Below are 57,671 nucleotides of genomic sequence, written 5' to 3' on the forward strand. Positions count from 1 at the left end.
GGACTTTCACGGAGTTCATGACATCTTCCGCTGCAAGCCCTCGTTCCGAAGTCGGTGTACCACCTGTTACGAACCCGGAACAAACCTTCGCCCCGCTGGTCCATCAGTCGCCACGCTCGCCAGAGCGTGGTGTTCCGCCGTCTGGCGACGGCAGCTACGGTCTTTCACGGAACTCATGACCTATTCCGCTGCAAGCCGTCGTTCCGAAGTCGATGCGCCACTTGTTACGAACCCGGAACAAACCTTCGCCCCACTGGTCCATCAGTAGACACGCTCGCCAGAGCGTGGTGTTCCGCCGTCTGGCGACGGCAGCTACGGTCTTTCACGGAACTCATGACCTATTCCGCTACAAGCCCTCGTTCCGAAGTCGATGCACCGCTTGTTACGAACCCGGAACAAACCTTCGCTCCGCTGGTCCATCAGTGGTGTTCATGGCTCAGTTTCATCACGTGCAGTCCGCGAGCGAACCACGGGTAGATGCAGGGAACCACCAAGGAAGTCAGCAGCGTGGAGGTGATCAATCCGCCGATCACCACGGTTGCCAACGGTCGTTGCATCTCTGCCCCGTCACCGGTGGAGAGCGCCATCGGCAGGAAGCCCAAACTGGCAACCAATGCGGTCATCAGAACCGGTCGCAGCCGAACCAAAGCCGTTTCATGGCTCACCTCGCGGAGCGGTAGCCCCGTATGACGCAGGTTCTCCGCCGCGCTGACCCACACCAATCCGTTCAGCACGGCGACGCCGAACAAAGCGATGAATCCGACGCCGGCCGAGATGCTGAACGGCATGTCGCGGAGATACAATGCGTACACGCCTCCCGACGCCGCCATCGGAACGGCCAGGAAAATCAGGAACGCCAGACGCAGCGACCCCAGACTGGTGTGCAGCAGCAGCATGATCACCACCAACACGATCGGCGTGATGATGGCCAGCCGGCGACTGGCCGATTGCAAGTTCTCAAAATCACCGCCCCACCGGATTTCATAGCCCGGCGGCAGGTCGACCTTGTCGTCGATCGAACGTTTCGCTTCAGCGACAAAGCTTGCAACGTCGCGTCCGCGGACATTTGCCGAAATGAACGTTCGACGCCGGTTGCCCTCATGTTCAATCGAGGGCGGCGTCTCTTCCAGTTCAATGTCCGCCAGCTCCTTGAGCGGAATCGCTTGCCCCTGCGAGTCGGCGACGGGAACCTGTTCCAGCAGTGCCAGGTTTTCTCGCCACACTTGGGGAATGCGGACCATGATCGGGTAGCGGGCCCGTCCCTCGAAAATCTGGCCGACCTCGTGCCCGCCCAGAGAAGCCACGACGTCCAGGACATTTTGAGCGTCGATTCCGTACTGCGCCAAAGCCTCTGCCTTGGTATTGATCGTCAGCGTCGAGAGGTTGGCCTGGTAGTCCGCTTTGACATCGACCGCGCCGGGGATTGTCCGCAGGACCGATTCGATTTGCTTCCCCTTCTCGCCCAGGATTTCGAGATCGTCTCCGTACAGGAGGACGGCGACGTCCGCTTTGACGCCGGCAACCAATTCGTCCACCCGCATTTCGATCGGCTGCGTGAAGCCGAAAGCGACGCCGGGGACGTTCGCATTGAGGTCGTCCGACATTTGTTCGATCAACTCATTGCGCGTCTTGTGTTCGGGCCACTGGTGGATCGGCTTGAGCAGCACCCAAACGTCGGTCTGGTGCACGCCCATCACGTCGTTGGCAATCTCCGGACGGCCTGTTTTGCAGAAAACCGTCTTCACCTCCGGATACTTCATCAGGATGTCCTCGATCTGCGTCGACATTTCGATCGAACCTTCCAACGTGGCACTTGGCAAACGCAGGGCTTCGACCAGCAGATCGCCCTCTTCCAAGCGGGGCATGAACTCGGCACCCAGATTGCGAGCGACGGGCAGGCTGACGGCAAACACCATTAAAGCGGTGGCAACGGTCACGATTGGATGCCGGATGGCTCGCGTGACGATCGGTTCGTAAAACCATTTGACCACTCGAACCAGGAAGACTTCCTTTTCGTCCATTTTCTTCGGCAGAAAGATGGACGCCATCGCGGGCATGAAACTGAGCGACAACAGCAGCGAACCGCCCAGTGCGAACAAGACGGTCAATGCCATCGGACGGAACAGTTTTCCTTCGGTGCCTTCCAGCATCAGGATCGGCAGGAACACGACGGCGATGATCAATTCGCCAAACATGGTGGGTTTGCGAACTTCGACCGCGGCGTCACAAATCACGTCTTCGTGTTTGGCGTCGCCGTTGTCGTGCGACAACTTGCGGATACAGTTCTCGACCATGATCACCGAACTATCGACGATCAGTCCGAAGTCGATCGCGCCCAGGCTCATCAAGCTGGCGGTCACTCCGGTCGCCCGCATCACGTTGGTCGCGAACAACATCGAGAGGGGAATGGCCAGGGCGACGATGATTCCCGCCCGCAGATTTCCGAGCATCAGCAGCAGCACCACGATCACCAGCAGGCCGCCTTCGGTCAGGTTGGTCAGCACGGTTTTCAGCGTTCGGCCGATCAACGCGGATCGATCGTAGGTCACTTCCAGTCGGACACCCTCAGGGAGCGTTTTTTCGATCTCGTCCAGCCGCTGCTTGGCGGCTTGAACCACCTCTCGGGAGTTTTCACCGATCAGCATCATGACCAATCCGGTCACGATCTCGCCGCGGCCGTCTCGCGTCACCGCGCCCTGCCGCGTCATCGGTTGAATGCTCACGGTGGCCACGTCCCGAACCAAAATCGGGTTTCCATCCGCATCGCGCCGGATCACCACCGATTCGATGTCGTCTTCGCAGTGCAACAAGGACACGCCACGGATGAATCTTTGTTCGCCATGATGGATCACGTAGCCGCCGCCGGCGGTGCTGTTGTTTTGTTCCAACCGCGAAAACAGCTGCTCCATGGAAACACCGTAGCTGGCCATCCGATCCGGGTCGGGTTGGACTTCGTAGGTTTTGTAGTACCCACCGTGAGTGTTCACCTCGGTCACGCCCTTGACTTCCCGCAGCCGCGGCGAGATGTCCCATTCCAACATGGTGCGGAGTTCCATCGGCGTGTGACGTTCGCTGCGAACCTCGAATTGCAGGATCTCGCCCAAGGCCGTCGTCAGAGGACCGACGGTGGGCGTGCCGTAACCGTTGGGAATCTTGCTGGCGGCATCGGAAAGGCGTTCGGACACCAACTGCCGGGCGCGGTAGATGTCGGTTCCTTCCTGGAAGACGATGGTTACCACGGAGATGCCGAATTTGGACACGCTGCGCAATTCTTCAACGTCCGGTAGGCCACCCATCGTCGTTTCGACCGGATACGTCACGTAACGTTCGACTTCCACCGGCGACAATGATCCCGCGTCCGTCACGACCTGGACCTGAACGTTGGTCATGTCGGGAACCGCGTCGATGGGCAGGTGCAGCGCGGAGTAGACGCCGGCGCCAGCCATCAGCAACGTCAAAATGATGACCAGGCCGCGATTGACCAGGGACAGTTCGATGATCTTGGTGAGCATGGTGGGGACGTAGGCGGGGGGTCAATCTCGGAGGGGGGCGGTGGGTGTGGCCCGCGTCTCCATGCGAGCCGGAGTCGGCGAGCGTTCACGCTGCTGCCTCGGAATTCAGCGACGGCGGATTGCCAGGATCTCAGACACCTTGGAACGCCGGGAAAGGTCCGTGGCAAGTCGGGTCGCCAACATATTCAAGGCGTCGCAAAACGGCGTTCACTATTCCGCCTCGCCCTGCAACAACAACTCGGACTTCAGCAGAAAGGCACCGTCGGTCACGACCAGCTGTCCGGGAGAAAGTCCGTCAACGACCTCCACCCAGTCCTCTGACGATTGTCCCGTCGTGACATCAACGCGTTTGTAGGTGCCATTGCTGGTGTCCACGAAAACGAACTTCTGATTCTCATGCTGGATCACCGACTCCGGCTTGATCGCCAACGCGGTACGGGCCTGGCCGATGGGGACGGTCACACGAACGAACATTCCCGGACGCAGCAGCCCGTCACGGTTATCGATCGTCGCGATCAGCGGGACAGAATTGGTGCCCGATTCCACTTCCCGCCCCACGTATTTGATGGTGGCGTCGAATTCCTGGTCGTCCAACGCAGGCACCCGCACCGTCACCTTCGCCCCGGGTTGCAAAACAACCGCGGACCAGTCGTTTTCGCGAATGCTCGCGGCGACATACAGGGACCGCGTGTCCGCCAAAACAAACAACGAGTCTCCGCTGGAAACCCGTTCGTTGTTGGCGTACTGCCGTGATTCAACCGTTGCGGCAAACGGTGCCCGAACTTCCAAACGCGACAGGGCCTCCTGGTCGCTCAGGCTGACCGTCGAACGGTCTTCCTGATATCCCAGCAGAGTCTCGACCGCCTGCCAGGCGAGGTTGAGTTGGCGATCGGCCTCCGCCAGGTCCGCTTCAGCCTGCATCCGCGATTTGCTGGCGGCAAAGGTTGCCTGATCACAGGCCGTCCTGAATTCCGTTTCCGCGATCTGTCGTTCCGCTTCACGCTCGCGGACGGCCCTTCCCGAGACGGCGCCCGAATCGGCAAGGGGCGATATCTTTTCCAACACTTGGTTGGACAACCGCAGTTTTGAGTAGGCCGACAAGATGTCCTGCCGATAGCTGCCCAATGAACGGTCCGAGAACGTCGCCTCGATTTCGTCCGGAGAACTTCGCTGCTTGACCATCGAGAGCAAGGTCTGAAGATTTTGTTCGACGCGTGTTTCGCGTTCCAGGATTTGCTGAGCGATTTCCCGTTGTTGTTTGCACTTGAGAATCGCGGCGCGTGCGCGTCCGATTTCCGGGCTGCGGAGCACCGCCAGCAACTGCCCTTCTTTGACCTGCTCTCCAGGCGTCACGAGCACTTCCGCCAGAATTCCATCCATCGGTGCCCTGACGTCAATGTGCTTCGATTCGTCGTATCGGATTCGCCCCGGAACGGTGTGCACGTGCTGCAGCGATTGGTTTTCAGCCGCCACGCTCTGCAATTTTGCCGCATCCAGTTTTCCCTGAGGCAACGCCAGCGCATCCGTCAGGGCGGCGTCCGCACCATCGCCTTCGCTGCTGACCTCCGACTCACCGGTTGACTGAATCAAGTGATGAATGGCCAGCCATCCCACACCGAGTACGGCGAGGACCAGAATCGTGGGCGCCATCTTGGCAAGGGACTGCAGCGGCCGCGTCGGGGCCGCCGGATGCGAGTCGTCGGACATCGGATCGGGCTTGGTGAGGTCGGTGGAGGGAATTCAGTCGATCGCCCACCGAAGCATCGCCCGTGCCACACGCGATTGGACCCGTAATTTACGGCATTTCACCCCACTTTCACGGTTGCGACCCGGCAGCAAGCAAAGAGATTCACCAACCCGCTGGAAAGAAACTGTCCACCCCCAGAACAGACCGGTGAGCTCGCCGAACCAGCCATCAGCGGACCGACCGCGGTTCTCCGCTCCGAGCTCTCGGCGGGACGACGAATCAGAGAAATCTGCTCCAATTCAGCACGATTGCTGAAGATCGGAACGATTGCCGCATCCAAAACTTCTGAGTGCCGCCAGACCGGGGCCGCACTCCGCCTCTAAGATCCATGGTGATCCAAGCACTTTGTAAACACGGGAATAATTGATGCGCACGAACTTAGCGACTTCAGTGACTCTTTTCGCGGCTTTCTTGTTGGTCGTGGCCGGATGCAACCAGTCGCCCGATAGCGACATTCCGCCGCAAAGCGAAACCCAGAACTCGACGGCGGCGAGCGGAGACGTCGAGACCTCCGTTGAATCCGAACCGACGGCGGCTGCCGATTCGATGCCGGCGGGGCTGAAAGAGTTGGATGCGGACGACCGTACCGCTGCCATGCAACAGAAGGTCTGTCCCGTCAGCGGCCAATCGCTGGGCTCCATGGGCGCGCCCAAGAAGATTGACGTCGACGGGCAAAGCGTTTGGATCTGTTGTGATTCCTGCGAAGAGAAGCTGTTGGCGGATCCGCAGAAATACCTGGCGAAGCTGGAACCTTAGTGCTTCTTCCGGTCTGGTTCTGTGACCAATGATGGAGCGATTGGCCGATCGGATCTTGCCATGCTTTGGGCAATGCAGGCGGACTCGTTCAGTCGAATTCGATGGAAACGACGCCGACCGTCACGCGGGCCTGGGTCTCCCCCGATCGGGCTCGGTCGCCGGTCGACGTTCGGGTATAATGGCACCGTGCGATCATCGCGAGTTGCGTCCGTGTCCCGCCCGAGTGTTCATTCATGCTTTCTAAAACGGCCGAGTACGCATTGCGTGCTGTTGCTTACATGGGTAGCCGTCCTGGAAGCCCCGCTTCGGCTGACATGATGGCCGAACGGACGAAGGTTCCCCGTCGGTACCTGACCCGGGTCCTTCAGGATCTGGCATCGGCGGGTTTGGTCCGTTCTCGGCCTGGCCCGGGCGGCGGCTACGAGTTGTGTGTCTCGATCGACAAACTGACCATTTTGGACGTGGTGGAGAAGGTCGGTCCGATCGAACGAATTCGGTCATGTCCGCTCGGGTTGAAATCCCACACGGCGCTGTGCCCGCTGCACGCCGCGTTGGACGATGCTTACGCGGCCACCGAGAATGCGTTTCGGGGCGTGACGATCAAGGAGTTGATCGAATCGACCAGTCCCATCATTCCCCTGTGCGAAAGCGGAGTCGTAGCTGACTAGCTCGACAGCGTTACTTTGGGTGAGCCGCGTGGCGCTAGCCGCGGTTTTTGTCGCCTCAACCGGCGGCTAGCGCCTTGCCGCTCTTTGCACCGCAAATCACGGCGTTTTTGATTGAAAGCGGCGTTGCCCACCTACCCGCCGATGGCGTACATGGGACGTGAGGGACGGCGGAAGGTCAAATCGTCCGTTCCGTGCCCGGCTTTTTTCGCCGCCACGGCGGTGCGAATCAAATCCGCGACCTGTTCATCAGTCGCCCCGGAGCGCAGCATTGCCCGCACGTCCGCCGAGTCTTCGCCGAACAGACAATTGCGGATTTGGCCGTCCGCCGTCAAACGAAAACGATTGCATGTGTCGCAGAACGGTCGCGTGACGGAGGGAATGACGCCAATCCGGCCGATCCCATCGGGAAAAACATAGTCGGTCGCAGGTGAACTGCCATCGTGTGGGACTGCCGTCAGCGGCCCGACCAGCGATCGGAACCGTTGCAGGATCTGGTCACCTGAGAGAACCGCATCCGGGTCCCAGGCACCATCGGAGTCCAATGGCATGAACTCGATGAATCGGATCGGAATGCCGGTGACACTTGTGTAATTGGCAAAACGCTCCAACTGGTGTTCCGTGAAGCCTCGCATTGCGATCGCATTGATCTTGACGCTCAACCCCACCTGGATCGCTCGCTGGATTCCATCCAGGACGCGATCCAACCCCGGCCGCCGAGTGACCTGACGAAAAGCGGATTCATCCATCGCATCCAGGCTGACGTTGACGCTACGCAATCCGGCGTCGGCCAACCCCGCTGCTTGATCGCCAAGCAGGATTCCGTTGCTGGTCAGAGAGACCTTCTTGATCCCATCAATTCTTACCAGGACCGCGACCAACTTTTCGATCTCGGAACGGACAAGCGGCTCGCCGCCGGTCAACCGGACGTCATCGACGCCCAATGACGCGGAAATCTGAACGAAACGCGTGATCTCCTCGAAGCTCAGTATGTCTCGCCGATGCTGGTAGATCGGCGTTTCGGCCGGCATGCAGTACGTGCAGCGCAGATTGCATCGATCTGTCACGCTGACGCGCAGACTCGTATGCAATCGACCAAACCGATCTTGAAGCATGGGCGGAAAACGGAGGAGACGGAAATCGGGGCGCGCGAACACTTCCGTGATATCGTGCACCAACGATTTTATCAAGTCGCGGTGAAGATCACGAGGTTGTCGGGGCGGGCTGGTCCTCGTGAGCCGCATCCAGCATCACGTTGCTGAGCGTCACGTAGGTGATCGTCCAGGCCTCTTTGACCTCGTCGGTGAATCCTTCGCCCAGCCCCTGCTGCAGCGTCCACAACAACGCCTCTCCGACGGTCTTGTAGCTCTCATCTGGGACACCGTACTTGACGTGACGTCGTCCCAATTCCTGCACGGCCGGAAGTATTTCGTCCAGCTTCGTCAGCGACATCACCGCCAGATTCAACGTGGCCATCAACTTCTTTCCCTGCTCTTTCATGTCGCCCTTGAATAGCGGACGCAGCGAGGGATCCAATTCGAACAGGCGGCCGTAAAAAAGTTCGGCAGCTTGTTCAGAGATGGGTTTGACTTGGTTCCAGGACGACTGAACGAGATTGATTTGCTCTGGTGTCATTGTTTCAACGGGGTTCGATAGGTTTCGGAATGACCGACCGATGGCCGGGAGAGTTACGGGCAACACAGGTTGGAAGACGGAGGATCGAGAACGGCGCTGCGGGTGGCCGTCCTGTTAAAGAGGCACGCGGACCAGGACGCCGCCCATCACGTCGTCCTGCCCGAATTCGGGATAGCCGTCTCCGCGGTTCGGGTGCTCGTTGTGGCACGACCAACAGGCTTCCGCGACCGCGCGGTCCGGGTAAACCGCGACGAAGTACTTCTTACCGCCAAGTTCTTCCTCGCCATAAAAGTTGTCGCCGGGATGCTCGCTGATGAACTCCAACGCCTTCTGCTCAAAATCGCTTTTCGGTTGGTGCTGTTCGTTCAGTGGCCATTGGCTTCGCAGCGAATAGGAAAAACCCGCCTCGGGGTTTTCCGCAACAAGTTCGGCCCCCATGCGAAACATCTGCGCCGGAAGCGGGATCGCATTTTCGGAGTCCTTCCAGTACTCGTCCGCGGTGACCGGCGAATCCTGTTTCTTCAGATTGGTCACCACGTGGGTCGCGTAGACGGTCCGGTCGGCCATCATCACCGCGTGAACTCCATCGGCGAACTGTTGGGGCGTGATGCCACCGGTCGGCGTCGAACTCGCTTCGGATTTGCTGCACCCGGACAGGCAGATGGCGGTCAGCCCGACCAGCAGGCAGCACGGTGCGACCACGCCCGTGAGACGGCGGAAAATAGACATGTCAATCATTCCTCAGATGGCGGACAAAAGGGGACAAACTTCAAGAATCAATCAAGGGATTTGCTGGGCAGCGACACTTTCATGTAGACGCTTGCCAAGGTGTAGAAACATCGGTTGAGCCGTCGCTTGGCGACGGCCGCCACATCGAATTGGTGAATTGCGAAATCTCCGCGTCAAGGTGCTGCGGACAAATCATTGATCTGCTTTGGTCCGCCGTTTGGACTGCCGCTGCGTAAACCAATCGTGTGCCATTTGCACGCTCTCAACGCGTCGCTCGGGTGTATTTCCGTAACACGTCGTCTTCCCGAGAGGATCGGCCAGCGCGTTCAATGCGAAATCCAGTCCGTGGCAATTCATGCAGACTTCGCGAGCCATGGTCTCACTCGGACGCAGCGATGCGTTTTGATCGTGGTTCACCCACACACCGCGGTTTCCTTCCAAGCGTGGCAGGTGGCAGGTCGCACAACTGACGCCGGTGCCACGCTCGCCCGATCCGGAAACTTCCTCTTCCCACAGCGATGCGTGCGTCGTGTCGCGGTAGGCCAGCGAATGCGAATCGGCGTGACATCGCAAGCAGGCATCGACTGCTGCGAACTCCGTGTCGAAGCGGTGACCCGGATGACAGGCGTTGCAATCCAACGATTCATGTGCCGTCCCGGCATGCATGGGAAGCAACGCCAGTGAAGGCGTCATCGGCGGCAGGCCCGCCGCGATCCGCATGCCATGCTTTCCGGTCTGAAAACTGTCCACCTGTTGTTCGTGGCAAGTTTCACAGTCGGCGACGGAAAGCTTGTCGGACCAGGCGGCCGCTTCGGCCTGCCCACCATGACAGCCCGTGCAGTTCACGCCGGCCGCGGCATGAGCCGTTTCCGCCCAGTCACCGACCAACTCTGGAGAGACAACGATGTCTTCGGGCGCGTCGGCGTCCCCGACCTGCAGCGGCTCAGCCTGCCATTTGGCGACGGACAGTGCAGCGACCGTGTCGCGAAGCGGCAGCTTTGCGTCGGGCAGCAAGTCCGGTTCGCCAAAGTGGTCGTCCAAGAACTTTTCGTACAAGGCGCGATTGTCGTGGTAGTTGTGGCAGCCCGCCGTGGCGCAACTGTCGTACGCCATTCCGGCATGGCTGGGACGGTTTTCGGCAACCTCCTGGTGACAGTGCCAACAGTAATCGGCTGGCAGGGTCAGCCCCATGTTCAGCGTCCGGTCCGGAACGTGTTCCTGGTGGCAAGTCAAACAGTTTTGCGCGTCCAACGCGGCCAGGCGATCCGCATTGGTTGGATCGTTGAACTTGCTGGCCGGATGGGTGTCGTTGGCGGCTTTCAATTGATCACCGTGACAACGGATGCAGGCATCCTGCATGACATCGGATGCGGAAGGCGGCGCGTTACCCTGCGATGGCGCGTGGCAGGCATCGCAATCCATTTCGATCTGGTGGTGACCATGTGTGGTTTTGCCAGGTAGCCAGGCAGTTTTGATGTTGGACGCCGGCGCAACCAAACCGTAGGTGAAATAGGCGGCGATGCAGGCGTTCAGCGAGGCCCACCACAGCCACTTGGAAGTCCAAGCAGCCTTCGTGAAACGTTTTGCAGCGGGTTCCGTCACGGACATCCTCAATCGCTGAACCAGTAAAAGCTAAGGATGTGCAGTGCGATCAAGACCGGCAGTGGCCATGTCAGCCACAAGTGCAAACGCGTCAGTCGAGGCCGGTACTTTCGGACCAGCATCCCCGTCGTGCCGATCAGACGGTTCTCCAGGCTGCTCGCCAGGCCGGTGATCCCGCCAAGCACGCCGGCCGACAGAAAGCACACCGCGAGAAGGAAATTCAGATTGCTTCCCAATCGCAGCCCGGTGTGGATCGCGACGCCCACGATGACGCTGGTGCCGAGTACCCCGTGCACGGCGCGCCAGAAGCCGTAGGATCCGAATCGGAACCAGTTCCATCGTTTGCGGAGCGAAATCACCAGGCCCAGCAGCGTGAGCGTCAGCAGGGTGTATCCGGTCACCTTGCGAGCCAGATCACTCCGCCACAGGACGTCCACGTTGCGCCACGCCGACTGCACGCTGTCAGCCATGTCCACTGGGGGAGCAACCATCCAAATTGCTCCCATCAGCAGTGCGACGAGCGACGCGACCAGCATCACGTTCGCCCCCGGCAAAACGGTGTGCCCCGGCGTTGCTCCGGCGAGCTCCGACACCAGCGATTTGCAGCTTCCGCAGGCCGTCGAGGCGCCGCAGGATTCCGCGATTTGCAACGGATCCGTGATCCCCTGCGCGACCAGTTCGCTGATCGTCCGCTTGGGAATGGAAAGGCACGAACAGACCGTGGCGTCGGGAGGCCATTGAGTCACCGGCAACGCGCCGCCGGGAGCCCAAGGCGAACCGGTTTTCAAGAATCGCTTCCGCTGCCAAGACCAGAGACGTTGCCCCTTCTGGATGGCTTGCCGGATTTGCGGGACTTCATCCCAATCTCCGACGCACGATGCGCCCGCGATCCGGCCACGTTCGACCAGTAGTTTTCGATAGCCACGATCATCGTGATGCGTGATCACGTTGCCGCCAGGCGATTCTCCGATGATGCGTCCGAGCGACGCGACCTGAACGCCCAACAATTTCAACTCGGCGGATTCGTCTGCACCGGTGAAGGTCGACGCCTGGCCGCATAGTCTTTGGGCCAGCACATCGGCCATTCGGTAACAGGGTGCGGCCAAACCGTAGACATGGTCACGAAACGAAGCGCATTCACCGATCGCATAAATGTTCGGATCGGTGGTCTGCAAACACTCATCGACCGCGATGCCTCGCCGCGGGCCGATTTCCAGGCCCGCACTTTCCGCCAATTCGTCATTGGGCCGAACGCCCGCGGCAATGATCAGGAGGTCGACGTCCAACGGCTCCGCATTGAAGAAGTCAATCGTCAACCCGCCGCCATCACGATGACGGATCGATTGGGTGCGTCGAACCAAATGGATCTTGATTCCGATCGACTCGATTCGCTCACGCAGAAAGCCTGCTGCTTCGGAGTCCAGCTGTTTGGGCATCAGCCCCGGCGCCATCTCAATGACGCTGACCGAAAGGCCAAGATCTTGCAAAACTTTGGCCGCTTCCAGGCCCAACAGTCCGCCACCAATCACCGCACCGACCTTCGCCTGTCGCTGCCGGCACGCACGAGCAATCGACTGCAAGTCCGAAAGCGTCCGATAGACGAACACGCCTTCCAAATCGGCTCCCGGGATGGGAGGGACAAACGCATGAGATCCGGTGGCGAGCACCAACTGATCGTAAGGGTCGATCTGGCCGTGATCGTCAACAATGACGGCATGGTCCCGATGAATTTGGACCACCCGACGCCCGGTGCGCAATTGCACGCCGTGCGCGGCGTACCACTCGCGCGGTGCCAACAGCAGGCGGTCTGGCGACGGATCGGCAAAGTAACGCGACAGGTTGACCCGATCGTAAGCCGGTTGCGGCTCCTCCCCAATGATCGTCGTCTCGTAACGATCCAACGCGTTTGCCCGCACCAAACGATCGCACAATCCGAATCCCGCCATGCCTCCGCCGACGATGATCAGCCGTGTCCGCACAGACGTCTCACCGGGCGCAGCGGCGCGAGACCCGGGGGTGGCGGCGGAGGTGGCTGGGGCGATGGACATGGCGGCGCGGCGAGCGGGTAGCAACATGCCGAGCGATTGCGCGAGTGCTCCTCTGCGCGAAGGCTCATCCTTCGGTCGGCAATTCCGTGCGATGACTGCGTCACCTCAATGGCAAACAATGCGCCAGCGATCCCCCTTTTTCCCGCCGGAGTGGCAACTGGATGGTGATTCAACCTTTTGTATACCTGAAGGTCCAGTTTTCCCCCGTAGCGTTGATCGGTACAGAATTTCGACAAAGATTGCCGAGGCGAAATGCCGCTTCGGTGGGCAAGCTCCGATGGGATTTGCCTGGATGATGCGCACGCATGGGCAGCCGGCTGGCAATGGAAGAAGGGTGAACGAGCGGCGATCGCCGCGGTTGGCGATGCCGCTCGTTCACGCGCAAGCCCTCGGGGCGCAGGGCATCAAATGGTGTCCGTCCGGAGACGCCTCGTCGCGACGTCCCCGAACCGCGTTGGACTTCAATAACGCGTCTGGAATTGAGCGTAGAAGAAGTCGCCGTCTGAATCGGTCCCCGCCGCCGGCGGCAGGATCCCTGGCGTGTCGTAGTAGTCCCCGCCGCTGAAGTGGGAGTACCCCAACAAGACGTTGTTGCGGGGGTTCAAATTGATGTTGAACAACAGGTCGATCTCATGCCCCAAATCCTTGGACTGGGCCTGGGTGACCGTGTTGTAGGGTGTCATCACCACACTGTAGGGCGTCGTTTGCTGGTCCAACCGGAAGTAATGGTACCAGAGCACGACCGAGATCTTTTCGGACAGCGGTGTGACGGAGAACACGTTGATGTCGTGAAGGTTCCTCCGTCCGAACAAATCCATGAACCCATTGTACTTGTGTGCCAGCGGGAACAGGTGATCGTAGCCGCCGTCACCGCGCCCGACCTCATCGAAATCTTCCTCTCCAGATGCGTAGTCATAATAGAACCAAACCGTGGGACTCCAAGCGGCACAGCCTAAGTTGCGTCCCAAGCCACCGGTAAAGAACCCGGCATTCTGGTCGTCCGGCGTCGTGTTGTCACCAAATTGGTAAGCACCTTCAAAGTCGTACAGCCACCCGCCGTCAGTCTTGCCGCTGGCCCGGCTGCCAATGGTTTGGTAGTTGAAGCCGACGATGTCGTTTTCATATCCCAAATAGTAGGCTTCCAACTGTCCCAGAGCGGTCCCTTTTCGCGTCGCATAGACACCATAGAACTGCTGATCACTGCTGGCTTCGTCAGCATCTTTGGGATCGATCGGGACGAACTCCGTCCAAAATCCGTCCACGGAAGTGTCGCCATTTTGGTACAGCATCCGGACGCCTTCGAACGTTCGTCGCACGTTTGCCCAGTCCAGCGGAGACACGGTGCGCTGGGCACCGTACAACAGTTCCTGCCGCCCGATCCGTGCCGTCAGCTTTTGCGCCCCCTGATTCAGCAAGTTCACGTCGACAAACAAGTTCTGGATGTCCAGATCGTTCTCTTCGATCGGCCGCGGCGCGAACGTTTCGCCGCTGGAATTCGCGTCCAGGACTTCGCCGTAGACTCGAAACAGGTCATTCATCTTCCAGTCGGCATACAACCGCTGGCGGAAAAGCCAGAAGTTGTCGTCGCGACCGGTGATCCCAAGGCCACGAAAATTCCGTTCATTGTGAAATCGGAAACGGGTTTCACCGCCGAAACTGAGATTGCCGCACGCGGTGTCGATATCCTTCAGGCAGTCACCGCAGAATTCCGGACCGTCGTAGCAGGGATCCTTCAGGTACGAGAAATTGTTGGCATAGAACACGCCGGCGAAGGCTTCCTTCATCTTTGCCATCGCGGCTTCTTTGTCCTTCTTCGTGCAGCAACCGCACGGCGCGAGAGCGTAAGAAGGCGCCGCCGCTGTCGCATCGCCGACGATGGGCGGAGCGAAGGTATCGGCATCACCACCCTGGGTGACATCCTGCATGGCATCGCTGACCGATCCTTCCAATTCCTGGCTGTCCGGAATCGCTGATTCGGCAGGTTGGTCGCTCTCTTGCAGGGCGGCAGTTTGAACAACGACGGGGTACAACTGGGTCGGGCGGCCGGGTTCAGCGGCATGTACGGCTGTTCCCGCGATCAAAGTTGCCAGTGAGGGCGCGATCAGGGTGGCAGCCAAACGCCAGCGGCGTGGCGAGAGACGGTGCATGGTAAAGCCAATCCTTGCTAGGTGTTTTCGAAAATCCGTTTCAAAGTCCGAGGAGTTCGCCGAATGCTTGTCCACCTGCCCGACCAAGCCATTCGCACGCGCGAGCTCCACGACACCCTTTCAATTCGGCGCGCGGAGGTGCACATCTCCGCGGCATCGCAATTTCGCCACCAATATTTGAAGTGAAAATGGGGACAACCCGTCCAACCGTTCCATTTGGTCGACCGGTCCTCCGTCAACAACTCCGCGTTCGGGGGGAGCCGGCTCAGTACACATCCCGATGATAGCGACCCTCGGCGGTAAGTTGCTTAACAAACGCTTCCGCCTGTTCGTCCGACAGCCCGCCGTGCTCGGCGACGACGTCGCGCAAGGCGCGGTCGACGTCGCGAGCCATTCGCGAAGCGTCACCGCAGACATAGAAGCAGGCACCGTCCTGAAGCCAGCGAAACAGTTCGGCGCCGTGTTCACGCATCCGATCCTGCACATAAACCTTTGTCTCACCGTCACGACTGAACGCCGTGTCCAGCCGATCAAGCACCCCAGATTTGACATGATCAAGTAGTTCCTGCTCGTACAGAAAGTCAAAGGCCTCGTGTTGGTCGCCAAAGAACAGCCAGTTCTTGCCGGGTGCTTTGCTTTCGTGGCGCTCTTGCAGGAACGCGATGAAAGGCGCGATTCCCGTTCCAGGTCCGACCATGATCATGGGGGTTTCCGGATTCGCGGGAACGGTGAATCCGGCGTGGTTCGGTTGGACGAAGACACGGACGGACTCGCCTTCAGCCACACGCTCGGCCAACATGGTGCTTGCAACGCCCTTGCGCAAACGACCTTCGCGCTCGTAAGCGACCTTTCCGACAGTCAGGTGCACCTGATCACCGACACGCTTCATGCTGCTGGCAATGGAATACAGCCGTGGATTCAACGGTTCAAAGGTCTCGATGATTTCCGTGACGGAAACGGTCGCGCCTTTAGCCAACTCCAACACATCCAACACATCAAATCCGTCTGGGACTCCGTCCTGGGTCATCAGCGCCAGCGTCGACTGCGCCGCCTGGTCATTGATTCGATCGATCAAGAGTTCCAACAGTTCATCACTGGGGTCCTTCAGGCAACAGTCTTCGCGCAATGCGTCGGCGAGAGATTTTTCGTGGCCCAATGGTGACGTCACCGTCGTGTTGGGATCCGCAGACAGCGACTTGATGATGCGGGAGACCAAATCGGGGCAATTGTTCGGGTAAACACCCAGGGCGTCACCGACCTCGTACCGAAGCCCCGATCCGGACAGATCAATCGCGACGTGTCGTGTGTCCTTCGCGGAGCCTTCCAGATTCAGGCACCGAGATTCCAGCAACTTTGCCTGGAACGGGTTCTGCCGTGAATAGCCGGATTGGCCATTTTTGGTCGATTCCGCGGAGCCGTTCTTGGACTCTCCTGCTGCCGGCCCGTCGTGTTCGGCCAGCACCTTTTTCAGCATCTGTTTGGTTTCCTTGCCACCCGGACTGCAGAGCGTCAGATTGCCTTCCTCCCCTGAGGCGATCGCTTCGCTGTAGGTCTGACAGAGATAGCCGCAGGATCCACAATCCAACTGGGCCATCGCAGCCATCAGTTTTCGTTCAACCGGTTTGTCCTTCGCCAAGTCCATGCGGTCGACGATCGGCAAGGCGGGGTCGTGCCACGGGAAATCCTCCTCTTCTTCCGGCTCGGCGACGGCCGTCTGGGAGAGTCTGATGGCCGCGGCAGCCTCCGAGCCAGACGCTCCGGGCTGCAGACCGGTCAAGCCGGCGAAGAAACCGTTCAACCAGGCGCGTTGTTCTTCGTTGAATGGAGCCGAATCCGGAATGAAACTGGACATAGGACGCGTTCTCAATCGAGAGACAGAAAGAAGGAAGGTTTGGTTTACCGATTCGCGATTTTGACGACAGTCGATCCCCGCGGAGGGCGAAAACCTCACGCCGTGGTGGTCGCCATTTCTCGAAGGCTTTCGTCGCTGGACCGCCGAACGAAATCGACAAAGGGTTCATCCGGGGAGCGCGTTTCCAGGTACCCGCCGATCAGCGCTGCCACCAGCGGCGGAACCGCGTCGAAGGCGACCGATTGAAAGATTTCCCGGCCAATTCCCTGGCGATCTCCCCAGCCGCCGCCCAACACGATGTGATACCCATCGACGGTATCTTCGCCCTGTTCCACTTTGCAGGCGATCAATCCGATATCGCCGATGTAGTGCTGGGCGCAACTGTGGTGGCAGCCCGTGAAATGGATGTTGATGGGAAGATCCAAATCGAACTGGTCTTCCAAGTGTTTCGCCAGCGTCATCGCATTGGCTTTCGTGTCGGCGCCCGCATACTTGCATCCGGCGCTGCCGGTGCAGGCAACCAATCCGGCCCGAAAATTGGTTGCCCTCCAGTGCAATCCGCAACCTTCGATCCTGGACTTGATCGCCTCCAAATCGTCGGTGCGGAGATGCGGCAGGATCAGGTTCTGCCACACGGTCAATCGGACTTCACCCTGGCCGTATTCATCCGCAAGAGCTGCAATTTCGCGGGCCTGGCTGGCGGTCATCCGGCCAACGGGCAAGACGATTCCGACATAGTGTCGATCCGCCTGGCGTTGCCGGTGAAAATCAACATGCGCCAGGCGGTTTTCGTGGTGCGGCAAAGTCACTCTTGAGGCGTCGATGCGTCGCAACGGACGGCCCCATTCTTCTTCCACGGCAGTCAGGAATTTGTCGAATCCCCAATCGTCCAACACGTACTTCAGACGCGCCTTGTTTCGATCGGTCCGATCACCATGCTGGATAAAAACACGAACGATGGCGCCGGCGACTTCAACACATTCGTCTCCGGTCAACAGCACCCCGGTATCTCGGGCAAAATCTTTGTGTCCGGTGATGCCTCCCAGCGTCAGCTGAAAATACACGCCCGCAGGCAGGGATTCGTCGGCATGTTCATCGCTGACCTCCACCGCTCGGAATCCGATGTCGTTGGTGTCTTCCAAAGCAGCGATCTGGCCGCCACCATCGAACGCGATGTTGAACTTTCGCGGCAGCCCGTACATTTCGCGGTGGTTCAAGATGTAGTGGTGCATGCGTTTGGCCAGCGGGATGGTTTCCACCAGTTCGTCCGGGTCGATCCCGGACAAACAGCTGGCGGTACAATTGCGAATGTTGTCGCCGCCGCTGCCCAGGCTGATCAGGTCCAAGTCGCGGATCCCGTACAACACCCGTCGTGCGCCGTCGTCCGGAATCTCCCGCAGTTGGAGGTTGGCCCGCGTGGTCACGTCGATGTAACCGCCCGCCCCGGTTTCCGACAGGTCCGCCAGGCCGCGTAATTGCCAGCTCCGCAGCATGCCTCCGGGGATCCGCAGCCGCATCATGTAGGCGTTTTGATTGGGCGCGACGTAGAACATCCCGTGGAACTTGTGCAGAAACACATCGGTCCCTTTCGGGAATTCGCCGGCGTCGCTGCGGGCGATGATCTCGTCCCACATGTCCAGCGGGTTCTTGTCCGCTTTGGCCTGCTCTTCCTTGGAGAGCTTTCCGCCGTTCTGCTTGACCTTCTGCTGCGCGATCCGAGCAAACCGGTCGGGACCCGCGGCGACCGCATTGCCATCCAGGCTGACGCCGTTGGCGTCCAGCGAGATCGTCGCGCCGTTGGAGACGCTATTGGACAGGACCGGCAGTTTGCTAACCGCCCGGGCGACGTCGGAGCCCATGGTGAAACCGGCCAGGTATTGCTTCTGTGCTTCGGTGAAAGGGTCGGAATTGGACATCAGGCTGAATCCGAAAAAGATCAAAGTTGGGAGTCGTCAATCGCCGGGCGGATTGACACGGCGCAGTCCTTGTAGCTGGGCTGCCTGCTGTGCGGATCGAAATGTGAAAGGGTCAGACGGTTGGTTTCTTCGTAGTGCATCGGAAGAAACGCGTGCCCGCGCGGAATCGACGGCACCAGGCAAGCAGACGCGGTCGCCGATCCGCGGCGCGAACGCAGAGCCAGCAGTTCGCCATTGCTGACGCCCATCTCCCGAGCATCGGCGGGATTGATTTCCACGTAGGGACGGTTGGGATACAGTTGGCGCAACACGGGGCTCTTCTCCGTTCGTGTTTGCGTGTGCCATTGGCTAACCGTGCCGCGTCCCGTCATCAACCAGAACGGGAATCGATCACACACCGGCTCCGGGATCGGTGTGATTTCGTCAAAGACCAATCGGGCACGGCGGTCGGAATGAAAAAAGTGGCCGTCGCCAAACAGTCGCCTTTGCTGTTCCGGCTGTCCTCGGTTTGCACCTGCGTTGGCGTCGGCCTCCGTCCAAGGCCACTGGATGCCGCCGCACGCGTCGATCTGGCGATAGCCGCCGATTCCGGAAATGTCGCAGGGGCGTCCCGCGCTCAAACGCTGCATGATCTGGAACACAGCCTCGGGATGTGTCCAGTCGGAAAACAGGTCGCCGACGCCCCAGTATTTGGCGATGCCACGAAAGATCTGAAAATCAGCCAGTGCTTCGCCCGGTGCGTGACTCACCTTTTTCAACAGCCCGTATCGACGTTCGCTGTTGATGAACGTGCCCTCTTTCTCACCCCACCCGGCCGCCGGCAAAACCAAATCCGCGTGCCGGGCCGTGTGTGCCGTGTGATACATGTCTTGAACGACAAGAAAGTCCAACCGATCCAGCAGCTCTCGCGCATCTTCCTGGTCGATCCAACTGTGCGCCGGGTTGGTGGCGATGACCCACAGCCCACGAATCTCCCCCCGCCGAATCCCCTCAAAAATCTGGTCATAGGACCAGCTGTCTAGCGTCGGAATACGATCGACGTCGATTCCCAGAATGTCGGCGACATCCTGACGATCGGATTCGCTCTGGAACTTGCGATGCCCCAGCAGATTGGTCGTGTTGCTCCACAACCGGGATCCCATCGCATTGCACTGGCCGGTGATGCTGTTGGCTCCCGTTCCCGGACGGCCGATGTTTCCGGTGATCAGCGCGATGTTGATGATCGCTTGAGCCGTCCGGACGCCTTCGTAGCTTTGGTTGACCCCCATGGTCCACCACAGCGAGACCGCTTTTCCGTCCGCGATCTTGCGCGCGACACGGCGAATCTGATCGGCGTCCAAACCCGCCCGTGCGGCGACCTGATCGACGGGATACCGCCGGACATGCTCGCGAAGCGGATCGAACCCGGTGGTGTGCTCGGCGATAAAGTTTTCGTCGATCCAGTCGTTTTCGATCAATTCGTTGGTGATCGCGTACAACAATTGCAAATCATGCTTGGGGCGGATCTGCAAGTGTTCGGTGGCGGACATCGCCGTTTCGGTCCGCCGCGGATCGACCACGATGATTTCCGGTTGGTTCCGGTTGCGGAGCACGCGCTCCCACATGATCGGATGTCCCACGCAAGGGTTGGCACCGATGAACACCAGGCAGTCACTTTGTTCAAAATCGTCGTAGGTGTACGGCGGCGCATCGAATCCGAAGGATTCCTTGTAGGCCGTGACGGCCGTCGCCATGCACTGACGTGTGTTGCCGTCACCGTGGACGATGCCCATTCCGAATTTCGCCAAAGCCCCCAAAAACGTCATTTCTTCGCAAGGGATCTGGCCGGTGGAAACGAAGGCAACCGAGTCCGCGCCGTGTTTCGCTTGGATATCCTGGAATTCGTGGCAGAACGTCCGAAAGGCTTCATCCCAGGAAACCGGTTGGAGGGCGCCGTCACGTTGCCGCAACAATGGCTGCGTTGCCCGCTGGTCGCTGTCCAGGATTCGCAACGCTTCCCAGCCCTTGGGGCAGGCCATTCCAAGATTGACCGGGTAAGCGGTTTCCGGCGTCAAACCGACCGCTTTGCCGTCACGGATGTGCAGACGCAGCCCGCAACCGGTCGCGCAAAATCCACAGGTTGCGGTGGTGGTCGCGTCCGCCTGCATCGAACCGTGGGTCATGCCCAGCCCGTGTTCTCCCGGGTGAAGCAGCAGTTCCCGCGTCATCTTTCCCTCGCGCCGCTGCAGGATCTGCGGCAGCTGGAACGATGTCGCAGCATCCTTGCGGCTGGTCAAGCCTTTGCTGGGATCGGAGTTTTCGGCGATGCTCATGGACTCGTTTCCGTGTGAAGATTCAATGCAGTGTCCCTGGCATCCGGTCGTACACGACCGACATGAAGTACAGCAGACGCTCGCCAACTTCGCCCAGGATTGCCAGCACGGCCGCGATCATGCTCAACCCAACCGTCAACATGGAATCCGGCCCGCTGGCGACGACACTGACCGCCACCGCAGCGAACCCCAGTGCGGACAAAAATCCCGACGTCAGTCGGATGCGGCGGAGTGATGACAGCTGATCGGTGGTCAAACGTTTGCAACGTCGATCGTGCTGATGCTCGGCGGTCTGACTCGGTCCCAGGTGAATCGCGTATTCCCAAAGCAGCTTCCCGACCACCGCAGCGAATGCCGCCAGCGCCATGAAAGTTGTCGTCACGGCCACAGGAATCGTGCTGATGTTCAACCAGAAAGCCGCGACCAAGGTCACTGCGAGCACGACGGACAGCCCGCCGATCAGCGTGGTTCCAAAGAACCGCGGTAAGGTTCTCGCGTGCCGCCACAGCGGACGTTTGGTGGCGATGTAAATCATCGCGCTGCAGTACAAGCCCGCCAGACCGACGGGGATGCTGGCGAAGAGCATCAATTTTGCCGCCCAGGAAGGGACAAATCGATCCGTCAGATTGGTGATCGCTTCGGGCAAATACGGTTCGGCGACCGGCAACCAAAACAGTCCCACGGCCAACGACAAGATTCCCACGTATTGACCTAAAACGACCGCTTCGCGGCTGAGCCAACTGGTCTTCAAACCCAGGAAGACTCGCCAACTTCGAAGCGGCTGCCCCAGGTGCAACGGGGCCAGGTTCAGACCGATCGCGCCGATCAGCAATGAAAGCGTCGCCACGGCCGCGGTGACCGACGTTGGCATTGGATCCCCCGCGAGCCTCAAGATGGCACTGACCGCCCTCTCGATGATCAACATGCCGACGCTGATCTGCGTCGCGATCAACAGGGCGCCGAGCGGCCAGTGGCTTTCGGCGACCTCGTCGAGCTCGTGATCCTGGGGCAACCCCAGGGATTCCATCCGGTCGCTGCGGTAAACCGTGGTCGGTCGGGTGATCGAGGACGGCGGAGCGCCCGGAGCAAGCGATGGCTCGGGAGCCACCGATGAATGATCAAGGCCGGATGGCCACTCCGCGGGATCGGAGTGATCCACAATGCGGATTCGGATCGCTTCGTTGGGACAGGACTGCACGCAGGCGGGTGCCTCTCCCACGGCCAATCGATTGTGACACATGTCGCATTTGCGGACGATGCCCAGCCGTTTACTGTACTTGGGTACTTCGTACGGACACATCATCGTGCAGTACTTGCAACCGATACACTGGTCGTCCAAGTGACGAACGATCCCGGTGACGGGGTCCTTGTCATAGGCTTTGACCGGGCAACCGTTCAGACAACCGGGATCCTCGCAGTGATGGCATGCCGTGGTGACGTGCTGGACGCCGAAGTCGTTGGTAACGGTCGGCGAGGATTTCTCTGTGGGCGGAGATTTCGGTAGGGGGACAACCGGAAGCGGCGCAGCTGAGGAAGACGGCGAGTGACCGAGTGAAACCGAGCCGACCTTTCGCCAGCTCTCGCTGTCCTCCAGCCCGTTCAGCGTGTGGCAGGCCACGACACAGGCTTTGCATCCGCTACAGGCGTCCAGGTCGACTTCAAATGCAAGTTGTTGCCCGGGGCCCGGAGCCGTGGTCGGCAGCAGCGATCGGTAGAATTTTGCCTGTGCCGGTTCCGACGATGCCTCATCGGCCGATCCTTCGTCGTGGTACAGGCTGAAGGCTTCCACCGCGGTCAACTGTTGCTGCTGTTTCAGCAATTCCTCGACCAGGTTGAATGCATGGAGCGCGGACGAACCGGAGTCAGCGGTTTGATCAGTTCGGTCGTGCGTGGTGACGGACATCCGTTTGACTCGTTAGAACAGCATCGTCATGAAACTGACCAGCGACTGGCCATCAAAACGCGGAATCGCGATCCCACAATCTGGCACGACTTGATCCTCCGGGAATTCAATCGCGTGCGTCAAAATCGTGGGTTCCACGCTCAAAACGGCGCCGCCCGCCTGGAGCAGCAGTTCAGCCCAGCCGGCATCACGTTTCATCGTCGTTCCGGGCGAAACCTGGCAGGCTGAACCCAGTTCGAAGTAACTTGCCTGTTGGAGCACGAATTCGTCATCGGAGCGACGCCATACTTCGAACCCGCGAGCGATCGGCGTGCGGTGCGCGCTCAGCAGCAACACACTGGATCGGAACTGATCGGCGATCACCGGAATGCCCACCGCGGTCTGCAGAAGGTCTGCCGACGCGCCGGCGGCTCGCAGGAACCCAGGGTGATTGCCCAGGTCGTCGTGGATCACAGCGGTCTGTTGTTCCCAAACCTGGCCGGGCAATCCGTTCCCACGCTCGAAGCGGACAAACGTGCTGACGTTCTGAAACCGTTCCATCCTCCCGTAATAGCCCGACGCCAACGCGACCTCTTCATAGGGACCGACCGGTTCCCAGACCTCGAAAACACCGACGGGTTCTGGGTGAACGACGGCAGGCGGCGGATCATGTTTGGCTGCCAAAAGCACGAGCGAACGTAGTTCTTGTTCACGGTAGACCGGGATCGTCAAGACCGCCGCCGTCCCGCCGGGCAGCAGGTCCGGATGTTTCTCGACCCCCGCATTTCCACTTTCGATGGTCCGGTAGACCAGGGCGTCCAGCCGGCTGTCATCAGTCATTCCGGCGCCGCCATCATGAATTTCCAACACTTGCGCGTCGGAAAGAAAGCTGTGGTCGGGCAGTCGCAATTTGGCAACAGAAGTCATCGTGTTCGGTTCGTGGGAAACGGCTAGGCGGTGGGGGAAAGTGCGTCGACCGGCTGTTGATCAGATGCCGCGGGCGCCGGAGGGTCTCCGGAAGCCTTCTTGGCCTCGTGCTTGGCCGCGTCGGCAAGCAATTTCTTGTGATCCTGTTCTTCCAGGAAACCGATCATGTCACCGCGGAGGTCGTAGTAGGACGGATGTTCCAACACCTCGGTGCGATGACGTGGCCGATCAAACGGGATCTCAAAGATCTTCCCGACCCGCGCCCGTGGACCGTTGGTCATCATCACGACGCGATCGCTCATGAACAGCGCTTCGTCCACGTCGTGAGTGATCATCAACGTGGTCACCTGATCCTGCACCAAGATCTCCAGCAGCACCTCCTGCAACTCCATCCGCGTCAGTGAATCGAGCATCCCGAACGGCTCATCCAGCAGCAACATCTTCGGCCGCAAGGCAAACGCCCTGGCGATTCCTACACGCTGCTGCATTCCCTGGCTGAGATCCGCGGCTCGCGTATTCAAGCTGTTGCCCAATCCGACCAGCGTCAGGTAGTACGCCGCCATGTCGCGTCGATCGCTCTTGCGGGCATGCGGGTAGACCTGATCCACGCCCAACAGGACGTTGTCCATGGCGGTCATCCAGGGCATCAGACAGGGCGACTGGAAGACGACGCCGCGATCTGGCCCCGGACCGTCAATCTCTTTGTTGGCAACCACCACACCGCCGGTGGTGATCGGATTCAAACCAGCAACCATCGTCAACACGGTGCTCTTTCCACATCCGCTGTGGCCCAGCAGGCAAACGTATTCCCCCTGCTCCATGTTCAAATTGAACTCTTCAACGATGATCGCCGGCCCGTTGGGCGTGTCATACGTCTTTCCCAAATTGAACATTTCGATGTAGCCAGCCATGCCGTCACCGTTCCCGTCGAAGTTGTGTGTTGTCGTTCGTGCGAATCATCGTTTTTTGAATCAAACCGGCGAATTCAGGATCGCGCGGCGGGGGCCTCCCAGGTCGGCGGGGCGAATATCCGGACGCTTGATGCTTGCCGTTTGTCCCCCGGATTGATCGCGACGTGACTTCTGACGAACGGCCACCAAGTAGTTGGTCACGGCGTTGCGTAGTTGCTTGAACCGTTCGTTGTGATTCAATTCCGTCTTGTCACGCGGACGATCCAGGCCGACCGTGAACGCCGGACCGAGACTCGCACGCGGCCCAGGATTCAGCGGAGCGATTCGGTCGGCCACCAAGATTGCCTCGTCGACGTCGTTGGTGATCATCAGGCAGGTTTGCCGCTCCTCCTCCCAAATCTTCAGGATCTCGTCCTGCATCACGCTGCGGGTCAACGCATCGAGTGCCGACAACGGTTCGTCAAGCAGCAGAACCTTCGGTTTCATCGCCAAAGTTCTCGCCAGTGAAACCCGCTGCCGCATGCCCCCGGAAAGTTCGTGCGGCCGGCGATGGACGGCGTGCGAAAGCCCCACCATTTCCACGAACTTGTCGACATGTTCGCGACGCGCCGCCCGGCTCCAGCTGCGAAAAACGCGGTCCACCGACAAAGCGATGTTGCCCCGCACGGTCAGCCATGGCAGCAGGGAATAGTTTTGAAAGACCAGGCCACGCTGAGGACTCGGGCCAGTGATCGGCTTTCCGTCCATCATGATTTCGCCTTCGTCGGGGCGAATCAGTCCCGCCAGCAGTTGCGTCAGTGTCGTCTTGCCGCTTCCTGAAAAACCCACGACGGCAAGGAACTCACCCTCACGCAGATTCAGGTTGATTCCGGTCAACACTTCGTTGCGGGTGACGCCACTGCCGTACCCTTTGCTGACGTTGCGAAGCGTGATGATCGGCTGCGGCGCGGAGGTCCGAGCCGGTGCGTGCTGACTGGCCTCAGACGCTATCAACGACGGAGCGGCTTCGGCACTGGCGATGGCATTCATGTCGTGTTTCCTGTGATTGATTCCGTGGTGCGTGCCGACGCATCGAATGGCGGCGGACCGAACCGATCAGGCCGCGTGCGGGTTACCGAAACTGACCAGGTTCCGAAGAAAGATCATGATGCGGTCCAACATCAATCCGATCACGCCAATCACGATCACGCTGAAGGCGATCCTGGCATACGTTTGGCTGCTGCCATTTTGAAACTCGTCCCAAACGAACTTTCCCAACCCAGGGTTCTGGGCCAGCATGTCGGCAGCAATCAACACCATCCAACCCACGCCCAGGCTGATCCGCAGTCCGGCAAACATCAGCGGCAGACTGGCCGGCAAAATGATTTTGAACAGCTGTTGCGGCCAGGAAAGCTTCAGCACCTTGGCAACATTCATGTAGTCCTTGTCCACGCTGGCCACTCCCAGCGTGGTGTTGACCAGCGTCGGCCACAGCGAGCAGAGTGAAACCGTCACCGCGGAAATCAGGAACGCCTTTTGGAAATAGGTGTCTTCCTGGTTGACGCCCGAGTAAGCCCAGATGATGACCAGACCGGCCAACGGCAGCCATGCAAGCGGGCTGACCGGTTTGAACACCTGGATGAAAGGGGTCAGCGCCGCATTGAACCAGGGACTCATCCCGCACAGCACGCCTAGCGGTACCGCGATCAACGTGGCGATTGCAAATCCGAAGAAGACGGTTTTCAAGCTGGTGATGATTTGGTCGACAAAGGTCGGGGCACTGGAAGGTACAAAGTTGGCCGCCCGAACGGCGTCCTGCTTGTAGGTCAGCGCCGATGCGAGCATTTCTTCCTTCGCCGATCCCGTTTTTTCGGCAGCCGCCTGTTCGAGCACCTTCGCCTTGGCCATCGATTGAACCGCTTGCGTCAGCTTTTCCTGACGCATCGCGGAGTCAGCTGCCTTCTGCTGGCGATGCATCTCAAACAGTTCAACGCCCGCGTCCCACGTCGCCTTCGGCCCCGGTAACCGAGCGCTGCCGGTGACGATCGTTTTGGCCGCCAGCGACCACAGCCCCAAAAAGATCAACACCGTGAATACGGGCAGCACCACGAATTTTGTGATTCCTGCCAACTGCTCTTTGGGGTCCTCTCCGGCCAACAAACGGACGAAAGGCTCCAGCACCGGAAGGCCGGCGACCTTGCAAAACTTGAGAGCGTTGCCACGGACGTTCATGAACAGAAACTTTTGGAGTGGGAGTGGAAAGGATGATTGTCGAGATGCGAGATGATTGACGAACCGAAAACCGAAGGCGGCCGGCAGACGTGGCAGGCGGAACCCGCTGCCGACCACCCCCGATTCATGTGAGCGCGAGCTGCTCTTTCATTCGGTGTGCCCGATTTCAAAGTTGGACAGGTACCCCAACGGATCCTTCCCGTCGTACTTTTTCCCGTCGATGAACTCGTCCGTTGGTTCGCGATAGCCGTCGTAGTCCGGCGGCGGAACTTCGGTCGCGTCCAATTTGCCTTCGCTGATCAACATCTCCGCCGCCTTGCGGTAAATGTCGGGCCGGTAAATTTGCTTGGCGGTCTGTTCGTACCATTCCGCCGGCTTGGCTTCGGTGATCTGGCCCCAACGTCGCATCTGTGTCAGAAACCAGACACAGTCGCTGTAGTGCGGGTAGGTGGCGTTGTATTTGAAGAACACGTTGAAGTCCGGCATTGGGCGGACATCCGTTTTCTGGAACACGAACGTGCCGGTCATGCTGTTATCGATCACGTCCTCGTCGGCCCCCACGTACTCGGACCCGCTGAGAATCTTGCAGGCTTCCTGTCGGTTCAGGAAATTGCCGTCTTCATCCACCGCGTCCAGCCATTTCCCTGCGCGCATCAATGCTTTGACCACGGCCACGTGCGTGTTGGGATGTGTGTCGTTCCACTCCTTGGTCACTCCAAAGACCTTCTCCGGATTGTTCTTCCAGATGTCGTAATTGGTGGTGACGGGCACTCCAATCTCTTTGACCACCGCTTGCTGATTCCAGGGTTCCCCGACGCAGTACCCGTAGATCGTTCCGGCTTCCAGGGTCGCGGGCATCTGAGGCGGGGGGGTCACCGAGAGCAACACGTCGGCATCCTGGACGCCGGTGATGTCCTGGGCCGTGTACATGCCCGGGTGGATTCCGGCCGCGGCCAACCAGTAGCGGATCTCGTAGTTGTGCGTGCTGACGGGAAACACCATTCCCATCGAAAAGTCTTTTCCCTCCTGCTTGAACTTCTCAACGATCGGCTTGAGCGAATCGGCCGTGATCGGGTGTTCGGGTTTCTCGGACTGCAAATCAGGATCGTTCTCCTGCATCTGCTTCCAGATCTCGTTGCTGACCGTGATCCCGTTGCCGTTGTAGTCCAGGCTGTAGGCGGTGATGATGTCCGCCTTCGTCCCGAATCCGATCGTGGCTCCGATCGGCTGACCGGCCAACATGTGAGCGCCGTCAAGTTGCCCGTCGATCACGCGATCCAACAGTACTTTCCAGTTGGATTGGGCTTCGATTTCGACGTTCAGCCCCTCATCGGCGAAGTAGCCCTTCTCCTTGGCGATCACCAACGGGGCACAGTCGGTCAGCTTGATGAAGCCGAACTTCAAGTCGCTTTTCTCCAGATCCAACTGCGACTCCGATTCCTTCATCAATGAGTCGGCGTCCAGATCCGACACGTCGACGTTGCTGGCCGCGGCCTCCAAATCGGCCAGCGTGATTTCGTTCGAAGAGCATCCGCTGCAGGCGAAAACGACCAGGCCAAGGACCGCGGCCCACCCGGTCGTCCGGCGAAAGGCTCCCGCGGCATTCCCCCGCGTTGAGCTGGGGCGGCCAAAGGTTCGCGGCGGGACCAGTTCGGTCGCGCGACGCCGTTCGAAACCGTTGCGGACCCACTTCAATGTTCTAAAGATCACGTGAAAACCTGCGTCGTTGGTGCATGTTTTGGAGGCAACAACCGTGCTGCCGGCAGATCTATACTCAGGGGTGCAAGATTGGTGCCGTGCCTCCGTTTTTCACCCGTGAGTCTGATTACGGGACCGTGAATCCCGCCGCAGCGACGTGAGGAGAATCGCAGCCCCACTACCGGCCGTCGCCGTCTGGAGAAGTTGGTGCAGCCCACCCGGCGATTGCCCAGGATTTAGGCATTCCCGCTCCGCGCCCAAAGCGATGCAGCGCCCGCGCCGCGAGGCGTCGTGACTTCAAGCGAAATCACCAACGGAAAAGCGACGGACCGTGGGAGGCTGTTCCGGAAGGTTTCACGCAACAAGGCAAACCGAGACATCGCCCCGGTCGGAGTCGACGAGCCGCGGGAGCCTGGAAATGCGCGTGCTCGTTGCGAAAGCCAAGCGGAATGCGAGGAATCCAGGCGTAAGAAACGTAGCCGAGGTGTCGCTACTGCTGGACGCGGAAGGTTGGCTCGGGCCGCCCGGGACGAAAACTTTCGATCGAGTCGACTTGGATCGTCAATCCGGAATCGCTCGCCATCGCATCCAGTGTGTCCCGGACCATCCCCGTCAGCGCCTCGGGGTCCAAGCAGACGCGAGCGTTGATGATGACCGACAACGACTCCGCCTCCGCGTCCGATGCAATCGAAAGCATCGTCGGTGTGTCGCTGCTGACCAGGTTGGCGACCGCTACGTGGGAACCGGATGAACACAGAATCTTCAGGTGGGCGGGCTCGGCTTGCACCCGAAGCATCGCTTGACGAAGCCGGTCGACCAACTGCTGAGCCAATTGGTCGATCGAGATTGCCTTCGCCGCCGTGACCGAAACGGTTGCGTTCAACCAACCCAGTTCCGCTTCGCCATCCGCATAGACGTCGTAATCAACCTCCATCGTCGCCTCACGCGAAGAAGCCTCCGCCGCGAGCGTTTCCCACAGCGCGTCCAGATTCTCCCCGGTCTTCGCCGACAAACAAATGATTTGCCGACCGGGATACTGCTCGGACAACTGTTCCCGCAGCGTGGCGACCTGTTCAGCGGTCAACTCGTCGATCCGGTTGATCAGAATGATCTCGGACTCTTCCAACTGCTTGCGAAAGATGTATTCCGCCTTTTGAGAGAAGCCGCCTTTGCCTTCTCCAGACAGAATCTTCAGACCGTGACTGGGTTTGAGCACCACGGCGTAGGGGCTGTGCAAGAACCGCTCCCCCATTTGCTCCATCATCGGCAGCGAAATGGTCGCGATCAAATCCGTGCAACTGCCGACCGGTTCGGCCAGGATCACGTCCGGCCGTTGCCGCGATTCGAATTCTTCCATCGCACCGGTCAGGCCGTGAAAATTGCAGCAGAAACATGACCCCGCCACTTCGTTGACCTCCAGACCCTGGCTGCGGAGCAATTCGGTATCGACCAAACCGGCTGCCTGGTCGTTGGTGACCACGCACACGTGTTTGCCTTCGGCCTGAAACCTGCGGGCCAATTGGCTGATCAGGGTGGTTTTTCCGGCGCCCAGAAAGCCGCCGATCATGATGAACCGAATCGGAGATGGCATCGAAAGTTCCAGAGGGGGGGGCGCTGCGAGAAGCGGACGGAGATTCGGCCACGGCCGAAACAATGCAATATTCTTAGCATCGTCAGATTGTTCGTCAATCCGATGGCTGCCGGGGAGGGCAGAACCCGTAGCAAATGTCAAAAACGCATGGCTCAGCAACAACCCTCCCCGCGTCGTCGCACGCTCCTCCGCGACCCTCGGAGGTCGTGCAGCTTTCCGATCGAGGGAAAAGCGTGCTTTTCTGAAATTTACCCTCCCTCTGGGAGGGTCAAAGGCGAGGCACGAGCCTTTGGGGAGGGTGTGTTCGTGAACCCACTGAAATCAATCGGGCCGGACAACCCTCCCCGCGTCGTCGCAAGCTCCTCCGCGACCCTCCCGGAGGGAGGGTGATTCAAAGCTGCACGACCTCCTCGCGGGAGGGTGAACCAGAGAACGTGGTGTCTCGGGCAATTGTTTCCGTCGGTTTGCGCCCACGGCAGGGGGCTTTTGCCGCTTCGCGACTGAAGTCAAGGAAGGTACTTGAAGTAAGCGCGTGTTACCGGCAACCTTCCTCGCCCTGCCCGACGTCCAACCGGCAACAACCGAAATCCAACACGCCGGAATCGCTGCGTTTGCGTGAAGGCCGTAGATGTTCACACAGCGAATAATAGATGAACTTGCCTTCGCGGCGGGTTTGAACGACTTCGGCGTGATACAGCACTCGCAAGTGGTGCGAGACCACGCCGATGTCTTGTTCGACCAACAACGCCAAGTCCGAAACGCTCATCGGTCCGGCCTGCAAAGCCCGGATCACCCGCATCCGCAGCGGATCGGCCGCGGCTTTCAGGTAGGCGGCACAGCGGGCATCGTCGTCACGATCGGGTCGGTTCATGGGACATTCATCACCTACGTGAAAGCGCCGGATTCCGAAGGAATCTCGCAGCGGTACCGGCGCGTCGGGCCGCGTTGCCGACGACTTCACGAGTCACCAGCGGCGCTCCCCGCGAACGACCGCCGCGCTCAGGCGGATTCCTGGCGATGGTCGCCCGAGACGTACTCACGTTCCAGTTCCGTGATCTGGTCCAGGTACTGTCGATACTGGTCCGATTCGTATTCGCTGTAGTTCAGGTTTTTGAACAAGCCGGTCAGACGCGTGAAAAAGTCACGGACCTGGTTGTTGTCGACAAATCGATACTCCCGATCAATCAGCCGCTTGCACAGCAGGAAGCACTCCCGCTGGCGGTCCAAAGGCACCGTCACGTCGACTTTGTCGAATGCGTCCTGTTGCAGGTACACCATGTCGAAGAACAGGGATTTCTGGTAGATGACATAGTCCTCCACCGTCACACCTTCTTCACCGGTGACCTGCATCATTTGATAGACGTTTTCGCCGTCACGCAGCATTTGATGCATCCGCGAAACGCTAGCTGTCCAATCGGGATGAACTTCCTTGTCGAAATAGTCCTGCAATTGTTCCCGATACCGCGACCAGGAGATCAACGGGTCGATGGCGGGATAGAACCGCTTGTAGGCGCGGGCGTAGGACAACCCCAGGAAACACTTCACGGTGCTGAGTGTCGACTGCGTCACCGGTTCTTCAAAGTTGCCACCGGCGGGCGACACGGAACCGATCAGCGTCAAGCTGCCGGTTGAACCGTCGGGCATCTGCAGCACGCCGGCCCGTTCGTAAAGTCCTTTGATCGCCGAATCCAAATAGGCGGGAAATGCTTCTTCACCGGGAATTTCTTCCAGCCGTCCCGACGTTTCACGCATCGCCTGGGCCCAACGGGACGTTGAATCCGCCAACAGCAGGACGTCCAAGCCCATTTGACGGTAGTACTCACCGAGCGTGATCCCGGTGTAGATCGACGCCTCCCGCGCGGCGACGGGCATCGACGACGTGTTGCAGATGATGATCGTCCGATCCATCAGGCGACCGCCGGTGCGCGGATCCTGCATCTCGGCAAAGTCGTGAATGGTTTCCACCACTTCACCGGCACGCTCGCCACAGGCGACGACGATCACGATGTCGACGGTACAGTAGCGTGCGATCAAGCCTTGCAGCACGGTTTTGCCGGCACCAAATGGTCCGGGAACGCATGCGGTTCCGCCGCGGGCGACGGGAAAGAAGGTGTCGATCGCGCGGGTGGTCGTGATCAGCGGTTCGGAAGGAAACTCGCGGGTCACCAACCGCTGGCGCTGCATGGACGACGAAACCGCCCGGCGGACCGGCCAGGTTTGCACCATCGGGACGTCGATCGTGCGGCCGACCGAATCGGTCAGCGTGGCTACGGTCGCGTCGGTACGGAGTTCCCCGTCGGCGACCGATTGAACTTGCAGGGTCCCCTGCAAATCGAACGGTGCCATGATCTTGTGCGTGATGTTCTTTTCGACCACCGTTCCCAGCGGTTGACCTGCGACGACGCGGTCGCCGGCCGTCACCACCGGCGTGAACTGCCAAGTCTGTTCCGGATTCAGCGAAGTAACATCGCGACCGCGGCGGAGAAAGAATCCGTCCTGCTCGGCCAGGTCGGAAAGCGGGTTTTGCAGGCCGTCATAAATCACGCCCAGCATCCCGGGTCCCAGCTGGACCGACAGCAATTCGCCGGAAAGTTCCACCCGATCGCCGTAGCGGATCCCGTGGGTTTCTTCGAACACCTGCAAGTCGGCGATGTCGCCATAGATCCGAAGCACCTCGCTCTTAAGGCGTTCTTCTCCAACGCACACGAAGGCGACCTCGTTCTTGACCAAGTGGCCGGAGATCGTTTTGACGCGGACGATGTTCCCGTTGACCCCCAGGACGGTCGCCTCGGCGGTTTGGGTCTGGTCCTCAGTCAAGCTCGGCGTATTCACCCAAGGTCTCCCTGATCAAATCGTTGAATCGCTCGCGCCCCGCATCGGCGTCCCGGCTGGTCCACCGTTCCACGATTTCCCAGCGGGCCAGATAAAGCAGGATCGATTCAAAGGTAAAATGGTATTGCTGTGCGATCCGGGTCCACGTGTTCCACAAATCGGTAAACAGAATGTGTTGGGCCTGGACCACTTTCCCCGCCGCGGCGGCTTCGGCGAAGGGGCCGATCCAGCGATAGCGGGTGGAAAGGTTAAAGTCGGGCGCGTCCCAGTTGCGACGGATCATGCCCGCCAATGGCGGCACCCCGATCGGCGGTCCTTCCTGGTCGCGTTTGCGTCGAATCGCCGCGACGATCGTCCGCATGTCAAACCGATGATTGACCACCTGGCGAACCAGCGGATTGTCAATCTGCTCCATCAACCGTTGGTGAGTTTGCCACACCTCTTCGTCGGTTCGATCGAGTGGCTGTCGGTCCCAGACGAAAAACCTCGAAATCTGGTCGACCACCATCCGGTCGTCGTCATCGAGCAGATCCAACCGGGAGCGCAACGTCGATCGGGTGATCGGCAACGGTCCGGAATCGAACGGCTGCGGCAACGGCGGCAGGCTGGCGACGAGCGTGTAGTAGGAGGTCATGTCCGGGCGGATTGAATCCGGGTCAGTTCGATGCTTCGATAATCGATTGGAACCGCGGCGCCAGGAAACGCATCAGGACCGCGGTGATCGCCTGATCGGTCAAATCGACCTCGACGACCTGGTCGCGCTGTTGCACCCTCAGACCGCTGTCGTGGCCCGGCTGGACACCGATTTCCACGCCTTCGCGGAGCAAGTCCCCGCCGATGCCTCGAATGAGTTCGTCCAGCCGCGCGTTGGCCGCGGGATCGTTCCCCGCGGACAACAGGATCTTCGTCTGTCCGCCTTCGCCGCTGGACTTGCCATCACCGGACTTGGCATCACTGGGGACGGCGACGCCCGCAATCTCCAGAATCAATTGCCGGATCAGGTCAGGATTCTGCAACGAATCGCCGACCAGTTTCCCCAATCGGTTCTGAAACTCGCGCTGCAGCTCTTCCTTCAGTTGCAACGAGACGTCACGGCTGGCCAGACGCAATGCCTGCTTGCCGTTTTCGTTCAGTTGCTGAGCTTCCTCGCGGGCATCGCTCACGATTTGATCGGCTTGACGTTTCGCCTCGTCGACCAGCTTCATCGCTTCCTCACGGGCTTCGGCGATCAACCGCTCGGCTTCTTCCTGTCCACGGCTGACGCCGTCGGTCTTCAGCCGGTCGATCAATCCTTGCACGCCGGCGGATTCCTCCGCCGAACCACTTTGCGGGGAAGACGTTTGCACTTCGTTGCTCATCTCAATCAGCTCGCTACCGGGGCAGCCGGCAAGCTGCCGGCAAGAATCAAGGCGAAAATGAAGGCGAACACGGCAAAGCCTTCGACGATGGCGGCCGGCGCGGCCGACAAACCAAAGACTTCCGGTTTGCTCTTGGTGGCGTGGATCGCCGAGGCACAACACAGGCCCTGGTACCACCCGCTAAAGAGCAACGCGGCTCCGCACAATACGCCGATCGCAAACAATCCCGGCGCCGAGTCGATCGCAATGGTCCGATTCAACGACAGCATCACGACGATGCCATAGATCGTTTGCGAGGACGGCAACGCGGACAAACCGACCAGCCGGCCGTATCCACTTTCCACATCCAACATTGCGCCGCACGCGGCCTGGCCGGCAGCGCTGCAACCCATAATGCTGCCGATCGCTCCCAGCGCCAACGGCGCGTAGATCCCCAGCATGCCCATCATGTTCCAAAACGGTTCAGACATCGGCACTCAGCCTTTTTTTCCAAAAGCGTGAAATGGTTGTCCCTCTTCGGTGAGCGACCAACTAAAAAATTCGATGCAATTCAATCGGAGCCCGTGGACCACCCCGCCGACGATGGCCAAGACCAAATTCAGCGTGTGACCGACCAGGAAGATCAGCAAGCCCAACAGCAACCCAACGCCGCGAATCTGCGACGCATCCGAAGCCAATTGATTGAAAATGATGGCCAACTGCGCGCTGGCCAGACCCAAGGCGAACAAACGCAAGTAGCTGAGCGCGTCGCCGAAGGCTTTGGTTATGTTCGTCAGTCCCATCAAACCGTCAACGGGGCGCATCAACCAATCGATGGGGCGTTTGGAAAACAACGGTCGCTCGCTGGTGAAAAACAAGACCAATGCCAACCCGGCGCCCAGCAGCACCATGCCGCCGTTCCACAAACCGTTCACCCAACCCGCTTCGCTGCCACCCACTTGCGTCGACAGCCACTGGGCGACGGCCGGTTTGGGAATCTTGCCCAAGGCCATCATCCAACCGCCGATCAACGCGGAAACCCAGCCCACGTGGCTGAGCGCCCGCGACTTGCCGATCAGCTGCCAAGCGACGATCACGTTGGCCAGCGCCAGGTGGAACACACCAATCGTCGCCGCAAACAACATCATCGCTTCGCGATTGTTGATGACCGGCTCACCTCCGGATTTGATCACCAGCCGATCCGGCAGCGAGCCCTCGGGCGGTGAGATTCCAAAGTAGCTGCCGATCAACACCCCATATCCGATCGTCACCGCGACCATGAACACGGCCAAATAGCGGAACTGTCGTCCGCTTTCGGTGCTACCCAGACGCTTCCAAACGAACGCCAGGATCGCCCCCAGGACCACGCCATAGCCGGCGTCGGCCATGATCATCGCGAAGAACAGGGAAAACGACAAGTACATGATCCAGGTCGGATCCCAACTGCCGTAACCAGGCGTCATGAAGAACGTCACCGCTCCCTCCGCTCCGCTGACCGGCGCCGGATTGTGCAGCAGCGTTGGCGGCTGGTCGGTCTCCGAAGGCGGGCTGGCCAACAACGCCAGCTCGTGCTCGCGTGCAAACTCTTGCAGTTCCGGCAACCGCTTCTTCGGAGCCCAGGCCTGGATGGCGACCAACGGACCGTCCCGACGCAACAGTTCTTTGACGTTGCCGCGTTCGACCTCCAGGTCGGCCGTGGCCAAGTCACGATGCAACAGGCTCACCCAGCGTGTCAGCGACATTCGTTCCAAGTTCGCTGCTTCAATCTCCTCTTCCACTCGAGCCAGCTCCGCCCGCAATTCGCTCAGCGGGCGCCGATCCAATTCGATCGGCGGAACCGGCATCTCCGAGGGCAACTCCGGAGCGACGACGACCACATAGCAGAACTCGCGGTCCCGATTGATGACCGTGTGCACGGTGTCCGGTGGCAGTTCCGACAGCTGTCGATGCCGCAGCCGGTAAAACCACAGCGACTGGCCCTTCAAAGCATTCCCGGAGGGCAACCGAAACTCGCCCCACGGCCGAGTTCGCTCAATCGCCTCGCCCAGATCTTCCCGCTGCTTGTGCAGTTCCCGCAATCGGTCGCGGTTGGCCAAGGCCTGGTCGGTGATCTGGTGGGCGTGATAGTCCGTCGGGTGCGTGACTTCGGGACGCTGAACCGGGCACTGCTGCAGGTACCGCAACGCCGCGTGCATGTCATTGCGTTTGGGGTGCTCCCAGGGCTGCGAATCTTCTTCCCCGGAGATATCGAGCACATGCAGGCAGCCCAATTGCTGCAGGCCCTCCAGCATGGATTCACGCTGGGCTTCCGATCCGACAAAGGTCACTCGGCTAAGTGGAACGATGGCCATCGATCAAACAGACAGGGGCAGGAGGTGGTTTCAGTTCAACGAAGTGGGAACACAGCGGGATGGACGACCCGGTTGCCGGGCCCAGCGGCCAATTGCGACGGACCGGGCAAGCCGATTTGGTTGCCGACGGGGATCGACGTCACCGGACCAATCAGGAGACGGCAAGGGAGTCATCCTCCGGCTGGTCCGTCGACTGTTGTTTGCCTTTGGCGATCTTCGAACGAACCACCGCGGCACGTTCTTGGTCGGACAAAAAGATGACAATTCGGCGGATGTTATCTTCGGCCTGGGGAATCAGCACCTTCTCGAACAGGTTCACCCGCTGCGTGATCCGCCGCACCGCGTGCTCCAGTCGGCTGACACGCTGCTCGGAGACCTGGTGACGAACCCGTAATCCGGCCATGTGTTGCAGCGCATCGACCAAGGTGTCGACCCAAAACGGCGTGACCCACTTGGAGTAATCGGCGACTTCGCATTCCAGTTTTCGCACGACCGGCAAACGCGTCCCGACAACGTTTTCTTCTTCGACGACGACCTCGCCCACGCGAACCAAGGACGTGATCTTGCGGGTGGCAATGGTGGTGCTTCCCAGCAGGGGATACAGCGGCTCGATTCGCTCGTTGTAGCGAGCAATGCTTGACTCAATCGCTTCCTGCTCGGCGACCGCCGTCTTGAGCGCGGCCTGCAACTGCTGCCGCTTCAAGTCCAGTGAGGGCAGGTATTGGCGATAGGTTTTTGCCTGGTCACGCTGTTGCTTCAGCGTCGTCTTGTTCAGTGCCAGCGCCATGGTTACTTCACGCGGTCGCGGATTCCGGCTTGTTCGGGAAATACTTTTCGATCAGGTGATCCCGCATCAGCAGTTCCTGCGGCTCGAAACATTCGGCCATCGTCTTCCAACCCAAATCCAATGCATCGTTTAGCGGCAAGGAGACGTCGATGTCCATGAAGCGTTCGGTAAACAGCTCGCCGAAACGTAGCAATTTGTGATCGAAGGGCGACAGGTCGAACGCCATCTGCTGCTTCTTTTGGGCGTCTCGGGCACCGGAGAACAATCGGATCATCGTGTTCATGACCGCCGAGTGGTCCTCGCGGGTCACCGATCCGATCACCTGCTGTTTCAGTCGTGAAAGCGAACCGAACGGATCGATCATGCCGTCGTGCAGGTAGAACTGGCCTTCGGTGATGTAGCCGGTATTGTCCGGAACCGGGTGCGTGACGTCGTTGCCGGGCATGGTCGTGACGGCCAACAACGTGACCGAACCGGCACCCTTGTAGTCGCACGCACGTTCGTAACGGACGGCCAACTGACTGTACAGGTCCCCCATGTACCCACGGTTGGACGGGATCCGTTCCATCGCCACACCGATCTCTTTCAATCCGTCCGCAAAGGCGGTCATGTCCGACATCAAAACCAGAACCCGTTTGTTCTGTTCGACGGCAAACCGCTCGGCGACCTTCAGCGCGAAGTCCGGCGCCATCAACCGCTCCACGATCGGGTCGGACGCCAAGTTGGCAAACATCACCGTCCGCGGGAAGACGCCGGCATTTTCAAACACGCTGCGGAAGAAGTGGAATTCGTCAAAGATCAAACCCAAACCGCAGAAAACCACGATGTCGGCGTCAGCCTGAATTCCGACCCGAGCCAACAATTTGTTGTAGGGCTCACCGGCGATCGAAAAGATCGGGATCTTTTGGCTTTCCACCAGACAATTGAAGACGTCGATCATCGGCACCTTGGTCTCGATCATTTTCTTGGGAACGATCCGCAAGACCGGATTGACCGAGGGCCCGCCGATTTCGATTTCCGGCTCCGACGACAACGCCGGACCGCCGTCGATCGGCTCGCCGACGCCGTTGAAAATGCGTCCCAGGATGTTCTGCGAGAATTTGACCTGGGCCGGGTGCCCCAGGAACCGCACCTGACAATCGGTGCTCAGGCCCTTACCGCCCGAGAAGACCTGCAACGCCACCTGATCCTTTCGGATCTCCGTGACCTGCGCCAGCGACCGCTCGCCGGTGCTGTTCTCCACCATCGCCAGGTCGCCCAATCCCACGTCGTTGGCTTGGATGGTCAGAATGTCACCGACGATGGAGATGACATGGGTGTGTACGAAGAGCTCAGAAAACATCCCGTTATCCCTGGGGCACGTTATCGCTGCGGTAGGTCCGAATCTGCAAGTCGGAATCTGGAAGCCGGAAGCCGACGATCGAAAGGACGGTCGACGTGGCGTATATGCTATCCATTTATCGCTGCGACGGAACTCCCATTCAAAACGCCACCGCCGTTACCCTTGCGCACGCGTGCGTTCACCTGCACGCTCTTGCCTTGACGTCGTGCAGCATTGCTTCACCCTCCCTCCGGGAGGGTCGCGGAGGAGCTTGCGACGACGCGGGGAGGGCAGGTCTGGCGGCATTGATTTCAGCTGGTCCTTGAAGGCACCCTCCCCAAAGGCTCGTGCCTCGCCTTTGACCCTCCCGGAGGGAGGGTGCATTTCAGAAAAGCATGGCTTTGCGTGGCTCGGAAAGGTGGACGACTGGAAGCGGGGGCGGAAGTGACTGGAGTCGATACGTGCAATTGGATTCACCTTGCTTTCCAAGCAGGTCACGCAGCGATCTGCCCGATAGATGCTTGGCGTGCATTGCGGTACCATCATGCATGCACACAAGGCATCCCCAAGGAGACGCGCGGGTGGAATTCGATCAGCTCCGCTATTTTCTCCAAGTCTGCCAGCATCGCAGCTTCACGCGGGCGGCCGAAGCGCTCGGCATTTCTCAACCCGCCCTCAGCCGATCCATCCAGAAGTTGGAGGCCGAATTGGGCCAGCCGGTGCTGGAACGCAAGAATCGGTCCTTGGATCTGACGGCGGCCGGCACGCTGCTTCGTTCGCGGGCGCAACAGATTCTGGATTTGGTCGAAGACACCGCCGCGGAGATCAGTGACGACGGCCGGACGGGGCGGTTGCGGGTTGCAGCAATCCCGACCATCGCGCCCTACTTTTTGCCGGGACTGCTGAAAGCCTTCTCGACCAAGTATCCCGAAGCGAATTTGATCGTCCAGGAACAGACGACCGACGACTTGCTGCGATCGTGCAGCCAAGGGGAGATCGACGTCGGCTTTCTCGTGCTTCCGGTATCCGCCCGTTACCTGCAGATCGAGCCGCTGTTCGAGGAGGAGTTGTTGCTGGTCCTGCCACCGGACCATGAATTGCTTTCGCGGAAACAGATCCGGCTGTCACATTTGCAACCCTACCCGTTTGTGCTGCTCAGCGAAGCCCACTGTTTGAGCGACGGGATCATCTCGTTCTGCCGGCAACGATCGTTCCAACCGGTGATGATGGAACGAACCAGCCAATTGGCGATGGTGCAGGAGCTGGTGTCCCTCTCCCACGGCATCTCGATGGTCCCCGAAATGGCCCGCAAGCTCGATCGCAGCAAGCGCCGCGTCTATCGTTCTTTAAGCGGGACGCCTCCCAAGCGGGAAATCGCGATGATTTGGAACCCCTATCGCTTTGAAAGCCGCCTGCAGAAAGCCTTCTTGCAGCAGGTTCGTGATCACGTGCAGGAATCTGCCACCCCGGACCGAAGGCGTGCCCAAGCCTGATCGCCGAGTCAACAGGAACCTGAAAGCAGCGGGGACGTTCCGGCCCGCACCGGTTCGGTTGGGCGGTACAATGATCAGGACTTCGAAGCCGCGTCCGGGTGCGCCGGAAAAGCCCCACCGCAGCTTCCCGGGATCGCAATCCGGGCGGATGTGTGTCCGCCATCCCTTTGGCGTGTCCGATCCGCTTGGTCAGCAAGCGTGCTTGGTCAGCGAACCCGGACGGAACGCATGCCGCGCTTCGTCGACACTTCCTATCCTCCCCTCCGCCTCACAGGAATCTCCATGAGTACTGCCACGGCACGCAAATTGTTTCCCGAAGTCGAAGCGTTCATTCAATCGGAATCTTTGGGAAGTTTTATCGGCGGAGGCGAGGTCTTTGCGGAATCAGGAAAAACCATCCAGACGCTGGATCCCGGCAGTGGCGATCCGATCGCCGCCGTCACGGAACTGTCCGCCGAAGAAGTGGATTCCGCCATCGACGTCGCGGCCAAGGCATTTCGCGAGTCCGGTTGGGGAACGATGCCGGTCAATGAACGCGCCGCGCTGCTGCACCGGTTGGCCGACGAAGTCGAAAAGCAAAAACACCTGATCGGCCAACTGGAATCCCTCGACGCGGGAAAGATCGAGGCCCAGGCCTGCGGCGATGTCCAAAACTTTGTCGACACGCTCCGCTATTTCACCGACATGGCTCAACACCTGCAGCGTCGGACGACGCTGGCGGTCAAGGGGCACGAAGCCTGGACCGTGCGGCAACCATGGGGACCCTGCGGTTTTATTTTCCCCTGGAACTTTCCTTTTCTGTTGATCGGCTGGGGCATCACGCCGGCGCTTGCCGCCGGAAACACCGTGGTGATCAAACCGGCCGAAGACACACCGCTGTCAGCGCTGTACCTGGCGCGGCTGGCCCAGTCGGTCGGAATTCCCGATGGTGTGATCAACGTTGTAACCGGCGGCGGGGGGACGACCGGGGCGGCGCTCTCGTCGAACCCAAAGATTAAACGGATGTCGTTCACCGGTTCGCCGGAAGTCGGACGTCTGGTTGCGGAATCCTGCGGGCGAAACCTGGTTCCGGTCAAATTGGAGCTTGGCGGTAAAGGCGCCGCGGTCGTCTTCGATGACGTCGATGTCTCGTCGACGGCGGAGAAGCTTACCGGCGCGATCACCTTTCACACCGGCCAGGTCTGCTGCGATGCCACCCGCTGGTTGATCCATGAGTCGATCTACGATGACTTTGTCAACGAATGTGTGGACCGGTTGCGCCAGGTGAAAGTTGGCTATCAACTGGATGCGTCGTCTCAAATGGGACCGGTCGTCAACGCCAAGCAACGGGAACGCGTGCTGGGCTACTTGGAAAAAGGCCAGGCCGAAGGAGCCGAATGCGTTTTGCCCGGCGGACCTGCCCAAGTCGAAGGGTACACCGGTTACTACGTCAAACCCGCGCTCCTGGCCGGATCGCTGGACAACATCGCCGCCCGTGACGAGATCTTTGGTCCGGTCGCTTACCTGGCTCCCTTTAAGACGGAGCAGCAAGCGATTGAGATGGCCAACCACACCGACTACGGTTTGGCCAACAGCGTGTGGACGCAGGACCTGGGCCGCGCCGCGCGCGTCGCCGAAGCCATGGTCGCCGGAAACAGTTGGATCAATGCCCACAACGTCTTCGCCCAGGGCGTGCCCTACGGCGGCGTCAACAAGAGCGGAATGGGGGGCGGGGTGCTGTCGTTGGAAACCTTGCTGGACTACTACCGCAACACTTCGGTGGTGCGACCGTTGTAGCCGACCACCGATTGCCGGCGAATGAGGACACGCGTCGCGGTGGCGGGCCGCCCGCGGCCATGTCGGTTGCCCGCTCCGTCGTCCCGAAGGTGTCCGTTGAATGATGAGCGATTCCAGAGACCTGGTTCACCCGCGTGACCTAATCATGCGGACGATGGACCGCATCTACGGATACCGGATGACGACCACATCCGGAGGGAACCTTTCGATTCGCGACGATTCCGGTGACATTTGGATTTCTCCGGCGCGGGTCGACAAAGGCAATTTGACCCGCCGCGACATCGTCCGCGTGCGTGCCGATGGAACGGTCGACGGAATTCACCCCCCGTCCTCGGAGTTCCCATTTCACAAAGCGATTTATCAGGCCCGCCCCGACATCCGCGCGATCGTTCACGCGCACCCGGTCGCCCTGGTGGCCTTTAGCATCTGTCGCGAGAAGCCAAACACCCGTCTATTCCATCAGGCCTTTTCGGTCTGCGGACGCGTCGGCTTTGCCGCCTATGCCTGTCCCGGCAGCGAACAGTTGGGCCGCAACATCGCCGGGACGTTCGCCGACGGTTGCGACAGCGTGATTCTGGAGAACCACGGTGTGGTCGTCGGCGGCGAGACACTCGCTGCCGCATTCGAACGGTTCGAAGCGTTTGAATTCGCCGGGAAGACCTTGATCAAAGCCGCTCATTTGGGCCCGGTGCGATTCCTGTCTGACACCCAATTGGCGGAAGCCGCACAGCGGAGCGTCGACTTTGAATCCTTCACCCCCGGGGCCGCTTCCGATCGAGAACGAGAGCTGCGGCGGGAATTGTGCAACTTTGTCCGACGCGGCTGCCGGCAACGCCTGTTGATCAGCACCGAGGGCAGCTTCTCCGCCCGGCTGGACGAACAATCCTTTTTGGTGACGCCAACGCGCAAAGATCGGGAATCGCTTTTGTTGGAAGACCTGGTGATGGTGCGTGGGACGGAGCGTGAGTCTGGCAAGCTGGCCAGTCGAGCCGCGAAGGCGCACCAAGCGATCTATCAGCGACATCCCGCGGTCCAGGCCATCGTGTTCGCCCATCCGGTCAACGCCACCGCATTCAGCGTGACCGACGCAACCTTGGACGTGCGGACCATTCCCGAAAGTTTTGTGTTCCTGAGGGACCTGGGGCGGGTGCCCGTCGGCGTCCAATACCGCGAAGACGGGGCGATCGCCAACTATGTTTCGGAACGCTCACCGGCGGCGTTGTTGCAGAACGATGGAGTGATTGTGACGGGCCGAAGTGTGCTGGACACGTTTGACCGATTAGAGGTTTTGGAATCCACCGCCGAAGCCGTCATCAACGCGCGAGCCATCGGCGACGTTCGGTCGATGCCGGAAGAAGTGATTGAGGAATTGCGAATCGCGTTCAATTTGTGAACGGAAGTTTTGTTGGTTGGTCGGGGCATCCGCTGGGCCAGCCCGGCTGCAAAGATCTGTCGTCCCTTGGGGACTTGGGTGAGGGGGCTTCGATCTCCGGCGGGCAAGCCCGGGCTTGCCCACCGGATGCGGACGCAATAAGAGACAAGCCCGAAGGGGCGACAGCAACTCTCACTAGGTACTCCCCCCCCAATCCACCAAACCGCCCAACCTGGAAATCACTCCGGCAACGGAACCTGCTTGGGACTCATCAGGTACTTGAACAAGTCTCGCACCTGCTGCTCAGTCATCGGCTCCAATTGCCCCTGAGGCATCAACGAGGCGTCGGAGGCAACCGACTGTTCGATCTCATCGCGAGGCAAGATCACTTTCTCCGTCGCAGTTTGGATCGTTACCGCGTCCTCGTTCTCCTCGGTCACGATGCCCGCGACAACGCGACCGTCGACGGTCAGGATCGACGTCATCTGGTAGGCGCGCCCGATCAGCGCTTGGGGTTCCAGAATGTTCTCCAACCAGTAGTTGATGTCGGTCCGATTGGCTCCGGTGATCGCCGGGCCGATCTCACCTCCGGTTCCGAACAGCTGGTGGCAGTTGCCACAGTTGGCCTGGTACAAGGCCCGACCCCGCGACGCGTCGGCGTCGGCGATCGACTGGCGGGTCAACAGATCGCGGTACTTCTTGTATTGCGCCTGCATGTCTTCGGAACTGGACCCGATTCTTCCCCACACCGTTTGCAGCCGGTCGTTCAACGCTGCATCGTCGAACTGGGTGATTTGGCGCACAATGAACGCCGGCACGTCCGCCGGCGGGATCTTTCCCGATTCCATGGCCGCAACCAGACTTTCTGCGAACGCGGGACGGGAGACCAGGGTTCCGAGCGCGGCGGTTTTGGTCGCGGAATCAAAGTTCTCAAATCCCGCGATCAAGGCCGGTGCGGTTTTCGGATCGTCAAAGGCGGCCAAAGCCGAGGCCGCCGTCGACGCGATTGCTGGATCGGACAACAACGGACGCAACTGCTCGGCAAGCGTCGGATCCTTGGCCGTCCGCAGCGACGCGAGTGCTTGCAGTCGCTTTTCAGCCGGCTGCTCAGAATCGGACAATACACGCCGAAAATGCGGCATCACCGCTTCGTCACCAAATTGCACGGCCAACGACCGCGCCAGTTCTAAAACACGCGGCGATTCCGACCGGGCAAGCAATTGGTACGCGGCGGGCCAGGATTCTGGCTTCGCGAGCCCGGCGCGGGATCGGACGGCCGCATCCAGTTCTTCCAAAACGGGCACACGCTGGGCGGCGTCCTGGTTGTCCGCCAATCGCGCAATCAACAACGATCGGCCCTCGGGAGTCTCGGTCAACCGGCGAAACGCCAACCGCAACAGTCGGTTCCAGCCTGATTGGGAAAGCAATTCCAGCGCACGATCGGGCGTGGCGTCCATCGTGGGTTCGATGCCGTACCAAAGCAGGTAGGGAAGGTTCCGGTCGGATGCCGCAAACGGTTTGGACAGCAACCGCCCGGCAAGGATCAACCGATCCCCCACCGGCAAACTCTGAAGAATCGAGGCCAGGTGCCGCTGGACGACCAGGTCGTCCTCGTGTTCGGACAGTCGCTGCAGCGCAGTCAGTTCGCCGGCCTCCAGTCCGCCGGCGCGCTGGCCGATCAAGCGAACCGCCCAACCTCGGACGTGCGGATCTTCGTGGCCGAGCGACGAAATCACGTCGGCTGAGTCGAGACCGCCGATGACGTGCATCGCCCAAACCGCCCGGAGTCGATCGCGCGTGTTGTCGGAATCTTCAAACCACTGAGACAAGGTCTCGGAAACGTGAGCTTTGTCCAGCTGACCGGCGGCCGATCGTTCTTGGAGAATGCGGCTGGCCTGCCGCGCGATCATGCCGTTGTCACTTGCCAGGCGATCGACCAACTCGCCGTCGGACTCCGCCCACAGGTCCATCCGCGGCGAACGGACGTCGCCATAGCGAATTCGGAACAAGCGTCCATCGGTGCGATTCCAAATGTCGTGATCGCGGTGGTGGCAGGTTTGCGGGTCTTGCCAGTCGGACGTGTACAGGGCACCGTCGGGACCGACCATGATGCCCACACCGATCTCGTGGTGGTCACGGGCCAGCGCAAAGTCCGGCCGGTGAAGACCCACGAAACCCGATCCGTCCTTGGCGACGCTCTCACGTACGACGCGGTGGCCGTGCAAATTGTGGAAGAACAATTCGCCGCGGTATTTCTTGGGAAACACGTCCGCGTTGTAAATGGCCAAACCGCAGTGGGCGTGGCCGCCTCCAAGAATGGAAGTATCCAGGCCGGACGCCGGACGCAATTCTCGATTCTCGCCCCAAAAAGCGTGTTCGCGAATGTTTCCGGTGTAATGGGAGTGGTCCGCGATGGTCTTGATGTCTTCGTACGTGGACGAGTTGAAGTGGCGACCGCCCTGCCGCTGGTAACGTCCCCCTTGAATCATGTGATACAGGTGCGGGATCACGCAGGCGGAAATGAAGCATTCGCCGTGCTGATCGAAATCAACGCCCCAAGGATTGCTGGTTCCGTGCGCGAACACCTCAAATCGATGATCGGTCGGGTGATACCGCCAGACTCCTGCGTTCAGCGGCACCCGCTGTTCGTCGGCCGTCCCCGGCTTGCCAACGCGGGAGTGCGTGAAGACACCGTGGCAACCATACAACCAACCGTCCGGGCCCCAGGTGAAACTGTTCAACGTTTCGTGCGTGTCTTCGTATCCCCAGCCGTCCAACAAGACTTCTGGCGGACCATCGGGCACGTCATCGCGGTCGGCATCGGGGATGAATAACAGTTGCGGCGCGGCACCGATGAACACACCGCCGAATCCGACCTCGATCCCGCTTGCCAGATTCAATCCCTCCGTGAAGACCTTGCGGCTGTCGAACGTCCCGTCGCCGTCAGTGTCTTCCAGAATCAGCACCCGATCCTGCCCTTCGCCATCGGGGGCTTTCGTCGGATACGTGTGGCCTTCGACCACCCAAATGCGGCCGCGGGCATCAAAGCACATGGCGATCGGCTGCGTCAGCTCCGGCTCACTGGCGATCAAATCCACTGAAAAGCCATCGGGAACCATCATCTGCGCGGCCGCCTGATCCGGCGCCAGGCCCTCGGCATACGTGGACTGATCCCGTCCTTCGGTTTCCTGCCAACGCTCCGGACGCTCTCCGGCGGCCGCGTCGCGTTGAAAGTGCAGGGTCAATCCGTTCTTGCTGCAGGAAACCACGTCCAATTTGGCGTCACCGTTCAGATCCGCCAGGGTGATGTCGACACCGACACCCGAATCGTCGTGAACCTTGTACGGCACGAACTCCACGCCCTGGCCCGACCGAGTGCACCGGAACCAGTACAGCACCGGGGATTGCAACCCGCCGGGATCGTGGCCTCCGTGAGCCATCCAGCGTTTCCCCGTCACGATGTCTTTTAGCCCGTCGCCATCCACATCGCGCAATGCGACCGCGTGCAGTTGGCTGAACGCGACGCCGTACGGATTGTCCGTTGACGAATCGGACATGATCGTGTGCTTGCGGAATGATCCGTCGTCGGATTGCTCGAACCAGGCCAGCCCGTAACCGTGGGCGTCCAACGATGTGACCAGATCGTTGTCGCCATCGCCGTCGATGTCCTCGACACAGATCTGGGCACCGCCACCGACTTGTTCCGGCGGCGCCCACCGATGTCGTTGCCAAAGCTGGCCTTCATCGGCGGTCGACGGTTGCTGCCACCAGAACGCTTGATTGATGACATCCAGACGCCCATCACCGTTGACGTCCCCAACTCCCAATGCGTGCTCGAAGCGTCCTGCGCAGGTTCCCGGGCGACTGACCGGATGCCAGGTCCAGAGCTCGGTGGCATCGGCCCCCGCAGAATAATAGCCGTACTGCGTCTCGTTCCCGCATACGATTTCCGGCAAGCCACCCGGCACCAGATCGATGATCGCCGGCGATTCGTTGTCGACGGCGGCAGTGATTTCATGGATGTCCCAAGCTTGATCCAGCGATTCGTGTCCGGGATTGACGTACAACCGCGCCGGGGTGCCGGGGAATCCGATCGAGATCACGTCATTGGCACCGTCCTTGTTGACGTCGATGACGTGGCTGAAAAATTGGTCGCTGTACTGTCGCACGGCAAAGGACTTGGCCGGAGCGATTTCACGGGGTTGGTCAAATTGGGGCCCGGGGTACCAAAGGGTTCCCTCCACCACGTCGGCATGGCCATCACCGTTCAGATCACCGACAGATGCACCCTCGGCATGGAAGGTTCGATGAATCCGCCGGCTGTCCCAACCGTGCGAGTCGGCTTCCGGCGTGCCGCTTGCCGGAACGTCTTCCGTCTTCTCAGCGAACGCGTCTCGTGGCGCAGCGGCCACGGTGACGGAGATGAAAGCCAGCAGCAGGAGCGAGCGGAAACGAAAGACAAACCGGGGCATGAGCGGTTTCCGATTGGGGGAGGGGAGAGCGGTGGGGTCTCGGCTGATCCAAAGCGACTTCGCCAAAGCCGCCGAAGCACGCAACGGACGGCGTCCGTTTGGCGGAACTGACGTCGATGCGAGTTCGTTCGGCGTTTGGCCCCGATGCGGGGTCAATCCAGTGACCGCGAGAAAAACCCGATCGCCGCGGGGACAACCCAGTGTAGTTGCGACGCGATCGTCACGGCTTGGCTGTCGCAACCCGACCACCGTCTGGCGACGGTGGCTACATTGGCTTTGGACCACCGTCTGGCGACGGTGGCTACGTTGGTTTTGAACCACCGTCTGGCGACGGTGGCTACGTTGGTTTTTGACCACCGTCTGGCGACGGTGGCTACAATGGTTTTCGTGTCGGCGCCCGCTTCGGGCAACGTTGGCTCTGGAGAGAGATCAACGCTGCAATGTGAACTCGGGCAGGTTGACGATTTGACCGCCCTGCTTGGCCGATTCATGGGCACACAATCCGACGCAGGTCCAGTTAGCGCTGGTCACGGCGTTCGGCCAGGGATCACGATCTTCCACCAACGCCGAAACCATCTCGTGGACCAGGTGCGGGTGCGAGCCACCATGTCCGCCACCTTGCACGAAGGAAAGGTGTTCGGTGTCATGGATTTCCGAAGGCAACGTGAACTTCTGAATCTCCTTCGGCAACAGGTGGGCAAAATCCGGAACTTCGACCTTCTGGGCGATCTCCGGTTCCGGCTTCTTGGCCGTGTGCATCACGTGCGGCTCGTTCTCGATCAGCGTCCATTCAAAGCTCTTCTTCGTGCCGTAAACGTCAAAGCTTTCACGATATTGGCGGGCGACGTCGTACAGGAACCGCCAGATGTGGGCGGACACGTCGCTGTCCTTTAGCTTGATGTGACAGGTTTCGACCGCGAACGAATTGCCGGACTTCTTGGCGATGTCGTCGCGCACCGTCCCCGAGCCGAAGCAGCTGACGTATTCGGCCAGTGCGTCGGTCAATCCCAGACAGGGACTGACGACGTGCGTGGCGTAGTGCATCGGGATCATGGCTTCCCAGTAGCTTGGCCAGCCGTCCATGTCTTGCGGATGCGAGGCGGCTAAGTGCTGGATCTTTCCCAGCTCTCCTTTCTCATACAGATCCTTGATGAACAGGAACTCGCGGCTGTACACCACGGTCTCCGCCATCATGTACTTCAATCCGGTCTGTTTGACCTTTTCAACAATCTGCCGACACTCGTCGATCGTGGTCGCCATCGGGACGGTGCACATCACGTGCTTTCCGGCATCGAGCGCCTTGAGCGACATCCAGGCGTGATCCGGAATGGGACTGTTGATATGAACGAAATCAATGTCCGGGTCTGCCAGAACCTGATCGTATTCGGTGTAACGACGCTCGATCCCGAACTGGTCGCCGGTCTTGGCCAGTTCCGTCTCGTTTCGCCGACAGATCGCAATGACTTCGGCGTTGGGATGAGCGTTGTAGATCGGCAAGAACTCGGCGCCAAAACCGAGCCCTACCATCGCGACGCGAACGGTATCTGACATGACAAATCCTGGAGGAAGGGGGGAGCGGGAAAGGCAGCCAAAATACCAGATGTCGTGGCGACAAAAAATCAGGGGCGGATTTTGGTCACGTGATCCACGGTCGACCCAGCCAGCCCACCGTCCGTGCGACGAAGCGGTCGATTCAGTTCGCAGTTGCCAATTGCGCGACACGCCGGCTGGAGCGGCGACGCCAGATGAAGCCGTCCAGCACGTAGTGCGTGATCTGTGGGACCGCCAGCAGCGGCACCAGCACCGCTTCGACCGATTGCAGGTCCCAAGGGCTGCCGAACAGCCACGAACGTTCGTGCCACAGGCCGCGATCCCAAACCAATTCCTCGATGTATGCCAGGATCCAAATCAGTCCGATGAATCGAACGATTGCTTGAAGGCTGCGGCGGCGCGTTGAGACCGACGAACCACTACGATCGCCCGCTTGCACGCTGCGGTGGTACCAATACACCAGGACCATGTACGGGATCCCGTGGATGATCACGTTGGTGACCGTGAATGCGTAGTCCGAATTGAAAGTGATGATTCCCACGTACCAGCAGACGGCCGTCGTGGCGACGACCAGATCTTTGCCAGGATTCAAATGGTGCTTCCGGACTGCGAGCACAAGCGACTTGGCGACGTAGGCTGAGAGCGTCACCCAATAGATCGGAGCCAGCCAGCGCGACCAATCGAATGAGAACCTGGCAAAGTCGTCCGGCCGAAACCACCAGAACTCACGCGGCAGATGGCAGTGCCAGTACGCCAGCGGGTACAGCGTGGCCAGGTAGATCGCTGCGGTGTCGATTCGCCGGCCCCACCGATCCGTCTCACCGGCTTTGCTGCGGTACAGCGCGACCCATCCGAATTGCTGGCGAACGAAATGAAACACGGCCAAGTAGGCAAGACAGCGCCAGAACAGATCGATGCTTTCGGAGTACAGGGCCCAGCTGATCGCCCAGGCGAGCGCCGGCGTCAAACCGTACAACCAGGGTCGTCGGGAAAGTTCTTTGCGATCGAAATAGACTCGGAAACCAGTCGCGTAGACGTGAGCCACGTCGATCAGCAGGATCGCCACCACCCAGGCCCAGCTGGGCGTGTCCTGATGCAGCCAGCCAAACAGCCCACCGATCAACAGCAGGCACCCGGCCAGGGCTGCGCTGCCGCCGAATGCCAGCAAGTCGACCGGTCCGCTGAACAGCCAGGGCAATTCGCGTGGACGGGATTCGGCTTCAGAACTCATGTCCGCAATTCTAGTGGTTCATCCGCATCCAAACGACGCTTTTAACCAGACTACCCAAGGATCCAGGGCAACCCAGTCTGCCATCGAGAAATGACCGGCCGCAATCTGGGATTGATTCACCACGAGGGTTTGGTGCATGCTGCCGAGACGTTTCCCCCCGCTCAGGCAACCTGAGCGTCTCCCATCCCTGCGAGAGCATTCGACCGGTGGCTGTCCTGATCACCTGTGAAGCGGCGGGCGAGTCGCTTCCACATTTGATGGTCGGAACCGCGTCGCCCCTCGGCCCAGCATGCAGTTCCGAATTCGGCTCCGTGGCCGATCGCTACGGCGGCGAAATTTCCCAGACCCTGGCGGAGGCGTTGCATGCGCCACTGATTCGAAACCCATTTCGTCACGACGTGATCGATGTCAGTCGATCGTTGCGACATCCACGCCTGTTCGGCCCCTCGACGAAGAATCTATCGCCGCAGCAAAAGCAGTGGCTGATCGAAACCATTCACCGGCCGTACCGCCGCCAAGTCCAGTCGGCGATCAAACGAATCACCCAGCAGTTCACGTTTGCGGTCCACATCTCGGTGAGGACCTTTGCGGCCAGCGTCGGCGGAAAACCTCGCCGCACCGATGTCGGGCTGCTGTACGATCCGGCCCGCCCCAATGAAGTCGACTTTTGTTTGGACTGGATCGACGAGCTCTACGAAATCTCGCCGTATCTGAAAGTCCGGCGCAATTATCCGCGTCGCGGGACGGTGGACAGTTTGACCAAGGCGATGCGCGCTCGGTTCCCCGCCGATTGCTACTTGGGAATCGAACTTTGGCTCAATCGCGCCTGGGCTGCGCGTCGAGGGCGGCTGCGTGACGAAGCGATCAACGCGCTGTGCCACTCGCTGCAGATGACCGTTGGCATTCCCGCCAGCGAGGCGGCCTGAGCGGAGCGTTGGCGCGGTCGGTTTCTCGGGTTTGCCGGCAGGCGGGAGCCTGCCATGCATCGGGTTCCAAGGCAGGAGCCTTGGAACCAGGGTCCCACTCGTTCCCAGGCTCCCGCCTGGGAACGCACTGCACGCTGGCTCCGCCAGCTTTCCGCCAGCCATCTCAGCTCTCGTTCCCAGGCTCCCGCCTGGGAACGCCACTGCACGCTGGCTCCGCCAGCTTTCCGCAGCACGGGGTCAGCCAACGCCTCGCGCCAGACGTCACCCGGATCGCCAATCGCCCGGCCTTTCGCATCGCCGCTGACGCCTAACCTTTCCGCAACACCGCCTCGGCCCACAGACTGGGATCTTCGGTCACCGGGTACTCGGGTCCCGCCGCCAACGTCTGCCAACCCAGTTCCCGGTCGATCACGGCGTAGTACAGGGAGATTCGCATCCCGTCGTCGGGATCAAAACCCGTCAGAGCCGACGTGGGGATCAGCCCCGACAACTCGTAACCGTCATGCCGTGGAAACGCTTTGATCAAAAGCGTCTCCGGTCCGATCGGCTTGGGATTCGCCCGAGCACGATGAATTTCAATCATCGAAGCGACCGGCTTTTCACGCTTGGGTCCGCCACCGGCGGGCATGAACAAGAACCGGTGACAGTACTGCGTCGCCCGGTGAATGCCGGGACTGCAACGTGTGTCGATCCAGAAATGGAACCCGTCACTTTCATCCAATCGGGTCTCGCGACACCACGGCACTTGGCGTTTGCCGTTGACCATCACGTGGATGCCGATGCCGGCATCGGACCAAGCGATGCGGACGTCGGAAAAAACCGATCGGCCCGCAAGAGCGCCGAACGAAGGCAAGCGACAGCTTTCCGGCAGCTGCAAACCACGCGCTCCCCAATCCAAGGACGCCCGACGCAGTTCCAGCTCGAACCGGAACAACAACGTCGGATCGATGAAGTCTTTCGTTTTGGACTTGGATTCAGCCAGCGGACGATCTCCCTTACGGTCCGGTTGCGGGGCGCTCGGCGGACGGGGGCGGTGGTGAGGCGGGATGACCGGAAGCGCCCGACTGACCCGATTGAAGTGCGTGAGTGATCGCATTCAGCGCCAGCCGCAGCGAGCGGGCGGCCATCACAAAGTTGGTGTGCCCGCTGACTTCCGGTTGGATTTCTTCGTACAGCTCCGTCGCTTTGCGAAGTCGTGACAACTTCTTTTTGGCCATCTTCAGGTATTGCGAATCATCCGACTCCTCCAGCGGACCGACCGCCAGAATGAAATCGTAGATGTCACGAACCACCCCGCGAAGCTCTTCGTCGTCTTCGGATTCGTCGGCATGTTTTAAAAACGTGCGGACCATCCAAAGGTGCGTGACCTGGTCGTTGATCGCCAGGACGGATGCGGCTCTGGGAGCCGGACGGGCGGTGGATTCAGAATCCGTCATGCCGGTCAAGACGTTTCGGCGGGCGACGGACCCCCAGGCGATTCCGGCGCGGGACCCAGGTTGTCGGCAGCATCGGCGGTCGCCGGGGACGGCTTGCTGGGCGGATGACCGTGGGGCGTGTTGTAGGCGGTCAGGCAGATCCCGACGACGACCAATCCCATGCCAAGGAACATCATGAAATTCCCCTCGTGGAATTTTATGTACGACGCGATCGCGTTGACGGTGACCGCACCTCCAAACACGATCGGCATCACGTACGACGGCTTACCGCCCGCTTTGGTCAGCGCAAAGGTCAGCCCCAAAGCCCCGAAGGCGCCCAACAAACCTGCCAGGAATCCCCACTTCATGGCCGGGAAGTAGGGACCGCTGTAGTCAAAATTGTCGTTGAACGCGGTCCGCATCATGATCGACCCGCCGATCAAAGCCACCACGACGTACGCCATCCCGATAAACAGGTAAGGTTTAAACGGCCCCCATTTCACGGCTCCGTCAGCTGGGGCCCTGGCGTTGGTCAACGTCAAGCCGTACGTGCCCCAACACATGGCGACGATCAGGGCGCAGGCAACAGCGAACAGTTTCATAGTCAGAATTCCGGCTTTAGGAGCGTGGTTGGTTCAAATCTTGTGAAGGAAGTGGCAGATGTCTCCATCTTGGACGACGTAGTCCTTTCCCTCCACCCGTAGTTTACCGGCCTGTCGAATCTCTTTTTCGTTGCCGTGGGTTTCCAGGTCCGCCAGCGTGTACACCTCACAGCGGATGAACCCTTTTTCAAAGTCGCTGTGGATGACGCCGGCTGCTTGCGGGGCTGTCGCGCCGACGGGAATCGTCCAAGCCCGGACCTCTTTCTCGCCCGCGGTGAAGTAACTCTGCAAGCCCAGCGTGTCGTAGGCGGCCCGCGCGATTGTACTCAGGGCCGGCGCTTCCAAACCGACGTCATCGAGCATTTCCTGGCGATCTTCTTCGTCCAGTTCCGCCAACTCGGCTTCCAGCTTGGCGCTGACGCAAACGACGTTTGCACCGACCTTCTCGGCGTGCTCGCGAACCTTCGTGACCAACGGGTTCTTCCCCTCCAGATCATCCTCGTCGACGTTGGCGACGTAGAGGATCGGTTTGGCGGTCATCAGCCCGAAACTGTGGATCGATTTAGCCTCGGCGTCGCTCAGCTGGAGCGTGCGGAGCGGCTGCTCGGATTCCAGGTGCGCGTTGCATTTCTCGATCGCGGCCAGACGCAATTTCGCTTCTTTGTCGCCGCTGCGGGCCGAACGCTGGGCCTTCGTCATCGCGTTCTCCAGCGTTTGCAGGTCCGCCAACACCAGCTCGGTCTCGATCGTATCGATGTCGGCAAGCGGATCCACATTGCCCGACACGTGGATCACATCCGGATCTTCAAAGCAGCGCACGACCTGGACGATGGCATCCACCTGGCGGATGTGGCTGAGAAATTTGTTGCCCAAGCCTTCACCATCGCTGGCGCCTTTGACGATTCCCGCAATGTCCACCAGCTTGAGGGCAGCGGGAATCACCTTTTGAGGCACGATGTACTTGGTGATTCGCTGCAAGCGGTCGTCGGGAACGTTGACAATCCCTTCGTTGGGCTCGATCGTGCAAAAGGGATAATTCTCGCTTTGGGCAGCCTGCGAACAGGTCAGCGCGTTGAACAGCGTGCTTTTGCCGACATTGGGCAGTCCGACGATCCCGGCTTCCATGGTTTGTATTGAACGGAGTGTGATTGGGTGACTGAACGCAGTTGCGCGGATTTTTAACGCTGAACCCGTCGAACGCTGCCGGCCGGTGTGCCGGCTGCGGGCGTCCGAAGGGGCAAAAGCCTATCATCCGCGGACTCTCTTTCGAAGGGCACCTCCGCAAGGTTGACGCAGTCCGAATCACCCGACTTGAATCGGCCGGTTGCCCCCCAAATCGCTCCAGAATCGGTCACGACGTGGCCCCACGATGGACGATCCCAACCACTCGCACGATGCGGTATGAGTTTCAGGGAAGAATGGACGGCTGAGAGACGTCCGCCCCTGAAAGGTGCTGCCGATCGGGGCCGGTTGTCCGAGGCCACTCGCTTCCCGCCCCTTTGCTCCCAAGGCATGTTCGCGTGCGACGCTCAACTCTCGCTGCCCTGATTCTCGGAGGCGGCACCCTGTTGTCCCTTCCGTTCCGACGGGACATCCAACCGGACGACGGGCCCGATTCCCAAGCGGCTTCCGACGGTTTGGACGAACGCTCGATCGAAATGTTGGTGCAGGAAATCACCAAGGATGTGCAGACGCCGGTGGTCTACCACCGCCAGGCGGATGCCGAGCCGTCCGACCCGTTCTCGACGATTCGCTCCCCGCTGACTTACGAAGACCTGGCGGTCCCGCTGGAGGACGATCCGTACTACGCCCAGCGATTCAATGCGGCGGCCGATGTGGCTCAGCGGCAGCGGGAACAACAAAAGTCCCAGCGAATCGCCGAGCTGGAACGGGCGTTTGCGGCAACGCGTTTCCAAGATGCCCGTTTCGCTCCCGCGGGCCGTCCGATGGCGGAATCCACCTTCAGCGTCGCAACCAGCGGTTCACAACAAACCGGTTCCCACGCTCCGCCCGACGCTTTCCCTTCCAGCACGCCCGACTCCGGCGCGTCCGACGGTCAGACGTTTGGCTCGATGTTCGGCGCAACCGTGGCGAACGATCAGCAGCCCCCAGGTCCCGAAGGCGCCCAACCCGCTCCATCGTCGGATCCACCGCGAACGCCCCGAGCGACCTTGGCTCGGACCCGATCGGAATCCGTCCCATCAGGATCTGCGTTCCCAAGTCAACCTGAGACCGGTGGGCCGGGCTTGCCTGCCCGTCCCGAGGCGTCCCGCACCGGCGGGGAACCGACCCGCGAGCGATCGATCCTGGATCCACTGCCCGCTGCCGACTTGTCGGTCGACGCGACGGCGGGCGAACGTCCGCGGCAATGGATCGTCCAACCGGACTGAGACGACTGACTGGACAGCACCACTTTCAGTCAAAAATACCGTGATTTGCCGTGCATTGAGCGGCAAGGCGCTAGCCGCCGGTTGAGGCGAGAAAACCCGCGGCTAGCGCCGCGCGGCTCACCCGAAATGGCGCTGTCCCTATTTTCGCATTTCCGACAGACCCCAGCAGGGTTCCATCGATGCGACGCCGCCCGGATGTTGGCTGGACAGCAGGACGCGACGGTCGCTACGCTCGCGAGCGCGTGGCTGTCCGCCATTCGGCGAGAGCGGCTGCCTTATCCGCGCTGTTCCGCTCCCCACAGCAAAGTGGTGTCGAAGCGGTTTCGTCACGCCACGGAAGCACGCCGTCCCCATCCCCCGCCGCCGCATGACGTTTGATTATCGATCAATCATGAGCGGCCAAAAGCACGGACCTGTCGCCGCCGCGATCCGTTGCGGGTTGTCGCTGGCCAGCGTTCCCTATCGCATCGGCGTCCGGACACGCAATCGTCGCTTTGATCGTGACGCAGACGCCGTGCAGCACTGTGGCGTGCCCGTCGTCAGCGTCGGCAATCTGACCACCGGCGGAACCGGTAAAACTCCGGTCGTCGCCTACCTGGCCCGTTGGTTCCGTGATCGCGAGGTCCGCGTCGCCATTGTCAGCCGCGGGTACGGCCGTGGCGACGCCGACCACAATGATGAAGCGGCCGAATTGCACCAACGATTACCCGATGTCCCGCACCTGCAGGATCCCGATCGCGTCCGATCGGCGCAGATTGCAGTGGAAGAGTTGGAATCGCAACTGATCCTGATGGATGACGGCTTCCAACATCGACGCCTGCATCGCGACCTGGACATTGTCCTGATCGACATGACCTGCCCCTTCGGTTACGGGCACCTGTTGCCGCGCGGCCTGTTGCGCGAACCCGTTGACGGACTTCGCCGCGCCGGCGCCGTGATACTCACACGCTGCGACCAGGTGGATGCCCAGGCAGTTCGGACGGTGACGGCGACCGTCCGCGAACACCTGCCATCGTCGGCGCCGATCGTCGCCTCAACGCACCAACCCAGTCAGCTGCTGACGCATCCCGACACGACAGGACCGATCGACGCCCTGCGCCGGCGGCGGGTCGCCGCGGTGTGTGGGATCGGCAACCCAAGTGCTTTCCACCAGACGCTGCTGGATTGTGGTGCGCAGTTGGTGGCCACGAGGTCGCTTCCGGACCACGCGGAATATGACCGAGAAACGGTTCAAGACTTGGATCGGTGGGTCCGCGAGTTGGACGGCATCGATGAAGTGATTTGCACGCAGAAAGACCTGGTCAAGTTGCAGACCGATCGGTTGGGCGGCAAGCCGCTTCGCGCACTGGTGATCGAAGCGGACATCGAAAACACGCCGGAGTTTCAACGGTCGCTGGAGGCCGTGCTGGCGATGGTCCTTGATTCGTCTGGCGACGTCTGAGCCCGTTCCGTTCAGCGGCTGAAACGAAGCCACCGATCGATCAGGTGCCGGACCCACGGGGTCAGACGTGTGCGGTTGTACTGGTCACCCAATTTGCGGATCGCATCGGCTTGGGTCGGGTAAGGGTGAATGACCGACGCGATCTTCTTCAAGCCCAGTCCGTGTTGGATGGCGGTCGTGAGCTGGCTGATCAAATCTCCGGCATTCTCAGCGACGACGGTTGCCCCCAGGAT

General features: G+C 60.2%; 42 protein-coding genes (1 of these 42 running past the window's edge). 8 read left to right on the forward strand and 34 right to left on the reverse strand.

The features are described from left to right. Positions 1 to 419 precede the first annotated feature (419 nt). The gene (locus tag FYK55_RS23120; protein ID WP_150078998.1) at positions 420 to 3,512 is read right to left on the reverse strand and encodes an efflux RND transporter permease subunit; all 3,093 of its coding nucleotides are present in this window, start codon (positions 3,510 to 3,512) and stop codon (positions 420 to 422) included. Positions 3,513 to 3,722: 210 nt separating this feature from the next. Then, positions 3,723 to 5,219: an efflux RND transporter periplasmic adaptor subunit gene (locus FYK55_RS23125; RefSeq protein ID WP_150078999.1), complete on the reverse strand. Its 1,497-nt coding sequence runs from the start codon at positions 5,217 to 5,219 to the stop codon at positions 3,723 to 3,725. A gap of 406 nt (positions 5,220 to 5,625) precedes the next feature. Here FYK55_RS23125 and FYK55_RS23130 point away from each other — a divergent pair, with 406 nt between their 5' ends. Both FYK55_RS23130 and FYK55_RS23135 read left to right on the forward strand, forming a co-directional pair. Then, positions 5,626 to 6,015 (forward strand): hypothetical protein, encoded by a 390-nt coding sequence (locus FYK55_RS23130; RefSeq protein WP_150079000.1) that lies wholly within the window; start codon positions 5,626 to 5,628, stop codon positions 6,013 to 6,015. A 233-nt stretch (positions 6,016 to 6,248) separates the two neighbouring features. Next, a complete protein-coding gene (locus tag FYK55_RS23135) occupies positions 6,249 to 6,683 on the forward strand; it encodes an RrF2 family transcriptional regulator (RefSeq protein ID WP_150079001.1) in 435 nt (144 codons plus the stop codon). A gap of 131 nt (positions 6,684 to 6,814) precedes the next feature. On the opposite strand, the gene moaA is transcribed toward FYK55_RS23135, so the two are convergent. The 24 genes from moaA to FYK55_RS23255 all read right to left on the reverse strand — a co-directional run bounded on the left by moaA (position 6,815) and on the right by FYK55_RS23255 (position 38,790). Next, positions 6,815 to 7,795 (reverse strand): GTP 3',8-cyclase MoaA, encoded by a 981-nt coding sequence (moaA, locus tag FYK55_RS23140; RefSeq protein WP_150079002.1) that lies wholly within the window; start codon positions 7,793 to 7,795, stop codon positions 6,815 to 6,817. An 88-nt stretch (positions 7,796 to 7,883) separates the two neighbouring features. Then, the gene (locus tag FYK55_RS23145) at positions 7,884 to 8,315 is read right to left on the reverse strand and encodes a globin family protein (protein WP_150079003.1); all 432 of its coding nucleotides are present in this window, start codon (positions 8,313 to 8,315) and stop codon (positions 7,884 to 7,886) included. Between the two features lie 114 nt (positions 8,316 to 8,429). After that, the gene (locus FYK55_RS23150) at positions 8,430 to 9,044 is read right to left on the reverse strand and encodes a Tll0287-like domain-containing protein (RefSeq protein ID WP_150079004.1); all 615 of its coding nucleotides are present in this window, start codon (positions 9,042 to 9,044) and stop codon (positions 8,430 to 8,432) included. 192 nt (positions 9,045 to 9,236) lie between these two features. After that, a complete protein-coding gene (locus FYK55_RS23155; protein WP_150079005.1) occupies positions 9,237 to 10,652 on the reverse strand; it encodes a cytochrome c3 family protein in 1,416 nt (471 codons plus the stop codon). A 2-nt stretch (positions 10,653 to 10,654) separates the two neighbouring features. Further along, a complete protein-coding gene (locus FYK55_RS23160) occupies positions 10,655 to 12,694 on the reverse strand; it encodes an FAD-dependent oxidoreductase (protein ID WP_150079006.1) in 2,040 nt (679 codons plus the stop codon). Positions 12,695 to 13,155: 461 nt separating this feature from the next. Continuing rightward, positions 13,156 to 14,841 (reverse strand): alginate export family protein, encoded by a 1,686-nt coding sequence (locus FYK55_RS23165; protein WP_150079007.1) that lies wholly within the window; start codon positions 14,839 to 14,841, stop codon positions 13,156 to 13,158. Between the two features lie 265 nt (positions 14,842 to 15,106). Then, the gene (locus FYK55_RS23170) at positions 15,107 to 16,693 is read right to left on the reverse strand and encodes a sulfite reductase subunit alpha (protein ID WP_150079008.1); all 1,587 of its coding nucleotides are present in this window, start codon (positions 16,691 to 16,693) and stop codon (positions 15,107 to 15,109) included. A gap of 95 nt (positions 16,694 to 16,788) precedes the next feature. Continuing rightward, positions 16,789 to 18,609 (reverse strand): NirA family protein, encoded by a 1,821-nt coding sequence (locus tag FYK55_RS23175; protein WP_150079009.1) that lies wholly within the window; start codon positions 18,607 to 18,609, stop codon positions 16,789 to 16,791. 20 nt (positions 18,610 to 18,629) lie between these two features. Then, the gene (locus FYK55_RS23180) at positions 18,630 to 20,921 is read right to left on the reverse strand and encodes a molybdopterin oxidoreductase family protein (protein ID WP_150079010.1); all 2,292 of its coding nucleotides are present in this window, start codon (positions 20,919 to 20,921) and stop codon (positions 18,630 to 18,632) included. Positions 20,922 to 20,943: 22 nt separating this feature from the next. After that, positions 20,944 to 22,824, reverse strand: a complete 1,881-nt coding sequence (locus FYK55_RS23185; protein ID WP_150079011.1) for a DmsC/YnfH family molybdoenzyme membrane anchor subunit — start codon at positions 22,822 to 22,824, stop codon at positions 20,944 to 20,946. A 12-nt stretch (positions 22,825 to 22,836) separates the two neighbouring features. Further along, entirely contained in the window at positions 22,837 to 23,730 is an 894-nt protein-coding gene (locus FYK55_RS23190) for a GAF domain-containing protein (RefSeq protein ID WP_150079012.1), read from the reverse strand. Positions 23,731 to 23,753: 23 nt separating this feature from the next. Beyond that, positions 23,754 to 24,641: an ABC transporter ATP-binding protein gene (locus FYK55_RS23195; protein ID WP_150079013.1), complete on the reverse strand. Its 888-nt coding sequence runs from the start codon at positions 24,639 to 24,641 to the stop codon at positions 23,754 to 23,756. Positions 24,642 to 24,701: 60 nt separating this feature from the next. After that, positions 24,702 to 25,670, reverse strand: coding sequence for an ABC transporter ATP-binding protein (locus FYK55_RS23200; RefSeq protein WP_150079014.1), 969 nt, complete (start codon positions 25,668 to 25,670; stop codon positions 24,702 to 24,704). Positions 25,671 to 25,736: 66 nt separating this feature from the next. Further along, entirely contained in the window at positions 25,737 to 26,852 is a 1,116-nt protein-coding gene (locus tag FYK55_RS23205) for an ABC transporter permease (protein ID WP_150079015.1), read from the reverse strand. A gap of 147 nt (positions 26,853 to 26,999) precedes the next feature. Next, positions 27,000 to 28,562, reverse strand: coding sequence for a CmpA/NrtA family ABC transporter substrate-binding protein (locus FYK55_RS23210; RefSeq protein WP_390621763.1), 1,563 nt, complete (start codon positions 28,560 to 28,562; stop codon positions 27,000 to 27,002). Between the two features lie 478 nt (positions 28,563 to 29,040). Further along, complete coding sequence (locus FYK55_RS23215) at positions 29,041 to 30,141, reverse strand: GTP-binding protein (RefSeq protein WP_235908924.1); 1,101 nt, start codon at positions 30,139 to 30,141, stop codon at positions 29,041 to 29,043. A gap of 535 nt (positions 30,142 to 30,676) precedes the next feature. Next, positions 30,677 to 31,012 carry an ArsR/SmtB family transcription factor gene (locus FYK55_RS23220; protein WP_150079016.1) on the reverse strand — a complete coding sequence of 112 codons (336 nt, stop codon included), beginning with the start codon at positions 31,010 to 31,012 and terminating at the stop codon, positions 30,677 to 30,679. 128 nt (positions 31,013 to 31,140) lie between these two features. Continuing rightward, a complete protein-coding gene (locus tag FYK55_RS23225; RefSeq protein WP_235908925.1) occupies positions 31,141 to 32,973 on the reverse strand; it encodes a V-type ATP synthase subunit A in 1,833 nt (610 codons plus the stop codon). Next, on the reverse strand, positions 32,951 to 33,607 hold the full coding sequence (locus FYK55_RS23230; RefSeq protein WP_150079017.1) for a DUF2764 family protein: 657 nt from the start codon (positions 33,605 to 33,607) through the stop codon (positions 32,951 to 32,953). The genes FYK55_RS23225 and FYK55_RS23230 overlap by 23 nt, the downstream gene beginning before the upstream one ends. Before the next feature lie 22 nt (positions 33,608 to 33,629). Beyond that, a complete protein-coding gene (locus tag FYK55_RS23235; protein ID WP_150079018.1) occupies positions 33,630 to 34,331 on the reverse strand; it encodes a hypothetical protein in 702 nt (233 codons plus the stop codon). 5 nt (positions 34,332 to 34,336) lie between these two features. Next, the gene (locus FYK55_RS23240; protein WP_150079019.1) at positions 34,337 to 34,801 is read right to left on the reverse strand and encodes an ATP synthase subunit C; all 465 of its coding nucleotides are present in this window, start codon (positions 34,799 to 34,801) and stop codon (positions 34,337 to 34,339) included. A gap of 6 nt (positions 34,802 to 34,807) precedes the next feature. Next, positions 34,808 to 36,661 carry a V-type ATP synthase subunit I gene (locus FYK55_RS23245; protein ID WP_150079020.1) on the reverse strand — a complete coding sequence of 618 codons (1,854 nt, stop codon included), beginning with the start codon at positions 36,659 to 36,661 and terminating at the stop codon, positions 34,808 to 34,810. 151 nt (positions 36,662 to 36,812) lie between these two features. Next, positions 36,813 to 37,448, reverse strand: a complete 636-nt coding sequence (locus FYK55_RS23250) for a V-type ATP synthase subunit D (protein WP_150079021.1) — start codon at positions 37,446 to 37,448, stop codon at positions 36,813 to 36,815. Between the two features lie 7 nt (positions 37,449 to 37,455). Beyond that, entirely contained in the window at positions 37,456 to 38,790 is a 1,335-nt protein-coding gene (locus tag FYK55_RS23255; RefSeq protein WP_150079022.1) for a V-type ATP synthase subunit B, read from the reverse strand. Between the two features lie 560 nt (positions 38,791 to 39,350). Between FYK55_RS23255 and FYK55_RS23260 the strand changes: the two genes are divergently transcribed. The 3 genes from FYK55_RS23260 to FYK55_RS23270 all read left to right on the forward strand — a co-directional run bounded on the left by FYK55_RS23260 (position 39,351) and on the right by FYK55_RS23270 (position 43,431). Continuing rightward, complete coding sequence (locus tag FYK55_RS23260; protein ID WP_150079023.1) at positions 39,351 to 40,262, forward strand: LysR family transcriptional regulator; 912 nt, start codon at positions 39,351 to 39,353, stop codon at positions 40,260 to 40,262. 282 nt (positions 40,263 to 40,544) lie between these two features. Next, the gene (locus FYK55_RS23265; protein WP_150079024.1) at positions 40,545 to 42,038 is read left to right on the forward strand and encodes an aldehyde dehydrogenase family protein; all 1,494 of its coding nucleotides are present in this window, start codon (positions 40,545 to 40,547) and stop codon (positions 42,036 to 42,038) included. A 100-nt stretch (positions 42,039 to 42,138) separates the two neighbouring features. Further along, positions 42,139 to 43,431, forward strand: coding sequence for a class II aldolase/adducin family protein (locus tag FYK55_RS23270; RefSeq protein WP_390621764.1), 1,293 nt, complete (start codon positions 42,139 to 42,141; stop codon positions 43,429 to 43,431). 218 nt (positions 43,432 to 43,649) lie between these two features. Here FYK55_RS23270 and FYK55_RS23275 read toward each other — a convergent pair whose 3' ends face one another. The 3 genes from FYK55_RS23275 to FYK55_RS23285 form a co-directional block, all read right to left on the reverse strand. After that, positions 43,650 to 47,882: a PVC-type heme-binding CxxCH protein gene (locus tag FYK55_RS23275; RefSeq protein WP_150079026.1), complete on the reverse strand. Its 4,233-nt coding sequence runs from the start codon at positions 47,880 to 47,882 to the stop codon at positions 43,650 to 43,652. Between the two features lie 429 nt (positions 47,883 to 48,311). Beyond that, on the reverse strand, positions 48,312 to 49,433 hold the full coding sequence (locus FYK55_RS23280; RefSeq protein WP_150079027.1) for a Gfo/Idh/MocA family protein: 1,122 nt from the start codon (positions 49,431 to 49,433) through the stop codon (positions 48,312 to 48,314). A gap of 142 nt (positions 49,434 to 49,575) precedes the next feature. Then, complete coding sequence (locus FYK55_RS23285; protein WP_150079028.1) at positions 49,576 to 50,664, reverse strand: hypothetical protein; 1,089 nt, start codon at positions 50,662 to 50,664, stop codon at positions 49,576 to 49,578. Between the two features lie 206 nt (positions 50,665 to 50,870). On the opposite strand from FYK55_RS23285, the gene FYK55_RS23290 reads away from it, so the two are divergent. Beyond that, positions 50,871 to 51,590 carry an N-formylglutamate amidohydrolase gene (locus tag FYK55_RS23290; protein ID WP_150079029.1) on the forward strand — a complete coding sequence of 240 codons (720 nt, stop codon included), beginning with the start codon at positions 50,871 to 50,873 and terminating at the stop codon, positions 51,588 to 51,590. 307 nt (positions 51,591 to 51,897) lie between these two features. Here FYK55_RS23290 and FYK55_RS23295 read toward each other — a convergent pair whose 3' ends face one another. From FYK55_RS23295 to ychF, 4 genes are read right to left on the reverse strand one after another with little or no spacing between them, the layout of a single operon-like run. Beyond that, on the reverse strand, positions 51,898 to 52,527 hold the full coding sequence (locus tag FYK55_RS23295; protein ID WP_235908926.1) for a hypothetical protein: 630 nt from the start codon (positions 52,525 to 52,527) through the stop codon (positions 51,898 to 51,900). A gap of 58 nt (positions 52,528 to 52,585) precedes the next feature. Continuing rightward, complete coding sequence (locus FYK55_RS23300; protein WP_235908927.1) at positions 52,586 to 53,026, reverse strand: amidohydrolase; 441 nt, start codon at positions 53,024 to 53,026, stop codon at positions 52,586 to 52,588. A gap of 5 nt (positions 53,027 to 53,031) precedes the next feature. After that, positions 53,032 to 53,607 (reverse strand): hypothetical protein, encoded by a 576-nt coding sequence (locus FYK55_RS23305; RefSeq protein WP_150079030.1) that lies wholly within the window; start codon positions 53,605 to 53,607, stop codon positions 53,032 to 53,034. Between the two features lie 33 nt (positions 53,608 to 53,640). Then, positions 53,641 to 54,732 (reverse strand): redox-regulated ATPase YchF, encoded by a 1,092-nt coding sequence (ychF, locus tag FYK55_RS23310; protein ID WP_150079031.1) that lies wholly within the window; start codon positions 54,730 to 54,732, stop codon positions 53,641 to 53,643. Between the two features lie 395 nt (positions 54,733 to 55,127). On the opposite strand from ychF, the gene FYK55_RS23315 reads away from it, so the two are divergent. Together FYK55_RS23315 and lpxK are read left to right on the forward strand one after the other, a co-directional pair. After that, positions 55,128 to 55,997 carry a hypothetical protein gene (locus tag FYK55_RS23315; protein ID WP_150079032.1) on the forward strand — a complete coding sequence of 290 codons (870 nt, stop codon included), beginning with the start codon at positions 55,128 to 55,130 and terminating at the stop codon, positions 55,995 to 55,997. 391 nt (positions 55,998 to 56,388) lie between these two features. Continuing rightward, entirely contained in the window at positions 56,389 to 57,438 is a 1,050-nt protein-coding gene (gene lpxK / locus FYK55_RS23320) for a tetraacyldisaccharide 4'-kinase (protein WP_150079033.1), read from the forward strand. 11 nt (positions 57,439 to 57,449) lie between these two features. On the opposite strand, the gene FYK55_RS23325 is transcribed toward lpxK, so the two are convergent. Next, positions 57,450 to 57,671, reverse strand: partial view of a mercuric reductase gene (locus FYK55_RS23325; RefSeq protein WP_150079034.1) — the 3' end only. The gene runs 1,323 nt beyond the window's last position; the window shows 222 of its 1,545 coding nt (coding positions 1,324–1,545); the start codon falls outside the window, past its right edge; the stop codon is at positions 57,450 to 57,452.

Origin of the sequence: Roseiconus nitratireducens, assembly GCF_008629675.1 — a bacterium.
GTDB lineage: Bacteria > Planctomycetota > Planctomycetia > Pirellulales > Pirellulaceae > Stieleria > Stieleria nitratireducens.

Coding starts and splice junctions, on each gene's coding strand:
- FYK55_RS23120 (WP_150078998.1), bottom strand. CDS start 3,512: ATGCTCACCAAGATCATCGAACTGTCCCTGGTCAATCGCGGCCTGGTC.
- FYK55_RS23125 (WP_150078999.1), bottom strand. CDS start 5,219: ATGTCCGACGACTCGCATCCGGCGGCCCCGACGCGGCCGCTGCAGTCC.
- FYK55_RS23130 (WP_150079000.1), top strand. CDS start 5,626: ATGCGCACGAACTTAGCGACTTCAGTGACTCTTTTCGCGGCTTTCTTG.
- FYK55_RS23135 (WP_150079001.1), top strand. CDS start 6,249: ATGCTTTCTAAAACGGCCGAGTACGCATTGCGTGCTGTTGCTTACATG.
- moaA (WP_150079002.1), bottom strand. CDS start 7,795: ATGCTTCAAGATCGGTTTGGTCGATTGCATACGAGTCTGCGCGTCAGC.
- FYK55_RS23145 (WP_150079003.1), bottom strand. CDS start 8,315: ATGACACCAGAGCAAATCAATCTCGTTCAGTCGTCCTGGAACCAAGTC.
- FYK55_RS23150 (WP_150079004.1), bottom strand. CDS start 9,044: ATGTCTATTTTCCGCCGTCTCACGGGCGTGGTCGCACCGTGCTGCCTG.
- FYK55_RS23155 (WP_150079005.1), bottom strand. CDS start 10,652: ATGTCCGTGACGGAACCCGCTGCAAAACGTTTCACGAAGGCTGCTTGG.
- FYK55_RS23160 (WP_150079006.1), bottom strand. CDS start 12,694: ATGTCCATCGCCCCAGCCACCTCCGCCGCCACCCCCGGGTCTCGCGCC.
- FYK55_RS23165 (WP_150079007.1), bottom strand. CDS start 14,841: ATGCACCGTCTCTCGCCACGCCGCTGGCGTTTGGCTGCCACCCTGATC.
- FYK55_RS23170 (WP_150079008.1), bottom strand. CDS start 16,693: ATGTCCAGTTTCATTCCGGATTCGGCTCCATTCAACGAAGAACAACGC.
- FYK55_RS23175 (WP_150079009.1), bottom strand. CDS start 18,609: ATGTCCAATTCCGACCCTTTCACCGAAGCACAGAAGCAATACCTGGCC.
- FYK55_RS23180 (WP_150079010.1), bottom strand. CDS start 20,921: ATGAGCATCGCCGAAAACTCCGATCCCAGCAAAGGCTTGACCAGCCGC.
- FYK55_RS23185 (WP_150079011.1), bottom strand. CDS start 22,824: ATGTCCGTCACCACGCACGACCGAACTGATCAAACCGCTGACTCCGGT.
- FYK55_RS23190 (WP_150079012.1), bottom strand. CDS start 23,730: ATGACTTCTGTTGCCAAATTGCGACTGCCCGACCACAGCTTTCTTTCC.
- FYK55_RS23195 (WP_150079013.1), bottom strand. CDS start 24,641: ATGGCTGGCTACATCGAAATGTTCAATTTGGGAAAGACGTATGACACG.
- FYK55_RS23200 (WP_150079014.1), bottom strand. CDS start 25,670: ATGAATGCCATCGCCAGTGCCGAAGCCGCTCCGTCGTTGATAGCGTCT.
- FYK55_RS23205 (WP_150079015.1), bottom strand. CDS start 26,852: ATGAACGTCCGTGGCAACGCTCTCAAGTTTTGCAAGGTCGCCGGCCTT.
- FYK55_RS23215 (WP_235908924.1), bottom strand. CDS start 30,141: ATGCCATCTCCGATTCGGTTCATCATGATCGGCGGCTTTCTGGGCGCC.
- FYK55_RS23220 (WP_150079016.1), bottom strand. CDS start 31,012: ATGAACCGACCCGATCGTGACGACGATGCCCGCTGTGCCGCCTACCTG.
- FYK55_RS23230 (WP_150079017.1), bottom strand. CDS start 33,607: ATGACCTCCTACTACACGCTCGTCGCCAGCCTGCCGCCGTTGCCGCAG.
- FYK55_RS23235 (WP_150079018.1), bottom strand. CDS start 34,331: ATGAGCAACGAAGTGCAAACGTCTTCCCCGCAAAGTGGTTCGGCGGAG.
- FYK55_RS23240 (WP_150079019.1), bottom strand. CDS start 34,801: ATGTCTGAACCGTTTTGGAACATGATGGGCATGCTGGGGATCTACGCG.
- FYK55_RS23245 (WP_150079020.1), bottom strand. CDS start 36,661: ATGGCCATCGTTCCACTTAGCCGAGTGACCTTTGTCGGATCGGAAGCC.
- FYK55_RS23250 (WP_150079021.1), bottom strand. CDS start 37,448: ATGGCGCTGGCACTGAACAAGACGACGCTGAAGCAACAGCGTGACCAG.
- FYK55_RS23255 (WP_150079022.1), bottom strand. CDS start 38,790: ATGTTTTCTGAGCTCTTCGTACACACCCATGTCATCTCCATCGTCGGT.
- FYK55_RS23265 (WP_150079024.1), top strand. CDS start 40,545: ATGAGTACTGCCACGGCACGCAAATTGTTTCCCGAAGTCGAAGCGTTC.
- FYK55_RS23270 (WP_390621764.1), top strand. CDS start 42,139: ATGATGAGCGATTCCAGAGACCTGGTTCACCCGCGTGACCTAATCATG.
- FYK55_RS23275 (WP_150079026.1), bottom strand. CDS start 47,882: ATGCCCCGGTTTGTCTTTCGTTTCCGCTCGCTCCTGCTGCTGGCTTTC.
- FYK55_RS23280 (WP_150079027.1), bottom strand. CDS start 49,433: ATGTCAGATACCGTTCGCGTCGCGATGGTAGGGCTCGGTTTTGGCGCC.
- FYK55_RS23285 (WP_150079028.1), bottom strand. CDS start 50,664: ATGAGTTCTGAAGCCGAATCCCGTCCACGCGAATTGCCCTGGCTGTTC.
- FYK55_RS23300 (WP_235908927.1), bottom strand. CDS start 53,026: ATGACGGATTCTGAATCCACCGCCCGTCCGGCTCCCAGAGCCGCATCC.
- FYK55_RS23305 (WP_150079030.1), bottom strand. CDS start 53,607: ATGAAACTGTTCGCTGTTGCCTGCGCCCTGATCGTCGCCATGTGTTGG.
- ychF (WP_150079031.1), bottom strand. CDS start 54,732: ATGGAAGCCGGGATCGTCGGACTGCCCAATGTCGGCAAAAGCACGCTG.
- lpxK (WP_150079033.1), top strand. CDS start 56,389: ATGAGCGGCCAAAAGCACGGACCTGTCGCCGCCGCGATCCGTTGCGGG.